Raw genomic sequence first — 56057 nt, 5'->3', positions numbered from 1 at the left:
GTCGTCCGTCTTCGGCGGTCCGGCGTGGACCCAGGTCGACGACGGCCAGTGGTACCTCCACCTCTTCGACTCCTCGCAGCCGGACTTCGACTGGCGCAACCCCGAGGTGCCCGAGATGTTCGAGGGCGTCCTGCGGTTCTGGCTGGACCGCGGCGTCGACGGCTTCCGCGTCGACGTGGCGCACGGTCTCTTCAAGGAGGCCTCGCTGCGCGACCAGGTCGTCGACTCCGACGTCGAGCCTGCGAGCGGCGCGCACGAGATGGTCGAGCGCCAGGTCACCGACGAGCCGATGTGGGACCAGCCCGAGGTGCACGGCGTCTACCGCTCCTGGCACGACATCCTCGACGAGTACGGCCCCGACCGGATGGCCGTCGCGGAGGCGTGGACCTCGACCGTCGAGTCGATGGCGAAGTTCATCCGTCCCGACGAGCTCGACCAGACCTTCAACTTCGCGTGGCTGCTCGCCGAGTGGTCGGCCGAGACGTTCGCCGAGGTCATCACCGACACGCTCGCCTCGGTCGCGTCGACCGACGCGTCCCCGACGTGGGTGCTCAGCAACCACGACGTGACCCGCCACGTCACCCGCTACGGCGGCGGCGCGCAGGGCCTGGCCCGCGCCCGCGCGGCCACGATGACGATGCTCGCGCTGCCCGGCTCGAGCTACCTCTACCAGGGCGAGGAGCTCGGCCTCGAGCAGGTCGACGTCGCGCCGGAGTTCCGCCAGGACCCGTCGTACCTCCGCACCGGCGAGGTCGGCCGCGACGGCTGTCGGGTGCCGATCCCGTGGAGCGGCACCGAGGCGCCGTACGCCTTCGGGCCCGGCGCCGAGCAGCCGTGGATCCCGCAGCCCGCCGACTGGGCGCCGCTCACCGTCGAGGCCCAGACCGGCGACCCGACGTCGACGCTGGAGTTCTACCGCGACGCACTGCGCGTGCGCCGTGACTTCGCGTGGACCGCGGGCGAGGCGGTCGAGGTCGTCGGCACGGACAACGACGTGCTGACCTTCCGGCGCGGCCCGATCACCGTCGTGCTCAACTGCGGCGACGCCCCGGTCGAGCTGCCCGACGGCGAGGTGCTGCTCGCGAGCGGGCCGGTCGAGGGCGGCAAGCTCGGGCCCGACACGGCCGCCTGGCTCCGCTGACTCACCTTTCCCCAGCCCTCCCGGGTAGTCCGCTGCGAAAAGCCGGTGCTGCGTCGTGCAACACCCGCCTTTTGCAGCGGACTATCCCGGCGGGGGTCTCGGGCTGTGGAGACGGGGCCGGGTTTTGGGTGGAGGTCAGTCGTCGGAGAGGGCGGTGTTGTACGCCGCCAGCTGGTCCGCGAACCCCGACAGCTCGGCGTCGCTCCAGCCGGCCAGCCGCTTGTCGAAGCGGTCGCTGCGGTGCTGGCTCATCACCTCGAGGCGCTTGCGGCCCTCGGTGGTGGCGTCGACCAGGATCGCGCGTCGGTCCTCCGGGTCGGGCTTGCGCTCGACGAGGCCGAGGTCGACGAGCGCCTGCACCTGACGGCTGACCCCGCCCTTGTCCATGCCGAAGGCGTCGGACAGGTCCGCCCCGCGCATCGGGCCGTTGGCGGCGAGGTGGGTGAGGATGAAGTACGTCATCGGGTGCAGGTCGGGGTGCACCTCGCGGGCGCGCTCCCCGATGACCCGCTTGACGCGGCGGATCAGGCTGCCGACCTCGGCCTCGATGCGACGCAGGTCGTCGTGACGGGTCACGGTGCTCACGCCTGCGGGGAGTTCTCGGCCATGAGCTCATCCTCGCGCTTCACCGAGGTGCGCAGTGGGACTTCCTTGATGAAGAGCACCGCGATCAGCGCGCCGACGGCGAAGGGCAGGGCCACCAGGAAGATGTGACCGGTCGCGTCGCCGTACGCACTCTCGAAGATGGCGCGGATCGGGGCGGGCATGGTGGAGACGTCGGGGACGCCGCCCTTCTGGTGCGCGACCTGGTCCGCGAGCTCCGGGTTGGCCGCGACGAGCTTGCCGAGACCGGCCTTCACCGCGTCGGCGACCTGGTGGGCCAGTACGGCGCCCAGGGCGGCGATGCCGACCGAGCCACCGAGCGAGCGGAAGAACGCGACGACGGACGAGCCGGCGCCCATGTCGGCGAGAGCGATGGTGTTCTGCACGGCGAGCACGAGGTTCTGCATCGTGGCGCCGAGGCCGAGGCCGAGGACCGCCATGAAGATGCCGGTGTGCCACAGCGGGGTGCCGGCGTCGATCGTGGACAGCAGTGCAATGCCGGCGATGACGGCGACCATGCCGCCGACGAGCCAGCGCTTCCACACACCGGTGGCGGAGATGATGCGACCGCTGAGGATGCTCGAGACGAGCAGGCCGCCGACCATGCAGATCGACATCAGGCCGGCCTCGGTCGGGCTCATGTCCTTGGCCTGCTGGAAGTAGAGGCTGAGGTAGACCGTCGAGCCGAACATCGCGACACCGATCAGCACCGAGGCGACCGTGGCGAGCGTCAGCGTGCGGTCCTTGAAGAGGCGCAGGGGGATGACGGGGTCCTTGGCCACGTTGGCCTCGACGTGGATCGCCGCGGCGATGACCGCGACGGCTGCGGCGACGAGCAGGCCGCTGGTCCACGAGGTCCACTCGAAGTTGATGCCGCCCAGCGAGACCCAGACGAGCAGGATCGAGACGCCGCCGACGAGCAGGAAGGCGCCGAGGTAGTCGATCGAGACGTCGTCGCGCTTCACGACGGGGAGGCGCAGCGTCTTCTGCAGCACGACGAAGGCGAGGGCCGCGACCGGGAGACCGGCGAAGAAGCACCAGCGCCAACCGACGGTGTCCACCAGGACGCCACCGACGAGCGGTCCGCTGACCGTGGCGAGGGCGAAGACCGCGCCGATGTAGCCGCTGTAGCGACCGCGCTCGCGCGGGGAGACCATCGTGGCGATGACGACCTGGACGAGCGCCGTCAGGCCGCCGACGCCGAGGCCCTGCACGACGCGGGCCCCGATCAGCACCTCCATCGACGGCGCGAAGCCGGCGATGAGCGAGCCGACCGAGAAGATCACCAGGGCCGTCTGGACGAGCAGCTTCTTGTCGAAGAGGTCGGCGAACTTGCCCCAGATCGGAGTGGTCGCGGTCATCGCGAGCATCGTCGCCACGACGATCCAGGTGTAGCCGGTCTGGCTGCCCTGGAGGTCGTCGACGATCGTCGGGAGCGCGTTGCTGACGATCGTGCTGGAGAGCATCGCGACGAACATCGCGAGGAGGAGCCCGCTGAGTGCCTCGAGCACCTGGCGGTGGGTCATCTCGCCCGCCTGCTCGGCGGTGAGGGTGGGAGCCTGGGTCACTGCGTGCCTTCGATCTTGGTTGCTGTTCGCAATAGTTGCTGAGAACAACCATACGTCGATGCTTCGTGGCCGACCACCCGGGGGCGACGAGACCTGTGCCACACCGGCGTACGGCCGGGGGCCGGGGGCCGGAGGCCGGGGGCCGGGGGCCGGGGGCCGGGGGCCGGGGGCCGGGATAGTCCAGTGAGGGATGGTCGGAGACGGCGCCGCCGGACAGCCAAAGGTCACTGGACTACCCAGGGCGGGCAGCCAGAAGTCACTGGACTACGACGGCACGGCAACACGACCCCGGACATGCAGCGACCCGCAGGCCTGCTGCCCCTCGGAGAGGGGCCCCGGCGGATGACACCGGGGGCCTGCGGGTCGGGTGGCTGCGATGGATTCGCCGGCAGCTGTCGGCGGACCGGGCTGCCTAGCGGGCAGCCACCTCACTCATCCGAAAAGAACTCATTCCTCGGATCACCTCCCTTCTGTGTACGACCAACGTACGTCGCAGCGCAGGGTCGCTCAATGGGATATCTCAGCCCACGGCCTCCTCGACCGGCGACTCGAACTGCGAGCGGTAGAGCCGTGCGTAGGCGCCGTCCACCGCGAGCAGCTCGTCGTGCGAGCCCTGCTCCACGATCGAGCCGTCCTCCATCACCAGGATGAGGTCGGCGTCGCGGATGGTGGAGAGCCGGTGCGCGATCACGAACGACGTACGGTCCGAGCGCAGCGCCGCCATCGCCTGCTGGAGCAGCAGCTCGGTGCGGGTGTCGACCGAGGAGGTCGCCTCGTCGAGGATCAGGAGCGCCGGGTCGGACAGGAACGCGCGCGCGATCGTGACGAGCTGGCGCTCACCCGCGGAGAGGTTCGAGCCGTCCTCGTCGATGACCGTGTCGTAGCCGTCCGGCAGCGAGTGCACGAACCGGTCGACGAAGGTCGCCCGTGCCGCCTCGAGGATCTGCTCCTCGGTGGCACCCGGCCGGCCGTAGGCGATGTTGTCGCGGATGGACCCGGCGAAGAGCCAGGTGTCCTGCAGCACCATCCCGATCCGGCTGCGCAACGCGCCGCGCGGGATCGAGGTGATGTCGACGCCGTCGATGAGGATCCGGCCCGACTGCGGGTCGTAGAACCGCATGACCAGGTTGACCATCGTGGTCTTGCCGGCGCCTGTCGGACCGACGATCGCGACGGTGCTGCCGGGCTGGGCCACCAGCGACAGGCCGGAGATGAGCGGCCGCTCGGGGTCGTAGGAGAACGACACGTCCTCGAACCGCACCTCGCCGTGCGCGTCCTCGATCGCAGCGGCGCGACCGTGCTCCTCCTCGACCTCCTCGGGGGCGTCGAGCAGCTCGAAGACCCGCTCGGCCGACGCGACACCCGACTGGAGCAGGTTGATCATCGAGGCGACCTGCGTGAGCGGCTGGGTGAACTGGCGGGAGTACTGGATGAAGGCCTGCACGTCCCCGAGCGACATGGTGCCGCTGGCGACGCGGAGACCGCCGAGCACGGCGATCACGACGTAGTTGAGGTTCCCGACGAACATCATGATCGGCATGATCAGGCCACTGACGAACTGGGCACCGTACGACGCCTCGTAGAGCTCGTCGTTCTGCTGGGCGAACACCCGCTCGGCCTCGGCCTGGCGACCGAAGACCTTGACGATCGAGTGCCCGGAGAAGGTCTCCTCGATGTGGGCGTTGAGGGTGCCGGTGCGGCGCCACTGCTGGATGAACATCCCCTGCGAGCGCTTCATCACCGCGCCGGTGACGAACATCGAGATCGGCACCGACACCAGCGCGACCATCGCGAGCAGCGGCGAGATGTAGAACATCATGACCAGCACCGCGACGACCGTCAGCAGCGAGTTGAGCAGCTGGCTCATCGTCTGCTGGAGCGTCTGGCTGACGTTGTCGATGTCGTTGGTGACGCGGCTCAGCAGCTCGCCGCGCGGCTGCTTGTCGAAGTAGCCGAGCGGCAGCCGGTGGACCTTGTCCTCGACCTCGGAGCGCATTCGCAGGACCGTGCCCTGCACGACGTCGTTGAGGAGGTAGCCGCCGAGCCACGCAAGCAGGGAGGCCGCGACGTAGATCGCGAGCACGATCAGCAGGACGTCGGCGACGGCCGAGAAGTTGACGCCGTCGGTGAGCTTCATCGACTCGAGCATGTCGGCCTGGCGGCTCTCGCCCCGGGCGCGCAGGGCCTCGATCGCCTGCTCCTGCGTCGCGCCGGAGCCGAGCACGTCGCGACCGATCAGGCCGGCGAAGATCAGGTCGGTCGCGAGCCCCAGGATCTTGGGACCGACGGCGGTGAGGACCACGCTGACCACGGTCAGCGCGAGGACGGCGTACGTCTTGGCGCGCTCGGGCCGGAGCCGGGCGAAGAGCCGCTTCAGCGAGGGCCAGAAGGTGTCGGCCTTCTGGCCGATCATCCCGCCGCCCATCGGGCCGCGGCCCGGTCCCGGGCCGGCGTCGATGCGCTCGGTCTCCTTGAGGGTCCCGGGCTCGCCCTTCGCGTCGGTGGTGGTGTCGGTGCTCATCAGGCAACCTCCTCCGCGGTGAGCTGGGACTGGACGATCTCCTGATAGGTCCCGCAGGTCGCGAGGAGCTCGTCGTGGGTGCCGGTGCCGACGACGGCGCCGTCCTCCATCACGACGATCCGGTCGGCGTGGCGGATGGTCGCGACGCGCTGCGCCACGATCACCACCGTCGCGTCGCGGGTCACGGGTCTGAGCGCGGCGCGGAGCCGGGCGTCGGTGGTGAGGTCGAGCGCGGAGAACGAGTCGTCGAAGAGGTAGACGTCGGGTTGCCGGATCACCGCACGCGCGATGGCCATCCGCTGGCGCTGGCCGCCACTGAGGTTCGAGCCGCCCTGGGCGATGTCGGACTCGAGACCGTCGGGCATCGCCTCGACGAAGTCCTTGGCCTGGGCGATCTCGAGGGCCTCCCACATCTCGTCCTCGGTGGCATCGGGCCTGCCGTAGCGCAGGTTGTCGGCCACGGTCCCGCGGAAGAGGAAGGCCTTCTGCGGCACCAGCCCGAGCCGGGACCAGAGGACCTCGGAGTCGATCTCGCGCACGTCCACGCCGCCGATCCGGACCGTGCCGGAGGTGGCGTCGAAGAGCCGGGGCACGAGGTTGACGAGCGTCGACTTGCCGGCGCCGGTGGACCCGACGATCGCGACGGTCTCCCCCGGCCGGGCCGTGAGCGACACCGACCGCAGCACCGGCTCGTCGGCGCCGGGATAGGCGAACGTGACCGCGTCCAGGTCGAGCTCCACGCGCGCGGGCAGCTCGGTCACCGGGTTCGCCGGGGGCACGACGGACGAGTCGGTGTCGAGGACCTCGGTGATCCGGTCGGCGCAGACCGACGCGCGCGGCACCATCATCAGCATGAACATCGCCATCATCACGGACATGACGATCTGCATCAGGTAGGAGATGTACGCCGTCAGGGCGCCGACCTCCATGTGGCCGTTCTCCACCCGGTGCCCGCCGAACCACAGCACTCCGACCGTCGCGACGTTGGCGACGATCATCACCGTCGGGAACATCGCGGCCTGCCACCGGCCGGCACGGACCGCGACGTCGGTCAGCTGGGCGTTGGCGTCGGCGAACCGGGCCGTCTCGTGGTCCTCGCGGACGAACGCCCGCACGACACGTACGCCGGTGATCTGCTCGCGCAGCAGGCGGTTGACCTCGTCGATGCGCTCCTGCATGAGCCGGAAGTTCGGCACCATCTTGCGCACGAGCAGGCCGATCGAGACACCGAGGACGGGCACGACGGCGAGCACCAGCCACGAGAGGCCGACGTCCTCACGGGCGGCCATGATGATGCCGCCGACCATCATGATCGGCGCGGCGACGAGCAGCGTGCCGGCCATCAGCACGAGCATCTGCACCTGCTGGACGTCGTTGGTCTCGCGGGTGATGAGCGAGGGCGCGCCGAACTGCTGCACCTCACGGGCGGAGAACGTGCCGACCCGGTGGAAGATCGCGGCTCGCAGGTCGCGGCCGAAGCCCATCGCGTTGCGCGCCGAGAACCAGACGGCGATGACCGAGCAGACGATCTGGACGAGCGAGACCGCGAGCATCAGCCCGCCGTGGCGGACGATGTAGCCGGTGTCGCCGGTGACGACGCCCCTGTCGATGATGTCGGCGTTGAGGCTCGGCAGGTAGAGCGCGGCCATGGTGCCGACGAACTGGAGCGCGACGACAGCCGCCAGCGGAGCGGCGTACGGCCGGAGGTAGGTGCGGACGAGGCGGAGCAGCATTCAGGAGTCCTTCTTCTTCTGCGGCTTCTTCAGTACGCCGTCGAGCAGCGTCCCGACGATCTGGTCGGGCGTGAGGATGTGCCCGTCGCTGATGTGGGGGTGGGTCCCGGAGAACGTGAGCATCCGGAGCATGTGCACGAGCTGGACCGGGGTGCAGGTGAGCTGGTCGGCGTCAGCCTCGACCACGGCCACCATGATCTTCTCGGCGCGACGACGGCCCTCCTCCATGTGCCGGTGGGCCTTGGGCGGGCCGACCATCCCCATCGCGCTCATCAGCAGGAAGATCCCGCGGAAGCGGTCCTGCAGGTGACGACAGAGGTCGGTCAGGCGTGCGCGCAGGTCCTGGTCGAGGTCGATCGACTCGAGGTCGGCGAAGAAGGGCTCCATGTCGAGCGCCTCCTCCACCGCGGCGGTGACCAGGTCGTCCTTGGAGTCGAAGACCCGGAAGATCGTGCCCTCCGCGACACCTGCCGCGTCGGCGATCTGCTTGGTCGTCACGCTGCGCCCGTGCTCGAGCAGCAGCGGGACGGTGGCCTCGACGAGGGCCGCGCGGCGGTCGTCGGGGGTCATCGGGCGGGCACGCGGAGTCACGCCGGCGAGTCTAAGTGAGTGAGCACTCACTCACAAGGAAGTATGTGCCGCGGTAAAGGTGGACGAGGGCGCCGGTCCTGTATGAGTCGACAAGGGACCACCGACCCCGAGGACGATCATCATGATCAAGCGCCACCGCTCGCCACGCCACCGCACCGTGGCCGTCGCCGTGCTGGGTGTGCTCACCCTCACCGCCGGCTGCGGGTCGTCCGACGGCGGCTCGCCGGAGGACGCGAACACACCGACCTCCAGCTCGACCGAGGCCCCGCCGGAACCCGAGACTGAGACCGAGGCGGCTGAAGCCACCCCGATCGACGGCACCTGGACCACCCCGACCCTGGCCGCGGCCGACTTCCGCCGGGTCCTGGCGGCGCACGGCCTCGGAACTCATGCCGACACGTTCCTGTCCGAGTACGGAGACGCGGTGGACCTGACCCTCGAGCTCGGTGGGGGCTTCTGGACCCTGTCGAGCAGCATCGACGGCGGGGCCACTGCGTTGGCGGATCGCGGGAGCTTCGAGCTCGACGGCACGAAGGTGGTCGTCCGGCCGAGCTCCGGCGGGAGGAACACCTTCCGCTGGAAGGTCGCCGGCGACGAGCTCACCCTCGACCTGGTCTCGACGACCGAACCGCCCTACGAGGGCGTGCCCGCCGAGACCTTCCTGCGCGGCCTCTACACCGCGAGTTCCTTCCGGAGCATGTCGTGACGCGGGTCGCAGCACTTGCGCTGACGCTGGTGATCGTCCTCGGCGGTTGCACGGCGGCCGACACGGAGACCCCTGAGCCGACCGCGTCCACCCTCGGCGGCACCGCGTCCGCCGCCGCCTTCGCCGAGACCGACTGCCCCGCGGACGTGGCGTCGGTCGTCGTCGGCGAGGTCACCTGCGGCTTCCTGACCGTGCCGGAGGACCGGGCCGCGGCCGGGAACGACGTACGCCTCTTCGTGGCGCGCATCGAGCCGCCCGAGGTGCTGCACGAGGACCCGATGTTCGTCGCCGGCACGGACCTCGCCAGCCTGCCCAACTACGGTGGCATCGCGCCGCTCGCGCAACGGGTCGGACGTGAGGTGATCCTGATGGACACCCGCGGCGTCGGCCACTCCGAGCCGAGCCTCGCGTGTCCCGAGGTGGACGAGATCCGCGCGACCACGCTGGCGACGGCCACCGACGACGTGCAGACGCGCACCACCTTCCTCGACGCGGTCGCCGCCTGCCACGAGCGCCTCACCGCGGACGGGGTCGACCTGTCCGCCTACCACCTCACCGCGATGGCGGCAGACGCCGAGGACCTGCGCACGGCCCTGGGGATCGAGGAGTGGAACGTCGTCTCCTACGGCACGGCGTCCCGCATCGCGCTCGAGATGATGCGCCAGGGCACCGACCACGTGCGGTCGGTGTTGCTCGACTCGCCCGAGGTCCCCGGTGCCGACCCGCGGCTCCTGGCCGTGGAGAGCACTCGCGAGAGCCTGGCCACTGTCCTGGCAGCGTGCGCCTCCGACAACACCTGTGCTGACGCCTTCCCGGACGCCGACATGCTGCTGGACAAGGCGCTCACCGCGCTCGGCGACGACCCGGTCACCGTGGCGATGACGGCCACAGGACAGGAGCCCGTCGACGTGCTCGTCGACGACGCGCTGCTGCTGCGGTTGCTGCGCGGGATGCTGTCCGACGGCGGGAGCAGCGGCTCGTTCATGCGAGCAGCATCGGTCCCTGCGATCCTGGACGGCGCCGCCTCCGGACGCCTCGACCAGCTGGCCGACACGCTCACCACGGTGGTCGCCGGCTCGCCGACGTACTGCCTGGGCTACCTGCCCAAGTGCCTGCCCCAGCACCGCGCCAGCATGGGCACCGCGTGGTCGGTGCTGTGCCACGACATCGCACCGAGGCACGACGCAGCCGAGACCACCAGCGCGGCCGGCACGGAGGGGACGGCCCTCGCCGCCGCGTACGGCAACAGCCCCTACGTCGACGTCTGCGACGCGTGGCCCGTCACCGTGGAGGACGCTGCCGATGTCGACGCCCCGGTGCAGTCCGACATCCCGGTGCTCACGATGGTGGGGGCGTTCACGCCCTACTCCCCGGAGGCCGTGGTGCGCGACGGCCTGGCCGGGCTGAGCGGGCTCACCCTCGTGGTGGACCCGACCGGCGGGCACAACGTGGTGGGGTCCGACTGCCTGGTGTCGATCCGCGGCGCCTGGCTCGACGACCTCGACCTCAGCGCCGAGGAGCAGGACTGCCTCGCCGGCCAGACCACGGACTGGACGACCGACCTGGCCGAGCTCGGGGCGGTTCCGTCACCCACGAAGGCACCCGATCCCGGGACGGGCACCGGGGCGAGCGACGCCGGGCTGGAGGGAGTGTGGGAGGCCGACCTCTCCCGCACCGAGATCCGTCGAGCACTGGCCGAGGGCGGCTTCGACGGCCTCGCCGAGAGGTTCTTCGCCTCGGAGGAGATCGGCGCCGAGGGCGTCCGGACGCGCACCACCTTCGAGGACGGCCAGTTCAGCCAGGCCTACCTCGGCTCGGACGGGGTGTGGCAGGTGGGCTGGGAAGCGGCGATGACGGTGACCGGAGACCGCGTCGAGATCGTCGACGACGCGGCCGGCAGCACCGACACCTTGCGATGGACGGTCGCGGACGGCCGCGTCCGGTTCAGGCCTGTCGCGACGACGTTGCCCGTGTACAACGGGCTGCCCCAGATGGCCTACTTGTGGGCGTACTTCGCCGCCGACGCGCACCAGCGTGCCGGGTGAGCGGGAAGGGGCGAGGGCGTGGATGCGGACGAGGAGTTCAGGTGGTTGTTCGTCAACGACTACCCGTCCGTCGTGCGCACCACCTACCTCGTGCTGCACGACCACGCGCGCGCCGAGGAGATCGCGCAGGACGCGTTCGTCCAGCTGCTGCGGCACTGGTCGAAGGTCCATCAGTACGAGTCCCCGTCGGCCTGGCTGCGCCGGGTCGCCATCCGGCTCGCGGTCAAGGAGGCCAGGCGTGACCAGAGGCGTCTCGTGCTGACCCGCCGCGACCACGAGACTCCTCGCCCCGCTGCCGCCGGCGGACCGGTCGAGGTGGACGAGGAGCTGGTCGCCGCGATCCGGACGCTCTCACCGCAGCAACGATCGGTGGTGGTGCTCTTCTACTACGAGGACCGGCCGATGGACCAGATCGCCGAGATCCTGGGCTGCACGCCGGCCACGGGCTGGGTGCACCTGCACAAGGCGCGCAAGCGCCTCGGCGCCCTCCTCCGGACGGAGGTGCACACCGATGTCGATTGACCAGCGGCTGCGCAACGGACTGCACCCGGCGGACCCCGACCACGGGCTCGACACCCTGGCCGCTCTCCGCCGGGTGGAGCAGCGGGTCACCAGGCGCACGCGTGCGACCCACGCGGCCCTGTCCGCGCTCGTCGCCGCCGCCCTGGTGGCCGTCATCGGCGTGGGCGCCGCGTTCCAGCAGGGACGTCCGGACACCCCGGACGTGGTGGCGGCAGAGCCGTCCGAGCGTGCCCTCATCGGGACCTACGTGGTGGACGTGCCGGACTCGCCGGTGGCGCGCATCGAAGGCCTGGTCGGTCGGTGGGTCATCTCCCTGGAGGCCGACGGTGCTCTCGAGCTGCGGCCGCCGCCGTCGTACACCGGTGCAACGACCGGCGCCGCCTGGCGGGTGGAGGACGAGCTCCTCCGCACCGACGCGCTCGTGGAGCCCGGGTGCCAGGCCGACAACGGGTACGTCGGCACCTACAGGTGGTCGCTCACCGACGACCTGCTGGCGTTCAGCCTGGTCGACGACGCGTGCGACGTGCGTCGTGCGCTGTTCACGAGCTCCGCCTGGGAGCGGGTGCCCTGACGCACCGGCCGCTCAGGCGCTGCGCGGCCATGCAGGCCACGGCACGGGCGCAGCCTCGTGCGTCGTCTGCCCGAACACCTCGTGGGTCATCCAGGCGCGGAGGGTCCGCAGCTCCGGCGGCGAGGCGAGGGTCAGCAGGCGCCCGTCCTCGCAGAGCACGTCGGCCCGCTTCACCGCCTCCTGCAACCGAGCGACCAGGACGCCGAGCTCGCGGGGCATCGCCATCTCGATGTCGACCGAGGCCATGCCCTCGGCGCGCGCCCGTTCGGCGGCCCGCCGGCCGGTGAGGCGGGCGTGCGTCGGGGACACCAGGAGGCCGTGGATCTCCTCGGCCAGCGCGGCGGAGTCGTCGTTGCCGGCGTCGAGCGACAGCAGCTGCAGCTCGCGCACCAGCTCGTCGAGGTGGCTGTCCTGCTGGAGGCTCAGCTCGACCGGGCAGTCCAGCAGTCGCACGAGCGCCCAGCCCGGTGGCAGGGTGCCCGGCGCGGCGTCCGTGTCGCGTACGCCCTCGGGCTCGACACGCTGGTGCACCTCGTCGTGGTCGACGAGGTCGGCCCACACCCGCTTGCCGCCGGCGGTGTCGTCGGCCCCCCACAGGTGGGCGACCATCGCCACGATGACCAGTCCGCGTCCGGTGGCGCCCAGGTCCGGCCAGTCGGCATCGTGGTCGCGGTGCGCCCGCGGGCGCACCGCGTCGACCGGGATCGGGCCGTCGTCCTCGACGGACACCCGGATCCCGCCGGCACGCGCACCGCGCTCGAGCGTGACGTGCATGAACTCGGCCGCGGCATGCAGCGCAGCGTTGCCCGACAGCTCGCTGACCACGAGCTCGGCGGCCTCGACCAGGTCGACCTCGCCCCACGCGGTGAGGCCGTCGACGACGAACCGGCGAGCGGCGGGGACGCTGGAGGCATCGGCGACGAGCCGCACCTGCAACCGCTCCGGCGCCTCCTGCATGGGAGGGAGGCTATCGACTCCGCGATCCCACCGCGCCCGGGAAACCGCGGACGTCCGTCGCAGCTACGGCGCGAGCCGCTCGACCGTCCAACCCGCGCCGGAGCGCCGGTAGACCAGCCGGTCGTGCATCCGGCTCGGCCGGCCCTGCCAGAACTCGACGACCTCGGGGCGCACCCGGTAGCCGCCCCACTCCGGCGGCACGGGCACCTCTCCGTCGGAGTCCTCCGTCCCGAAGCGCTCCTGCACAGCGGCGTACGTCTCCGCGAGCTCGGCGCGCGAGGCGACGGGACGCGACTGCCGCGAGGACCAGGCACCGAGCTGCGCGCCCCGTGGCCGCGAGCGGAAGTAGGTCGCGACCTCGTCGGCCTCGAGCACCGACGCGACTCCCTCGACGCGCACCTGCCGCTCGAGCGGGTGCCACGGGAACAGCAGCGCACAGTGGGGGTTCGCGCCGAGCTCGTCGCCCTTGCGCGAGGCCTGATTGGTGAAGAACACGAACCCGTCCGGGCCGACGCCCTTGAGCAGGACCACCCGGCTCGACGGCCGGCCGTCCGTCGTCGCGGTCGCGAGCACCATCGCGTTGGGCTCGTGGACGCCATCGTCGACGGCCTGCTGGAGCCACCGCTCGAACATCTCGATCGGGTCGGCGGCCAGGTCGGGGAGGTCGAGCCCGCCGCGGCCGTACTCCTCGCGCAGTCCACTCAGGTCCATGTCGCGAGACTAACGACGCGGTGCACAATGAGCCGTCCCTACGAAGGAGTCGCATGACCGAGATCCACCACGGCCTCGAAGGCGTCGTCGCGTTCGAGACCCAGATCGCCGAACCCGACAAGGAGGGCTCCGCGCTCCGCTACCGCGGGGTCGACATCGAGGACCTCGTCGGACGGGTGCCGTTCGAGAACGTCTGGGGCCTCCTGGTCGACGGCTCCTACACGCCCGGCCTGCCGCCGGCCGAGCCCTACAACATCTCGATCCACACCGGCGACGTCCGCGCCGACGTCCAGGCCGCCGTCGCGATGCTCGCGCCGATGCTCGGCATGGGCCAGACCTATGACATCTCCGACGAACAGGCGCGGCTCGACCTGTCCCGCGTCGCCGTCATGGTGCTGTCGTACGCCGCCCAGTCGGCGCGCGGCCTCGGCAAGCCCGTCGTGTCGCAGGCCGACGTCGACCAGGGCACGACGCTCGCGGAGCGGTTCCTGATCCGCTGGCGCGGCGAGGCGGACCCCCAGCACGCGCACGCGATCGACGCCTACTGGTCGTCGGCCGCCGAGCACGGCATGAACGCCTCCACCTTCACCGCCCGCGTCATCACGTCGACCGGTGCCGACGTGGCAGCCGCGTTCTCCGGCGCCATCGGGGCGATGTCCGGTCCCCTGCACGGCGGCGCTCCCTCGCGCGTCCTCGGCATGATCGAGGAGGTCGAGAAGCGCGACGGCGACGCGTCGTCGTACGTCAAGGAGCTGCTCGACAGCGGCGAGCGGCTGATGGGCTTCGGCCACCGCGTCTACCGCGCCGAGGATCCGCGCGCCCGGGTGCTGCGGCGGACTGCCAAGGAGCTCGACGCCCCGCGCTACGAGGTCGCCGAGGCGCTGGAGCAGGCGGCCCTCGCCGAGCTGCGCGAACGCCGGCCCGACCGGGTGCTGGAGACCAACGTGGAGTTCTGGGCGGCGATCGTCCTCGACTTCGCCGAGGTGCCGGCCCACATGTTCACGTCGATGTTCACCTGCGCCCGCACGGGCGGGTGGTCGGCGCACATCCTCGAGCAGAAGACGACCGGTCGCCTGATCCGGCCCTCGGCCGTCTACTCCGGTCCGTCCACCCGCCCGGCGAGCGAGGTCGAGGGCTGGGACGAGGCCTGGGGCGCCTGACCCTGGCTATCTAGGGTTGGTTCAGCCGTGGGAGGAAGGGCGCAGGCGGCGGTCCCGCCGGGCAGGCGGGACCGGTTCGCCGCGACCCAGTGGTAGGCGTGTCGGGCGACCGGGTCGACGGGCCCGGTCGTCATCAGCCGGCCGACGACGCGCCACGGCAGCGGGCCGGTGCGCAGGATCGCGGCGAAGGCGCGGTGTCCGTAGTCGACCCGGCCGTCGGGGTGCACGTAGGGCATCTCGACCAGGGCTCGCTCCGCGTCGACGCCGAGGGCGTCGAGGTCGACGGCCTGGATCGTCGAGGCGTCGATGTCGACCCCGAGCCTCGGGACGAGGGCGGCGGTGCGCATGCAGAATCCGCAATCACCGTCGTTGAGCATCAGGCCACGCTCAAGGGACTGGTCCACTGCTCCAGCCTACGTCGGGGGCGCGACCGCGAGCTGCTGCTGGGCGGCGTACCAGGACGTCAGGCCCTTGGCGCCCTGGCGCGTCAGCGAGATGTGCAGGTGGTCGCGGTGCCGAAGCGTCGGCGAGCAGGTGCGCCGGTTGCGGCAGCCCGAGCTGAGGTAGCGCTTGGCGACGAACTCGTCGTAGGAGGCGTACATGGTGTCGTCCCAGATGACGTACATGATCCCCATCCGGCGGGCGAGCGCGTTCGGCTGACCGGTGTCGTCGGGGGCGAGGAGCTCGTCGAGCAGGGTCGTGGCGAGCGCCTGGTCGGTCTCGCTGGTCGCGTCGAGGACCCAGTCGAAGGCCCGCGACTCCTTGTGCTCGCTCGTGCTCGACCCGGCGCACGCCCGGAAGATCGCGCCGTAGCCGCCGCCGCGGGCCACGAGCCAGTCGGCGAGCATCAGCACGCCGGGCTTCGGGTTGCGGCGGCACGCGGTCTGCGGCTGGTAGCCGGCATAGGGCTCGAGCGGCATGACGTACGGCGCCGAGCTGGTGACGGTGCCGCGAGGCGAGGCCCCGGTCTCGTCGGCGCTCGCCGTCGTGAGCGTGCCGAGCAGAAGGGTCGACAGCAGCACGAGGCTCACTCCGAGCCGCTCCGCCATCCTCGCTGCATGCACGGCGTGACCGTAGGTGGCACAGACGGCAGACGTCAGGAGATCGTCGGAAGATCAACGGTGTAGTTCGCCGGGCGTGGTCACGCATCGTTGAGATCACTTGCCGCAATGGAAAGTCGGCTTTACAGTTGCCAACATGGAAAGCGATGAGGCTCGCAGGCAGCTGCACGAGATCGAGCGCGGCGAGGCCGCGAGCTGGCTGCACTTCGCCGGTCACGAGTGGTGGCAGCCCCTCGGTTTCGGCATCTGGTCGGCGGCGTTCGTGCTGTCTCTCGGGATCCTCCAGGGGCCTCCGCGCAGCCTGGTCACACTGGCCCTCATCGCAGCACCGCTGGCCTACGTCAGGTGGGACCGACAGCGACGCGCGGTCTATCCCCAGGGCCCGATGCCGCGGGAGCTGTGGCGCTCCACGTGGGCGCTGGTGTCCCTCTCGATCGCGGTCGCACTCTTCTCGCCCTCCGTCTACTTCGCAGCCGGCGCGTGGGTCGCGGCGCTTGCCACGGGTCTCGCGACAGCGGCTGCGGTGGAGCTCTACGGACGCGTCTACGCCGCCGACGCGGAGCGGGTCCGTCGGCGGCTCGCATGACCCGGGCAGCCACGGGATCCGCCCTCGACGGGCTCGACCCGATCCTCAACTCACCGAAGCGGTTGGCCGTCATGGCCGTCCTCGAGGGCTCGCAGTTCGCGGAGTTCGGCTTCCTGCGCGAGCACCTTGCGGTCAGCGACTCGGACCTGTCCAAGCAGGCCGCCACCCTGGAGGCCGCCGGATACCTCACCATCCGCAAGTCCGGGCGAGGCCGAGGCGGGTTGACCTCCTTCCAGGCGACAGCAGCCGGCAAGGCGGCCTACCGCCGACACCGCGACGCGCTGCGAACGATGCTGGGCTGAGCCGGACGATCAATCCGACGACCGGATCCGCTGGCCGAAGGTCCGGCTCAGCTCCGAGCCGCAGTAGTAGCCGAAGCCCGGGACCGGCTCGTAGCCGGACGAGAGGTAGAGCGCGATGGCCTCGGGCTGCTGGAGCCCGGTCTCCAGCACGAGCGCCTCGAGCCCGGCCGCGGCCGCCGTCACCTCGAGGTGGGCGAGCATCCGCCGGGCGTGGCCCTGCCGCTGTGCCGCCGGGACGACGTACATCCGCTTGATCTCGGCCGTCACGCTCGTGCCGAGTGCCTCCACGGTGCTGCGGCGCCACGCACCCGTCGCGACGGGAACGCCGCCGAGGTAGCCGACGAAGAACTGCCCGCGCGGGTCCTCGAAGTCGGCCTCATCGATGGGCGACTCGTCGCGGCCGCCGTAGCGGGCGACGTACTCCTCCTGCACGGCCTCGACCAGCACCATCGCGTCGGGGTGCGTGATCGCGACCCGCTCGATGCGCAGGTCGGTGTCCATCGTGCGTCCCCTGTCGTGTGTCCCGTGGTGGCGGATGAAAGGATAGGGACCCATCTGACAGCGTCGTCAGGACCCCGCCCGCACATCGCACGTGAGGTTCCTCCATGACCGACGCCCTCAAGATCCCCGCCGAGCTCCTGCCCGCCGACGGCCGCTTCGGAGCGGGTCCGTCGAAGATCCAGACCAGCCACCTCGACGCCCTGGCCGCGACCGGCGACACGCTGATGGGCACGTCCCACCGGCAGGCGCCCGTGAAGCAGACGGTCGGCCGGGTCCGCGAGGGCCTCGCCGCGCTCTTCGACCTGCCCGACGGCTACGAGGTCGTGCTCGGCAACGGTGGCGCGACGGCCTTCTGGGACATCGCCTGCTTCGGTCTGGTGCGCGAGAAGAGCCAGCACCTGGCGTTCGGCGAGTTCTCCTCCAAGTTCGCCACGTCGGCGAAGAAGGCGCCCTGGCTCGCCGACCCGACCGTGATCTCGAGCGACGCGGGCTCACGGCCCGAGGCCGTCGCCGAGGACGACGTCGACACCTATGCGTGGGCGCACAACGAGACCTCGACCGCGGTCATGGCGCCCGTACGCCGCCCGGCGGGCATCGCCGACGACGCCATCGTGCTGGTCGACGCGACCTCCGGCGCCGGTGGCCTGCCGGTCGACCTCCACGAGGTCGACACCTACTACTTCGCCCCGCAGAAGTGCTTCGCCTCCGACGGCGGGCTGTGGATCGCCCTCATGTCCCCGCGCGCCCTCGCCCGGGCGGAGGAGATCGCGGCGACCGACCGCTACATCCCGCCCTTCTTCGACCTGCCGACGGCGATCGACAACTCCTCGAAGAACCAGACCTACAACACCCCCTCGGTCGCGACGCTCTTCCTGATGGCCGAGCAGCTCGACTGGATGAACGCCCAGGGCGGCCTCGCGGGCATGGTCGAGCGGACCACCGCGTCGTCCGACGCGTTGTACGGCTGGGCCGAGCGCACGGCGTACACGACCCCCTACGTCACCGAGGCCGCGGACCGCTCACTCGTCATCGGCACGATCGACTTCGACGACGACATCGACGCGGCGAGGATCGCGGCGGTCCTGCGGGCCAACGGCGTCGTGGACACCGAGCCCTACCGCAAGCTGGGGCGCAACCAGCTCCGCATCGCGATGTACCCGGCGATCGACCCCGCCGACGTCGAGAAGCTCACCGGCGCGATCGACTACGTCGTGGACAAGCTCTGAGACAGGACGAGGGTCCCGGCCGTCGCGGCCGGGACCCTCTCCCCTCGTAGGTTCTGCTGCAGGTCAGCTGCCGAACTTGTAGGTCTGGCCGTTGACCTCGGCCCAGCGCAGCAGGCCGGACAGGTTGATGCCCTGGCCGCAGCCCTGGGTGATGCTGATGTTGGTGATCGACTTGGCTCCGTGCGCGGCCATGAAGGACGACCACGGCTGCTCGCCGGCGGGGTTGCTGCCGGCGTCGTCGTTGTAGCGCACCGTGCCGCTGGTGACGACCCACTCGTGGAACTCGCCCTCGCCGATGTCGTAGTTGGTCGCCTTGTTGAACTGGGTGTTGGGCGAGAACGTCAGGCGCTCGGTGCCGTCACCGAAGAACACACGGAGGTAGGGCGCACCGATGCCGTTGGTGTTGGCGTCCGCGAGGTAGCGCGCGTAGTAGACGAGGTTGTCGATCGAGGAGACCTTCTGGCCGTTGAGGCCCGAGAAGTCGAGCCGGGCGTAGTCGAGGCCCGGGTCCTCGCACTCGCCGGCGTTGGCGAAGGTGCCGAAGGCGATGCCGTCGCCGGTCATCTTGAGGCCGGCCACGTCGGCGGCGCGCGCCTTCCAGAGGCCGTTGAGGTCGGCGACCTGGGTGATCGAGCTGTCGCCCTTGGGTCCCCGCGGGCCTTGGTCACCCTTCTCGCCCTTGGCACCCGCGGGCCCCGCGGCGCCCTTGACGCCCAGCTTGTCGGTGACCTCGGCGTTCAGGTCCTTGAGCTTGAGGGTGCGGTTCTTGACCTTGGTGGTCGTGACGGAGCCGCGGTCGAGGTCACGAGCCTCGATCGAGCGGTCCTTGATGTCCTTGCCGGTGATCATGGCGCCGGCGACGGCACCCGATCCCGCACTGACTGCGAGCATCGCCGCGGCGGCGAGGACGACGACACCGCGCGAGCGCGACGTAGTGAAGTTGGGCATGCTTGATCCCCTCGTTGTCGGGCGAGCACCGTGCCCGTCCCGTGGGTGCCGCACCGACCACCCCGACCCCCGATTGGCCACCCACAGGAGGATGCGACGCGAGCAACGTAACCCGGATCACACGTCGTGTCAGGACTCTTCTGACCAATTATTGACAGACCACCCCTGGGGGTGGAGGTCAGCCGGCCAGCAGCTTGAGCACGGCGCGCTCGAGGGCCGCCTGCCGCGCGTCGTCGGTGTCGTAGGTCCCGCGCACCTTGATGGTGCGTCCGCGCTCGTAGGCCTCGACGACCCGGGGATCGACGTACGCCGTCCGCGCCAGGGTCGGGGTGTTGCCGAGGAACTCCGAGACCTCCTTCATCGCGCCGGCGACTGCCCGCTTGCGCGAGGCCTTGGTCTCGCCGGGCTCGTCGGTCTCGGCCAGCGCGGCCGCCGCGATCACCGTGGCGTGCCACGTGCGGAAGTCCTTGGCGGTGGCCTCGATGCCGAAGCACGTGCGGATGTAGTCGTTGACGTCGCTCGCGTTGAGGTCGCGCCAGGTCTTCCCGTCCTTCCACGCGAGCAGCTCGTCGCCGCCGCCACGTCGCTTGCGCATCACCTGGAGCGCCTCGATCGCGGACCGGTCGTCGATGTCGATGGTGTGCTCGACGCCCGACTTCCCGACGAAGGAGAAGCGGAGCGAGTCCCCGTGCTTCGACACGTGGTCCTTGCGCATCGTGGTGAGCCCGAAGGAGCCGTTGGTGTCGGTGTAGACGTCGTTGCCGATGCGGAAGTAGCCGAGGTCGAGCAGGCGTACCGCGACCGCGCAGGCACGCTCGAGCGACATGGTCTCCGCGCCGATGTCGCTCAGCACCCGCTCGCGCGCCTTCGACAGCGCCTTGCCGAACCCGAGGATCCGGTCGAACTTCGCGGCGTCCCGGCTCGCCCGCCACTGCGGGTGGTAGAGGTACTGCTTGCGGCCGGCGTCGTCGGTGCCGACGGCCTGCAGGTGGCCGTTGGGGTGCGGCGTGATCCACACGTCCTGCCAGGCGGGCGGGATGACCAGGGCCTTGCACCGCTGGACCTGCTCGGCGTCCAGCTTGCGACCCGCCTCGTCGAGGTAGGTGAATCCCTTGCCCGAGCGGCGTCGGGTCCAGCCCGGCTGGTCGGGGAACGTTCGCCGCAGTCGGGGCATGTCGGTGAACCTACTGCCCGAGCGGGTGGCGGTTGGTCACCCGCAAGGAGGTCGGCCGTCGCGACGTGCGAACGGCCCGCCGTGCCGGAGCACGACGGGCCGTACGGAGGAGATGTCAGACCTTGATCAGGAGGTCTTCTCGATCACGCCGAAGGGCTCGAAGTCGTACGTCGTCGAGTTGATCTGCAGCGCGTCGATCGCGCCGGAGAAAGCGTAGTCGCGGCCCTTGCCGACCTGCACGGTGAACAGGGTGGCGTCGGGCATGGCTGCCTTGACCTGCGCCAGCGTGCAGTAGGTGACCTGGTTGCAGCCGCTGCCGGTGCCGGCTGCGCCGGTGAGGTACCAGCCGGCGTCGGCGGTCTCGACCTTGCTCCACGTGTTGATGGGCAGGTTGCGCACCACGTAGTTGAGCGTGCTGTAGCCCGAGTTGTACTTGTTCGGGTTGATCTCCATCGAGACGCTCGCCGCGTTGTCGACGAACTTGGCACGGTTCTCACCGGTCGTGAACTCCCAGAAGCTCACCGTCGAGATCGAGGCGAGCGTCTTGCCGGCGAAGTCGACCTGGTTGCCGAAGGACGCCTTGTCGTCCGGCGAACCCGTGCGGATCCCGAGGGAGCCGATGCCCATGGGCGGCTTGATGTCGGCGCCGACGGTCGGGCCCGAGCGCAGGTAGGAGTCGCCGTTGCCGATGACGTTGCGGTCGATGACGCTCCAGTTCGGACCGGCGTAGGCCGCGGTGCCGTCGGAACCCTTGGGACCCTGCGGGCCGGTGTCGCCCTTGTCGCCCTTGTCGCCCTTGTCGCCCTTGGCCGACTCGTCCTTGATGAGCTCCCGCAGCGACGGGGTGAGGTCGCGCACCTTGAGCGTGGCGTTGGCCACGTCGCGGCTCACGATGGTGCCGTTGTCGATGTCCTCGCTCTGGATGGTGCCGTTCTTGATGTCGGCCCCGGTGATGAGGGCGCCGGCGACGGCCCCCGATCCGGCACCGACGGCGAGGACCGCAGCGGCAGCAAGGACGACGACGCCGCGCGAGCGCGCGGTCGAGAAGTAAGACATGTGTTTCCCCTGTGTGCAGGCAGCGCGAGACGAGCGCGCTGCGCGAGTGATGGTGCCGACCGACCCTCGAACCCGGGTGGGTTCCCCACGGTCTGTGGCGGCGACACCGTAACCCGGTCTAGCCCGGTCCGCAGGCGAGGGTGGAACAATTTTGTCATGAATGTCCTGACTCACGCCTGAGCAGATCGGCGGACCTCACCCCTAGGGCAGGAGACGGCGGGCCAGCTCGGCCTGGCGGGCCGTCAACCGGTGCTCGGGAACGCGCACAGGCTGGTCGTCGTCGAGCGTGAACGTGTAGACGTACATGTCGGGCATCGGGCGCTCGTCCGCGACGGACGACGACAGCGCCGCCTCGGTGACGAGCCCACGCAGGTCGTCGTCGAGGTCGACCTCGACCGACTCGGTGCGGCCGACGAATCCGCCGCTGCGCTCGACTCGGAGCCGTCGCGCACCCGTCGGCACCGGTGTCCCGGCCGCACCACCGACCCCTGCCTCCACCCCCACCTGGGCCCACGCCTCGCGCACGGCGTCGGCATGCTGCCCGGCCGCGGCCACCGTCGCGGCGGCGAAGGTCGCGAAGTCGGCGTCCTCGGGCACGTCGCCGCCGACGAGGGCGTCGTACCAGACCCGGCCGGCACCCTCGATCGCCGTGCCGCCGATGGCGACCGCGGCGAGCTGGAAGGCCTTGTTGGGGATGCCGGAGTTGAGGTGGACCCCGCCGTTGTCGTCGGAGGTCTCGATGTAGTCGTCCATGTGGCCGACCTGCGGGTCGGCGCCGACCTCCGGGTCGTCGTACGCCGTGCCGGGTGCGGCCATGTCGCGCAGGGCCCGCGCGGTGATCGACGGCATGAAGATGCCCTCGCCGATCAACCAGTCGCCTGCTGCGGCGTCCTGGTCGAGCAGCCGCTGCTTGAGGCAGGAGGCGAAGACGTCGCACACGGACTCGTTGAGCGCGCCGGACTGGCCCTGGTAGACCAGACCGGCGGTGTACTCGACCACAGCGTGGGAGAACTCGTGGGCCAGCACGTCGACCGGCTTCGTGAAGCGCTCGAAGACCCTGCCGTCCCCGTCGCCGAAGACGAGCTGGGTGCCGTCCCAGAACGCGTTGTTGTAGCGCGAGCCGTAGTGGACGGTCAGGCTCACCGGCGCCCCGGCGTCGTCGTGGGAGTCCCGCAACAGCACCTCGGCGAACATCGCGAGGCTCGCCTCGATGCCGGTGGCCGCCTCGTCGACCGCGACGTCGCCGGTCTCCGGGTCGCCCGCGCTGCGTGCGGGCGTGCCGGGCAGCGAGGTCGTGGAGTCGGCGTCGTGGACGGTCCAGGCCGGACCGCCCGGCACGACGGCCCGTTGCGCGGACCGGGCCTCCACGCTGCGGCGGGTGCGCAGCCCGTCGTCGAGCGCGGCCCGCTCGGCGCCGTCCACCCGCTCGGCGAGCCAGGGCGGGATGAAGGTGCAGTGCATCGAGTCCCGAGAAGTCATGGCACAGGTCTACCCGGCGACTCGGACATCGGGAAGGGACCGTCGCGCGGCTAGCATGCCGACCGTGGCCCTGAGCATGCGCAAGCGGCGATTCATCCGACGCCTGGCCGGCTACGGCACGAACCCCGTGCAGCGTCGATGGCGCGAGGTGAGGGGCCAGGAGCAGCACCACGTCATCGCGGGCCACCCCGTCGTGCTGCCACCGGGGCACGACCTCCCCTACTACCAGCGCCGCGACCCGACGTACGACTCCTATGCCGGGGCCGTGATGGCGGAGATCGCCGCGGGCGCCGGTCGCGTGCTGGTCATCGACGTCGGCGCCAACGTGGGGGACACCGCCGTCGAGGCGCTCGGCGCTGCCCCGAACATCGACCTGGTCGCCATCGAGGGCGACCCTGCGTTCGCGTCGTACGCCCGTCGCAACCTGGCACAGTTCGGCGAGCGGGCCCGGGTCGTCGAGGGCTTCGTCGGCCCGGTGGGCTCGCGCGTGCACTTCCGCGCCAACGCCTCCACCGGCGGCTTCCAGGGAAGTGCGACCGACGGCACCGAGGTCACGGAGTGGGTGACCCCCGATGCCCTGCTCGCGGACGCCGACTCGTTCGACGAGGTGGTGTGGAAGAGCGACATCGACGGCTTCGACGTGCACGTGCTCGTCCGGCACTGGGACGTGATCACCTCGGCCTGCCAGACGCTGTGGTTCGAGTACGACCCGGTCGGCACGCTCGGCGATCCGCAGGACCTCGCCACGCTCATCGAGCTGCTCGCCGACTCGGGGCGGACCCTGCGCGTCTTCGACAACCTCGGCCGCGAGATGGTCCGACTCCTGCCCGGCGAAGGGGTGCGTCAGGGGCTCACCGTGCTGGCCACCTGGCTGGCGCAGCAGCGCGAGGGCCACGTGACGGTGCCCTACGTCGACATCTGGGCGCGCTGACCGGCCCGACACCCGCTGTGGTGGGCGTCACCGGCGCTCCACGGCGAATCAGCGATTCGGGCGCGCCGCACTAGACTTTCGACGCTGCGGCCGTGCTGGCCGCGCCGGCGTCCCGCCACCTCGTCTGCACCCGGAAGGCCCCTGCATGTCCACCCAGTCCCGCTCCGACCTGCGCAACGTCGCGATCGTCGCGCACGTCGACCACGGCAAGACCACGCTGGTCGACGCGATGCTCCGCCAGGCCGGCGCCTTCACCGCGCACCAGGCCGAGAGCGTCGCCGACCGCGTCATGGACTCGGGCGACCTCGAGCGCGAGAAGGGCATCACGATCCTCGCGAAGAACACCGCTGTCCACTACGCCGGTCCCGCCGGAGGCGGTCAGCCGATGGTCATCAACATCATCGACACCCCCGGCCACGCCGACTTCGGTGGCGAGGTCGAGCGCGGCCTGTCGATGGTGGACGGCATCGTGCTGCTCGTCGACGCCTCCGAGGGCCCGCTCCCCCAGACCCGCTTCGTGCTCCGCAAGGCGCTCAACGCCGACATGCCGGTGATCCTGGTCGTCAACAAGACCGACCGCAGCGACGCCCGCATCACCGAGGTCGTCGACGAGTCCTACGAGCTCTTCATGGACCTCCTCGACGAGACCCACAGCCAGGACGCGCTCGACTTCCCGGTCGTGTACGCCTCGGGCAAGGCCGGCATCGCCTCGCTGACGGCCCCCGAGAACGGCGAGATGCCCGAGGGCAGCGACCTCGAGCCGCTCTTCAAGACGATCCTCGAGACCATCCCGGCGCCTGTCTTCACCGAGGGCGCGCCGCTCCAGGCGCACGTGACCAACCTCGACGCGTCGCCGTTCCTCGGCCGCCTCGCGCTGGTCCGCGTCCACGAGGGCACCCTCAACAAGGGCCAGACCGTGGCGTGGATGAAGCGCGACGGCACCGTCAAGAACGTCCGCATCACCGAGCTCCTCGTCACCGAGGGCCTCGAGCGCCAGCCCGGCCAGAGCGCCGGCCCCGGCGACATCGTCGCCATCGCGGGCATCCCGGAGATCACCATCGGCGAGACGCTCGCCGACGCGGAGAACCCGGTCGCCCTGCCGCTCATCCACGTCGACGAGCCCGCGATCTCGATGACGATCGGCACGAACACCTCGCCGCTGGTCGGCAAGGTCAAGGGCGCCAAGGTCACCGCCCGCCTGGTCAAGGACCGCCTCGACGCCGAGCTCGTCGGCAACGTGTCGCTGCGCGTCCTGCCCACCGAGCGTCCGGACGCCTGGGAGGTCCAGGGCCGCGGCGAGCTCGCCCTGGCGATCCTCGTCGAGCAGATGCGTCGCGAGGGCTTCGAGCTCACCGTCGGCAAGCCGCAGGTCGTCACCCGCGAGGTCAACGGCAAGGTGCACGAGCCCTTCGAGCGGCTCACGATCGACGCGCCGGAGGAGTACCTCGGCACGATCACCGAGCTGCTCGCCGCCCGGAAGGGCCGCATGGAGGGCATGACCAACCACGGCACGGGCTGGGTCCGGATGGACTTCGTCGTCCCGGCGCGTGGCCTGATCGGCTTCCGCACCGACTTCCTCACCGAGACCCGCGGCACCGGCATCGCCCACCACATCTCCGAGGGCTACCACCCCTGGGCCGGCGAGATCCGCTCGCGCAACTCGGGTTCGCTGGTGGCGGACCGCGCCGGCGTCGCGACGGCGTACGCCATGACGTCGCTGCAGGAGCGCGGCATCCTCTTCGTCGAGCCGACCACCGAGGTCTACGAGGGCATGATCGTCGGCGAGAACTCGCGCGCCGACGACATGGACGTCAACATCACCAAGGAGAAGCAGCAGACCAACATCCGGTCCGCCACCTCCGACAACTTCGAGAAGCTGATCCCGCCGAAGCGACTCTCGCTCGAGCAGTGCCTGGAGTTCTGCCGCGAGGACGAGTGCGTCGAGGTCACCCGCGAGACCGTCCGGATCCGCAAGGTCGTGCTCGACGCCAACGCGCGCGCGAAGACGGCGAGCCAGGCGCGCAAGGCCAACAAGGGCTGATCCGCCCGGCACACGCAACAGCCCGGCTCCGCGATGCGGAGCCGGGCTGAGTGCGTGTCTGACGTGGATCAGGCCGGGTGGACGTGCTTGCTGCCGGATCCCCAGTTGAGCGGGCCGACGGTCTGCGGGACGAAGGTCGTCGAACCGACGTACTTGATCTGCGCCGTCGCCTGGACCGTGCCGGCCGCGTTGTCGCCACCGGCGAAGTCGGTGTGCAGGCGGTACGTGGAGTTGGCTGGGATGTCGTTGAGATGCGTTGCGGTCAGCGTGGACGTCGGCACCGTGATGGCCGGGTATGTCCACGTGGTGTCCCGCGCCCCGGTCGTCGCTGCGTAGCCGTAGATCTCGAACGACTCGAACGGTCCGCCACTCGTTGGCGTGTAGGTGAAGGTGATCCGGATCTCGTCGATGGCCACCGGGCCGTTGGTGAACTGGAGGTCCCACGAGACGTGCTTCTCGTTGCCGTTGCTCCACTTCTCGGCAGTGCCGACCACGCCGGTGAAACCGGTGGTCGCGGTCGAAGCAGCGAAGGCCGGCGCCGTGGCCGCGAGGGCCACGACGGGGACGCTCCAGGCGGCGCTGCGCACGAGGGTGCGCCGCGTAGGTCGAGCGGACATGGCAGTACTCATTGGCGATTCTCCCTTTGATCTCCCCCACAGGAGAATTGGTCAAGTCTTCGACGAGACTAGGGAGTAACAAGATTCGCAACGGCCAAGCGATATCCACAGGAGATCAACACCTTGACTGGTCTAGAACACCGGAAATCGTTGTCGACACCGCCCCGGTATCGTCGATTCCTGTGTCCTTGCCACGAAATCCTGCGGACGGTGCCGCGTCGGTGAGCGTCGGTGAGCAGCTCGCTGCGTGGCTCGAGAGCCTCGGCCTCTCCGACCAGCTCGCTGCCGCTGGCCTGCCGACATTCGAGCGTGATGATGACGGGCATGCGCGCTGGCTCGACCCCGCGACCGGCGAACCGCTGTCCGACGAGCGGCTCGCCGAGCTCGACGCGGTGCTCCGGTCCGTCGGTGACGACCCGACCCACGCCGTCCCGGTGGAGCTCGTCCGGCTCCGTCGCGAGAGCCGGGCGCGGTCGGCGCTCCTCGCCGACGGCTGGGTCGACTACGCCGCGGTCGGCCGACTGCGCGGGGTCTCGGAGAACGCCGCACGCTTCGCGCTCCACAAGGCCGCGGAGCGCCGGGCCGTCCTCCTCGTGCCGCACGACGGCGCCACCCTCGTCCCGACCTTCCAGCTCGATCCGCAGGGACAGGTCCGCGACGAGCTGCTGAGCGTCCTCGAGCCGCTGATGGCCGCCGGGGTCGATCCGTGGCGCGCCTGGATCTGGCTCACCTCGCCCGCCGCGCTCCTGGCCGGCGCCGTGCCGCACGAGGCCGCGCGCGACCCGGAGGAGCAACCGCTCGTCCAGCGGGCCGCGGTGGCACTGGCCGAGCGCGCGCGGGCGGCAGCGCGCTGACCTCGGGTCAGGGTCGTCCGCGGCGCAGGGTCGGCGCGAGCACGACGAGTCCCAGCAGCGGCAGCACCGCGAGCACCAGTAGTGCCACAGGCATGCCGAGGGGGCCGCTGATGCCGGCCACGACGGCCGAGCCGATGCTCCCGCCGACCAGGAAGAGCAGGGTCGACACCCCGAGCGCCACCCCGCGGACCTCGGGCCGGACGGCGTCGCCGACCACGGCGCTCAGGGCCGGCTGACCCAGACCGAAGGCGATCGTCACGAGGACGATGCCGACCACCAGGACCGGCGCATTAACGAGCCAGGCGCCGAGCGTGGCGACCAGCAGCGCGACGGAGGCAACCACGGCGGCGATCGCCAGTGCCCGCGCGGGGCCGACGCGGATCAGAAGGGGACCGGTGAATTGTGGGACGACCAGCGCGACCACGGCGCTCGGCACCATCGCCAGGCCGACCTGCCAGGCCTCCCAGCCGTCGGACAGCAGCACGGCGGGCAGGGCGATGAGCATGGCGAACCACGATGCCGGGACCGCCGAGGCGGCGACGGCGCTGCGCACCACCGTCGCGTTGCGGATCACCTCGGCGGGCAGGAAGCCGTCGGGGCGTCGGCGTACGGTCGCGCGGACGGCAGGGACGCCGAGGACGAGGAGCGCGGCTCCGACGGCCGCGACGACCAGACCGCCCGACGGCGACTGCACCAGCAGCACCATCCCGGCGGCCGTCAGCGCCACGAGGATCGCACCGACGATGTCCAGCCGCGCGCCACTGCCATCGGTGGACAGGGCGCGCCAGAGGAACGGGACGACGAGGGCGCCGAGGATGGGGAGCGCCATCACGGCACGCCAGCCGAACGATGCCTCGACCACGCCGCCGATCAGCGGACCGAGACAGCTCACCGCTGCCGCGACGCCCGCCAGTCGACCGAACGCCAGCCCTCGGATCTCGCCGCTGTAGCGCGCGGACAGGATGGCGACCCCCAGCGTCGGCACTGCGGCGGCTCCGGCGCCCTGCAGCACCCGCGCGCCGAGCAGCACCTCGAAGGTCGGTGCGACGGCCGCGACCAGCGCGCCCACCGACATCAGCACGAGGCCGGCCAGCAGAGGCGCACGGACGCCGACCAGGTCGGAGATCCGCCCGTAGAGGGCCGTGGTCACCGCGAGCATCAGGACGTAGAGGCTGATGATCCACGCGGCGAGACCAGCGCTCACGCCCAGGTCGGGACCGAGCAGCGGCAGCGTCACGGCCGCGCTCGACGAACCCATCCCGGCGAGGCCGAACAACAGGCCCAGGAGCATCGAGATGCGTCGGGAGTCGTCAGGCGCCTGGGTCTGGGCGGGTGGCTCGGCGGTCGAGGTCATCGAAGCCGAAACCGTGTGAGCGCGCTGAGCATTCCCGGTGGAGCTGACTGCCTACGTCGCGGACAGCAGAACCGCTGTCGTTCACCCGACTGTCAGCAGCCGCGCGCGTTGAAGGTGAAGTCGCTCAGCAGGATGCCCTGCGGCCCAGGCGTCGACGTGCTCCAGTAGAGGAGGTCGAACGACGTGAAGCTCGGCCCGCCGGCATAGTTCACGGTGACCACTCCCGCGCCGCTGGTGTCGTCGAGCCCCGTGGTATTGAGGCCGGTGTAGCGGAAGGCCCCTGAGTTCGCGGTGATGAGCAACGGGTCAGCCGTGTAGGCACCGATCCCTGACACGGTCCCAAGGGCTCGTGTGAAGCCGGTCGGCAATGGATTGAAGCTGACCCGGTCCCAGAAATTGGTGGCACGGTCCAGGTCGACCACCGAGAACGACACGTTGGACACGGGCCGCCCGAAGGTGACCCTGATGGTCTGCGTGTTGGCGAGGCCTCCGACGTTGGTGCTGCGGATGGCAACGCCCTGCTGCGACGGCGTGAGGCCGCCGATCCCGGTCGTGCCGAGGACGTTCAGGTTCTGGTCGAAGCGGGTGGTGGTTCCTTGGAGCGTGCTCTCCAGGGTCACCGAGATGCCCAGCGCGCCCGGAACGCCATTCGCGGTCGGCGTGACAGTCGCCGTGCCTCGATTGGGCTCGGCCGTGAGGTTGGCCGGCGGCGTGTACGGAGTGACTCCCCAGTCCAGCCGGAACGAGTACGTCGTGTCGCACGGGGACGCGGCGTAGGCGGGAGCGGTCGCTGCCATGGCCACCACCGGCAGCGTCCATGCGACACCGCGCACCACCGTGCGTCGCGTTGTGGGGAGCCGCGGCTCGCGGTGGTCGCTGCTGCCTTGCCGTGCCATACCCACTCCGAGATCGAGGAATTGCCGAGTTTTTCCTCAAGTCAGAGTAAAGGAAGTTGATGAAGGGGCGAAACAGACGTTCACCCACCTGGGTGTGCGATAGATGGTCACGCGCGTTACGCGTGATGGTCGCGCTGACACGCCTAGACGAAGAAGGGAGGTCAGGAGACTGAGACCCACCGCCGACGCAGCGGACCCGGCAGACCGAAGACCCACTGCCAGCCCAGTCGATCCGCGGCGACGGCCAAAGCCATCGGCACGAACACCCCGAGGGCCACTCCGACCACGAGGTGCACGGCGAGGGTATCGACGCCGATCTGGAGCAGTGCGATACGTGTGCCGGACGCCACGACGATGTGCGCGAGGAAGATCTCCAGCGATCGACGGCCTACGGCTCCAAAGGCGGCGGACGCGCGCGTCCTAGCGAGCAGACTCGCCCACGCCAGGCAGGCGGCGGTCGCGGCCACACAGGCGACTGTGCCAAGCACGACTCCGGCCACCGTGCGGTCCTCGCCACCCAGGGTGGGCGGGACGACGGTGAACCCGAAGTCCAGTCCCAGCCAGATCGCTGCGCCCATCAGAGCCACGCCCCAGGCGACGGCGAGCGAGCGGAACACTCGCGCGTGACCACTGGCAGTCATCGCGCACCCGGCGAGGAACGGAAGCAGCAGCGCCCATCCCCTCATGAAAATCAGCTCCGGATCCAGCCCCCAGGCGGCCAGCGCAAGCAGGAGCGCACCTCCCAGGGACAGCACGGCGCGAGTGCGACTCGCCCAGGGCTTCACCGCGACAGCGATCACCGTCACGCTCATCAGCCACGGGAGGAACCAGAGCTGGCCCTCGGGCACCCAGAGTCGGAGCACCTCGCTCCAGTGCATCGTCTCGTTGGTGAGGGATCCGGCGAGCGCCTTCGCGGTGCCTTGGACGACGCTCCACAGCAGGTAGAGCCACCCGAACAACAGCAGGCGCTGGGTGACGAAGCCCTTCGCCCCGGCCTTCATGACGCCCCGTTGGACGAAGAGTCCCGACAGGTAGGCGAGGGTCGAGAGCCGGAAGAGGTAGAGGCTGCGCGTGACGTCCTCGACCTGCTGCGAGTCGGCCAGGTGGGCGGCGCCCACTCCGAGCGCGACGTGTCCCAGGACGATCACGGTGATGGTGATCCCCCGCGCGACGTCGATCGACTGATCCCGCTTGTGGGTCGAGGGCGCGGGCGTCGCGCTCGTGAGCGCATCGGCGGGCGCGTCGAGGTGGGACATCGGCTGGCATCCTGACCACCGCCCGAGCCGGCGTGATCACGAAGGGACCGGTCCCCCCCTACGGTCGCGGCAGGTGTACCCGACTACTTAGTCTAACCGCCGACGCCCCTGAATCCTGAGGAGCAGACCCAGCCCAAGCGCTCCACCAGGCTTGCCGGAACGAACGATAGGAACGCTGCGGTCGCGCCTCCTTCGTCCCGCCGGTCTCCACGGGGCACCACCATGGCTGACGCGCCCGTACGATTCGGCCATGTCGTCGGCACCGGTCGCACCTCTTGTCGTCGTGCTCACTCTGTCCGCAGTGCTGCTGACGAGTGGCGTGGCAAAGCTGCGCGACGCGAGGGCGACCCAGGACGCGTTCGTCGCGCTGCGGGTGCCGAGCGTGGTTCCGGCCGGCCCGAGCGCCGCCGCCCTGCCGTGGGTCGAGATCGTGCTCGCGATCCTCCTGCTCGCGTCACCCGCTGCTGTCGCATGGTTGCCGGCGGCGGCCGTCCTGCTCCTGATGCTGGCCTACACCGCGCTGATCGCCCGTGCCCTCCGGTTCGACGAGCCGGTGTCGTGCTCGTGCTTCGGCAGCATCGGCCACCACGAGGTGGGGCCGCAGACCCTCGGCCGCAACGTGCTGCTGTCCGTGCTGGCCGCCCTCGTTCTCTGGTACGTCCTCGATGACGGCTCCGCGCCGGAGGCCTTCGGTGCGCTGGGCGCAGCAGGGTGGTGGGCGCTGCTCGCCACGGCAGCAGCCGTCGCGGTCGCCTTGCTGATCGCCGCTCCGGCATCGCGCGGTTCGGCCACCAGTCCCTCCGGTGCTGACGTCGAACTGCTCGACTACGAGCGCCAGCCGATCCCCTACGGCGTCCTCACCCGGCTCAATGGGAAGTCGTCCACCCTGGCGGAGATCGCCAGCACGCAGGCCCGCTTCCTCTTCTTCCTCAACACGCACTGCGCGTCGTGCCAGCGGATCGCCGCGCAGCTCGACGGATGGGCAGATCGCCTCGACCCGGCCGTAGGGATTCTCGCGGTCTACTTCGACGAGAACGTTGCCGAGCACGCCGGCCACCGCAAGGACCTGGCGACCTGGGAGCCCGAGCTCAACGTGCAACGCGTCCTCGGGATCACCAGCAATCCCTCGGCGGTCCTCCTCGGCGCCGACGGCCTGCTCGCTGGCGGACCAGTCAGGGGCGAGGACAACATCCTCGAGCTCGTTGAGACCGTCTTCGCCGAGCTGGAAGGTGCAGAGGCACCGATCGAGCAGTAGCCCTGCCTCCTAGGATCGAGGTGTGTCCGACCTCGCCGTCTCCGTCGTCGTGCCGACGCGTGGTGGTGCTACTCGACTTCCGGTGTTGCTGGACGCACTCACCACCCAGGTGCTGGACGAGGCATGGGAGGTCGTCTTCATCCTCGACGGCGACGTGGACGGCAGCCGGGCGTTGATCGAGGAGTACGCCGACCGCATCCCGCTCCGCGTGGTCGACACCGATGGTGCGACCGGGGTGGCAGCGGCGTTGGTGACCGGCTATCGCGAGGCCGCAGGGGAGATCGTCCTGCGGTGCGACGACGACCTGACTCCGCCGCCGGGCTTCCTCGCGGGTCACCTGCGGCACCACCGCTCCCGGCCCGCAGGGGCACAACCTCTCGGCGTCATCTCGCTCACGCGCGACGTGTTCCCGGAGACGCCGTACGCCGCGGCCTACGGGAGGCCGGCCAACGAACGCCTGCTCGCCGAGGCGTACGCACGCCCCGAGGACGAGCGCTGGCGGCACTGGGCCGCGTGCAACTCCGTGCCGAAGACCGCCTACGACGCGGTCGGTGGCTTCGACACCACGATGGGCTACCGCGAGGACTCCGAGCTCGGCCTGCGGCTGGCGAGCTCGGGCGTGGAGATCGTCATCGACCGCGCGCTCGAGGTGGAGCACCGCGGACCGGCGACGGACACGGCCAGCAGGGCCGCCCGCGCCTTCACCTCGGGCGCCTCGGCCCTCGACTTCGAGGCGCGCCACCCCGGCACACATCCGACGACCGCCACGGCACGGGACCCGTGGAACCGGGCCGTCGCTTCTACCGCCGCCCGGATCGACTCACGGACCGCTGCGGCCGCGCTCGGGGCGCGCGTCGACGCTGCGCTGCCCCGTCTGCCGCGTCGGGTGCGTGGCAAGGCGGTCGCCTGGGCCGTTGAGGCAGCGGCGGTGGCCGGTCGACGCGTGGGGGACGTCGAATGGGTCAGGGACGCGCCCAGCGACGTCGAATCGGTGAGCGTGGTGGTGCCGCACCACGGCGACCCCGCTCCCACTCTCGCCCTCCTCGACCAGCTCGCCGCCCAGACCCATCCGGTTCAGGTGATCGTCGCCGACGACGCGTCGCCCGACCCCTTCCCCGATCGTCCCGGGGTCGAGGTGGTCCGGAGGACGGCCAACGGCGGCTTCGGTGCCAACGTGAACTCGGGTGTCGGTGCGGCCACCGGCGCCGCGGTCCTGGTGCTCAACAGCGACCTCGTCGTCGAGCCCACCTTCGTGGCCGACATGGTCGCGGCCGCCCGCACACGTCCGAAATCCGTCCTGGCACCGCGGATGATCGACGAGCGCGGACGCGAGGCGTGGGTCGGCCGCGACTTCCCGCGGGTCCGCCACCAGGTCGCCGCGTGGCTGACCCCACTGGCTCGCTTCCGCGAGACGTCCGCCTGGCACCGCGCGGTCGGCCACGACGTGCGCGCGCACCGCGTCGAGGCCGAGGTGGACTGGGTCGTCGGCGCCGCGATGTGGATCCCGACCGCGGAGTTCCGTGCCGTGGGCGGCTTCGACGAGCGGTTCTTCATGAACTCCGAGGAGATCGACCTCCAGCGGCGGCTGCGCGAGCGCGGCGTGACAGCAGTGGCGCTCCGCTCGCCCACGGTCGTCCACGAGGGTGGTGGCTCGTCGCCGTCTGAGTCTCGGCGCCGTTGGCTCGTCGAGGGCCAACTGCTGTACGCCGACAAGTGGGCCAGCCAGCGCCGTCTCCGAGTCGCGCTCACGCTGGCAACCGGTGCGAACCTCGTCTTCAATGCGGTGCGCCAGCTCGCCGGCACCGACGTTCGGCCCCTGGCTACAGCCCGGCAGGAGATCGACCTGTTGCGTCGCAGCCGCACCTAGACTGCAGCGCGTGTCCGGAACCCTGTGCGTGATCTCGCCCGGACGACTGGCCACCACCCGGGACGGACGCGTCCAGGTCGACCCCAAGACCGCTGCGGGCATGGAGCGCTACGCAACCAGCTGGCCGGGGGACGTGCACTTCGTCGCTCGGGCAGGCGAGGTCGACGAGCGAAGCCAGCCGTTCGACTGGCCACGGCCGCAGGACCTCGCCTTCGACGTTTCCTTCACCGATGACACCGCCACGACCGTCCGTGGCATCGCGCCGCGCACGGTCCTCGCACCTCTCGAGCTGGAGAACGCGGAGCTGCTCGGCCTCGGCTTGCCGTGCGCACTCGTGAGCGACTACCCGCTGCGCGTCAGGTGGGACAACGTGCGGCTGGACCCGCGTCTGTCCTCCGTCGACCGTGCCCGCACGGCCGTCGGCCTCAGCCGTCGGGGCGTCCTCCTCCGCCGCATGATCCGACGTGCGGACGGCCTCCAGTGCAACGGCCTGGACACCTACGCCACCTACGCCGGACTGTCGCGCAGCCCGCTCCTCTACTTCGACACCCGCGTCACCGACGCCCAGGTCGCGTCTGCGGGCGCCGCGGCACCGCCGCCGGCCGACACGCTGCGTCTCGCCTTCTCCGGACGCTGGATCGAGCAGAAGGGCGTGCTCGACGCGGTCCGGGTCACCAAGCAGCTCCACGACGACGGCATCCCTGTCCGACTCTCGCTGCTCGGTGGCGGCCCGCTGGAGGACCAGCTGTGCGCGGACCCGCACCCGGCCGTGCGGGTGCTCGGGCGCCTCGACTTCGCGAGCCAGTGGGTGCCGTTCGTCCGGGACGAGGTCGACCTGATGGTGCTGCCCCACCCGCAGGGCGACTCGGCGTCGACGTTCCTCGAGTCCATGAGTTGTGGAACCCCGGTCGCGGGGTACGACAACCGCTACTGGCGCTCGCTGCAGGCAGAGAGCGGAGGCGGGTGGTTGTCAGCCGCGGCCAGCGCGGACCTGGCCGAGCTGGTTGGGTCGCTCGCCGCTGATCTGACCGAGGTGGCGCGAACGCGCCAGGCCGGGCTCGAATTCGCAGCCGGGCACACGTTCGAGCGGGAGTTCGACCGGCGCGTGCAGCACCTTCTCTCGATCGGAGCCTCCTGACCGTGATGAACGACGACGTCCGTCGCCCTCGCGCCCTCGTGCTGAGCGGACACGACCTCGGCGCGTGGCGGGCGGAGTATGCCCGCGGCGCGGCTCCCGCCGCCCTGCCCTACGAGGTGGACGCCCTTGGTCGGGCCGGGCTGGACATCACGGTCCGCTCCAACATCGACAGCGCGATCGTCGACAGGCTCAGGCGCAAGATCGAGCACCGGACGGAGTACAGCGTGGCGCTGCCACTGCGCGGCATGGTCGCAGCGGGGTCCGCCGACGTCGTCGTCGCGCTCCTCGAGCGCGAGGGTGCCCTGCCCGCCATCCTGAAGCAGCGGCGCGTTCCTCCGTACGCGCGTCGACCACTCGTGATCTGGTCGTGCTGGCTCGCCGACGACCTCCAGTGCGCGACCCCGCAGCGCCGGGAGGAGCTCAGCAGGATCTACCGCGGCGCCGACCTCATCACGCACCTGAGCCGACACGAGGCATCGGTATTCGCCGACGCGGGTTTCCGTGAGGACCAGCTCTTCCCCATCACCTACGGGGTCTCGCACCGCTACTACGTGCCCGGCGACGACTCGGAGCGCGACATTGACCTCCTCGCCGTAGGCCAGGACCGCGGGCGCGACTACGCCACTCTGTTCGACGCCATCGCGGGAACCACCCTGCGCCTGCAGCTCGTGTGCCGACCCGAGAATCTCGCGGGACTGCGGGTCCCCGACAACGTCACCGTCGTCGGCACGGTTCCCCGCGAGGAGTACCGGGCGCTGCTCCGCCGCTCCAAGGTGGTCGCGATCCCCACCCGCGTCCTCACGTACCCCACAGGCTCCAGCGTGGCGCTGGAGGCGTCGTCCAGCGGATGCTGCGTCGTGGCGACTGACACGCCAGCGATGGCGGACTACGTCCAGCACGAGCGCACCGGTCTACTTGTCGCGCCGGGCGACTCGGCTGGCTGGGGTGAGGCGCTCGTCCGACTGCGGGACGACGAGGCGCTGCGCGCTCGACTCGGCTCCGCGGCTCGCACATCGGTCGAGATGACCTTCAATGCCGAGCACATGTGGAGCGAGCTGGCCGACGAGATGCGTCGGCGCGAACTGGTCTGAACCTCACAGCGCCCATGCGGCGGAGACGGACTCCACAAAACGCTCGGCGGAGAACTCCCGCTCCGCCCAGCGCTGTGCGGCCTCGGCGACCGGGATCACTGCGGCCGGGTCCGTGAGCACGCGGACGAGCGCATCGGACAGCGCGACCGGGTCATCGGCGACCTGGACGAACAACTCGTCCGGACCCACGCCCTCAGCCCCCACGTGCGTGCTCACCACCGGCACACCGTGCAGCACCGCCTCGATGGTCTTGAACTTCACCCCGGCGCCCTGCATCACGGGAACCAACGCCACGGCGGCGGCGGCGTACTCCGGCCCGAGATCGTCGACGAAGCCGGCCAGCTCGACCCGGTCCGCCGGGCCCACGGCGTCCTTCAACTGGTCACCTGCTCCGCCTCCCACCAGGCGCAGCCGCGCTCGCGGCACGCGGGCCGACACCGTCGGCCACACGTCGGTGACGGTCCAGATGGCCGCCTTGTCGTTCTCCTGGCGAGCCAGATAGGACACCACCAGCACCGTCCCAGCAGCGGGCGCAGGCGGCACGTGTTCCCGATGGTCGCCGTCGTGCAGTGGTGGACGGACGACCCGGGCGGACTCCGGCGAGCCGAGCAGCACCGCGTCCTTGTCGCTGAAGACCAGTACCTCGTCGAGGGCTCGCACCATCCTCGCCTCGTGGCGACGGGACCGGCCGACCACGCCATGCCAGTAGCGTCGCGCGTCCTCCGTGTCCTGCGGCTCACGGGCGAAGGACTGGGACATCACGTCGTGGAACGTCCCGACGATCCGTGCCCGCGGGTTCATCCGGCGAAGCAGGTGAACGAGGCGGATGGAGTCCGACCACTGGAGGTCGATGACGTCCGCCTCGCGCACCAGTCGGCGTGCCTCAGCGGACCCTGCGAGCCCGACGAGCAGCGGGAGATAGGGAAGCCCGGGGTCACGGCGGCGCAACCGGGCGTCGAGGATCAGCGATGCGCGGTTGGCAGCACGCTCGAGCAGGTTCCGCCCGGCTTCCAGCCCCAACGGGATGGTTCGCTCCGGTGCACCCGGCTTCTCGGCCGCCTCCCGGTTCCCCCGGCTGCCGGGCACCATCACCGTCAGGTCGACGAGTGGGGACATGAGGTCGGAGAGGGCCTTCATGTAGGTGCCACCCGCGTGCGGTACACCGTCGTACCCGATCGTCGTGGCGATCACGACCACTCGAGGCTTGCCCACGGCGGCATTGTGTCAGGGCCCCTCGCCGACGCAGCTGCCTCACTAGACTCCGGGACAATGACCACCGGAGGAGCGCGATGAAGCGGCTGATCCTGGCCCCCCACATGGACGACGAGGCCATGGGCTGCGGCGGCCTGATGGCCAAGCACCCCGACGAGTGCGTGGTCGTCGTGATGACCGATAGCGGCGAGACGCGAGCACGCGAGCACGACGAGGCAATGAAGATCCTCGGCGTCAACGAGTCGCGACGGCTCGGTTTCCCTGACGGCCAGACGCCGCAGCACATGACCGAGATGGTCGGCGCCATCGACGCGATCATGGCCGAGCTCAAGCCCGAGGAGCTCTACCTCCCGTACCCCTCGCTCCACCAGGACCACATCGCGGTCTACGAGGCCGGCATGCGCTCGTGCCGGGTGTCGATGTCGCTCGACCACTGGTTCCCGCCGAGCGTCTACGTCTACGACATCGCGGTCTACGACGTGAACCTCTACCCCACCGACCTGCGGTGGAACGTCTTCGAGGCGCTGACCGAGGAGCAGATCACCGCCAAGGAGGCCGCCTGCCAGGCCTACCAGTCGGAGATCCCCACGGAAGTCCACCCGATCAACAGCGTCCGTCAGATCGCCGGCGCACTCGGGCAGGTGCGCCTCGTGCCGTACGCCGAGCAGTACGCGCTCGTCCGGACGGTTCGCAGGTGAAGGTCGCGATCCACCAGCCCGACCTCCTGCCGTGGCCGGGGTTCTGGTTCAAGATGGTCAACTGCGACCTCTTCGTCCTGGCCGTGCACGACCAGCTCCAGAAGCACTGGGTGCAGCGCCGGGTGATGATGCGCGAGTCGTGGGTCACCCTGCCGCTCGAGACCAAGCCGCACCTGATCCCGATCAACGAGACCTTGGTGAAGCCGGGCTGGCAGGACCACCTCGAGTCCTCGATCACCGGCCGCTACCGCAGCGCCCGGCACTGGAAGGACCGCAGCGCCGACGTCCTGGGGATGATCCACGCAGTCGACTCGCACAACCTCGCCGAGATCAACCACCGGATGATCCTGTCGATGCGCGACTACCTCGGGATCACCACCGAGGTCGTGGTCACCGATCCCCCGCACGCGAAGGCCGCCGACCGCGTGCTCGAGCAGCTCCAGATGGTCGGGGCGACGTCGTACCTGTCCGGGACCGGGGCTAAGGACTACCTGGGCGAGGAGGCGCAGGCGAAGTTCCGGGACGTCGGGATCGGCCTCGAGTTCTCCGACCATCACAAGACGACGGGCGACTCGATCGTCACCGTGCTCATGGACCACGACGACCCGATGGAGATCGTGTCGAAGGCGGCGAAGCCAGGACCTGCGGCGTGACCCGCCGTTCACTGGTGCAGGTCGCCAAGGACGCCAAGCACGCCCAGCTCGTGGCACGGCGTCGTCTTCCCGAGGTGCCGGGGATCCTCCGTGACCGGTCGTACCGCGTGTCCGACCGGATCCGACCCTACGCCTACGGCAACTCAGACTTTCCCGACAGCTTCGTGTCGCACACCCCGAAGGCATCGGACGGGCCGGCACCGGCTGTGCCCCTGCGGATCTTCGTGACCTGGACGGGCGACAACGAGCTCACGCCCAACCGCGCCGCGGCGCTCGACGAGATCCGGGCGATCGCGGCAGGCACCGAGGTCGCGCTCGTGACTCCCGAGTCCCTCCCGACGTGGACGTTGCCCGCGCACCCCTTGCACCCGGCCTACGTCAACCTCTCCCTCGTGCACCGGTCCGACTACCTCCGTGCCTACCTCCTGCACCACCACGGGGGCGCGTACCTGGACATCAAGCGGGGATACGGCGACGTCCGCGCCGGTATGGACGCATTACAGGCAGCGCCCGGCAAGTGGGTCGCGGGATACCGAGAGCTGGGCGCCGACTCCGTCAGCACGGCACCCGGCACGATCCACCGGGCTCTACGCCGACACCATGGTTTGCTGCTCGGGAACGGTGCATTCGCCGCGCGCCCCACAACGGTCTTCACGACCGAGTGGTTGAGCGAGGTCGACCGTCGCATGGACAGATGGGCACCGGGACTGGAGCGCGTGCCCGGGAACGTGCTCGGGAACAACGACGGCTATCCGGTGCCGTGGACTGCTTTGCTGGGCGACGTGTTTCACCCGCTGTGCCTGAAATACGCCGACCGCCTGCTGCACGACGTGCGTTTCCGCCCGTCGTTCGAGGACTACCGATGAGGGCGCCTTGACCGAGACTTCCCCACTGGTGAGCATCGTGATCGCCTGCTACAACACGCCTCCCGCGATGCTGCGGGAAGCGGTCTCCTCCGCTGTCTCCCAGACCTACTCCCCCGTCGAGGTCATCGTCGTCGACGATGGATCGACCGACCCCACCACCCGCGAGGCACTTGATCTGCTGGCCGGCGTCCACCTGATCCGGCAGGACAACCGCGGCGTTGCGTCCGCACGCAATCACGGGATGTCCCAGGCAGCCGGCGATCTCCTGTTGCCGCTCGATGCCGACGACGTGCTCGAGCCCGGCTACCTGGCTGCGACGGTGCCGGTGCTGCGGGGCGACCCCGGACTCGCGATCGTGAGCACCCGGGCGACGTACTTCGGCGAGCGAACCGGCCCTGTGGATCTCCCGGACCCCTCGCTCCCCTGGATGGTCGCGGAGAACAGCATCCACAACACGTCCCTCTTCCGTCGTGCCGACTTCGACCGACTCGGTGGGTACGACGAGGACCTGCGCGGGTTCGAGGACCACGAGTGGTGGCTGCGCCTGTTGCTCGACGGCGGCCGGGCCCGCGTCCTGGACGACGAGCTGTTCCGTTACCGCATCCAGACGTCGTCGCGGAACGCGTCCGTGTCGTCTAGCGCCGACGCGCTCCGGGAGTTGCGCGAGGCGATCGTCCGCAACAACCCCCTACACGCGGCGGCGCTCATGTCGATGGCGTTTGAGTCCCTCGACGTGGCCCTGTGGCGAATGCACGAGGCGGAGGCCCGCGTCGCACACCTCGAGCACCACCTCGGTCCGGTGGTCAAGGCATTCGACCGCAGCCCTCGCCTGCGTGCCGGCATCGACCGCGTGCGGCGGTGGAAGAACCGACGTCACTGACTCGCGGCTGCGCCTCTGAAAGACTCGCTCCGTGGCCGTCCCCGACTCGCACGACGTGACCGTCGTCCTGACCAGCTACAACCATGAACGGTTCCTGGAGGACGCCTTCGCATCCCTGGTCGCCCAGGACCACCCACACATCCGGGTGATCGTCACCGACGACGCCTCGACCGACAGCAGCGTCGATGTGATCGAGCGTCTTCTGCAGCATCACGGGGTCGACGCCCGCAGGATCTTCCACGCGACGAACGAGGGCCTGTGCCAGACCCTGAACGAGGCGCTGGAGCTGGTCGAGACGCCCTACGTCGTCCACCTGTCGGGCGACGACTGGATGGCACCTGACCGTGTCTCAAAGCAGGTGTCGGCCCTGGCAGCCGACCCCGACGCGGCGCTGGTCTACGGCGATGCCTGGATCGCGTCGACTCCCTCGGCCGGCCCGACCGGGCTGTTCAGTGACTTCTTCACCGATGACTGGCGTTCGCACCACGATGGCGAGCTCTTCAAGTCCTTGCTGCGGACGGACTGGATCCCCGCGCCGAGCGTGATGGCGCGGACCGATGCCCTCCGGTCCGTAGGCGGTTACGACGAGTCCCTTCCCGTCGAGGACTACGACATGTGGCTCCGGCTCGCCGCTGCCGGACACCACTTCCTTCTTCTGGAGGAGCCCTTGGTGACGTGGCGACGTTGGGGGAACAGCCAGACCGACGTGCTTCAGCGCACGTCCAAGGTCGAGCAGGACATCCTCGACCTTCGCGTCTGGGGCAAGCACCTCGGCCACTCCCGCGAGATCGACGCATGGCTCGCTCCACGCCTCGCCCACATCGCCATCCAGAGCCTCAAGAGCGGCAGCCGCTCTCCCGTTCTGACTCGAGTCCTCCGGGCCGTCCTCAAGGCCCAGCCATCGTTCACCGCGCTCGGCTACTACGCCGCCGCGCGGTTTCGTCAGGTCAGCTGAGTCGGCGCCGTGCCGACGCCCTGACGCGAGCTAGATGCGGTCGGGCGTCCAGTCGTTGACCGACGGACCGACCACTGCGCCCTCGAGCACCCAGTCGGGCTGGAAGCCGCCAGGGAGCGCGTCGATGAAGTTCCACTCCTGGTCGTACTCGTAGCAACGGCCCGGCCCATAGCGCCGTTGGAAGAAGGCGGGAGCCCATACGCTGGTGTCGCCGCCCAGCGCCGTCGCAGCCGTGGCCGCGCCCCAGATCGAGAAGGTCGAGTTGGAGATGACCAGGCGGCGGGACGAGCTCACGTCCCGGAAGTTGTCGATGGGGCCCTCACCCGGCTTCGGAAACGTGATCTTGCCCGCCGCGTCCGGGAGCCACGTGAGCGTGTCACGGCACCAGTCGACGTCGTCGGAGACCACGTGGATGCGTCGGACCGGGCCGTCCTTCGCCAGCGCCGCCTCGACCGCGAGGCGCAGGTAGGTGGCGACATCGAACGCGAACTCGGTGCGGTACTGCGGATCGCTGTAGTAGTCGCCCCGCCGGACATTGACCGTCAGCACGTCATCAGCGGCGAGGTCGGCGGACGGGTTGACGGTCGCGAGGGCTGGCGACGTGAGCAACCAGTCCCGGATGAAGTCGGCGCGACTCTCGTTGGTGAAGCCACGTGGGTCGCTCGTATGACTGAGGGGGTCCGCCCAGATGTGCTCCCGCTGATCCAGCAGGCGCACGTCGCTGCGCTCGATGAGCCAGGGTGCCGCGGCCGGGAAGTAGGGGATCCAGTAGTGCATACGCGGCATGATGAGCACCCGCGGCGACAGCTCCTCGTGACGCTGGGCGTGCGCCCAGGCCCAGAGGTAGAGGTGATTGCCGAAGCGCATGAACTCGGGTGTCCAGTTGATCATTCGCTGCCCGAATCGCCTGCGCGCGACGCCGAGTCCCGGCGCTGCGATCCGGCGCGCCACCTCCCGGGCGGTGATCATGCGCGCAGCCCTTCGACGCGGTCGAGGGCGCGCCGTCCGGCCCGTCGGACGGAGATCCTCGCTCGACTCCAGCGATCGCCTGCAGCACCGTGAGCCTGGTAGTGGGACAGCGTCGCCGGCGCGGGCAGGAGGGACGCCGAGCCAGGCGCTGTGATCTCCTCGAACGCGGTCCGCAACCGCTCGCGCACCAAGTCGCCGCTGTGCCGTGAGCGCACCCAGTCGTGGCCGCGCCGGGCTCGATCGTCGAACGTCGCGCGATCGTGCTCGAACCAGTGCATGGCCTCGAGCGTACGGTCGCACATGTCCACCACGTCGGAGTCGGCGATGACGGAGGCGTGCTCCGGGAGCATGTACTCCTTGGCTCCGTCGCCGGTGAACCCCACGACGTAGCACCCGGCCGCCATCGCCTCGGCGCCCGGAAGACCCACTCCCTCGCGCTCGGCACCGAAGAGGAAGATTGCTGCCCGCCCAAGCTCGTCGGCCACCTGTTGCTGGGTCATCCCGTCGATCAGCACGATCTCCCAGTCGCCGAGCCGACCCGATCGGCGGACGAGCTGCACCGCACCCAGCAGGTCCTCGCGTCGGCGCCGAGGCATCAGGGCGATCCGCTTCTCCTTGGGTGCCGGCCGGAACCACTCCTCGATCTGGACGGGCACGTCGTGGAGGGGGAATCCGGGGCCGCAGGCGCGTTCGAGGAAGGTGTGGATCGCGTCGGAGACCGCCAACGCCGCAGTGGCCTGGGGCCAGCCCGGGTAGGCCCCGGGCTCGTCAGTCAGGAAGTCCGAGTTCGCGAAGACGAAATCCATGCCCTGGCACAGCATCACGACCGGTTGGCCCTGCGACAGGAAGCTCCACTTGGAGCCCCCAGTCTCCGGCATCACGAGCACGTCGCCGGCGTCGAAGTCGAGCCGCACTCCCGTGTCCACGGGGGCCGTCGATCCCCAGGAGTCGTAGCGGAAACCGGGCGTCCCGTGCCAGACCCGTGCGTCATACCCCAACGCGCACAGGTGCTCGACGTAGCGGTAGATGACCTTGATGCCGCCACTCGGTGTCGGGAGGTCGGGGGCCATGAACCGGATCACGTTCGGAGGGTAGCCAATCCAACCGGCCGCACCCGGTTCTATGGAACGCCCGGGCCCACCTCGGTCCCGCGTGTACCTTTGTCACGGCGCCAGCGAGGTGTCGCCATAGAGGGACGACGACGAAGGACGGTGTGACGTGCCACTGCCTTTGAACCTCGGGCAGAAGGCGTGGAAGTCAGCCGGCCAGCTCCTCAGGGTCCCGCCAGGCACCGGTGTGCTGTTCGGGCCGAAGGCCAGGCGGCGCCTCCTGCTTGCGGTGCTGGGCTCGCTCGTGATGGCCGGCATCGAGGTGGCATCGGTCACCGCGGTCGTCCCCCTCATGCAGCTGGTCACCGGTACTCCACCTGACGAGGGTGCTCCCGGGCGGGTTGCTGACTTACTGGGGATCACCAACGCGACCACCCTCGCCATCGTTCTCGCGGGCACCGTCCTAGGCGGCTTCCTGCTGAAGGGCCTCGTGGGTCTCGCCTTCAGGTGGTGGCTGCTCGGCGTCATGATGCGCCAGCAGGTGGACACGTCACGCGAGATGCTCGAGTACTACCTCACCGGCCCCTACTCCCTGCACAAGGCGCGTCACACGGGCGAGCTCCTGCGCAACTGCACGGATGCCGTCGGCCGTGCCTATGGCTCGGTTGCCATGGGTGGCATCAACGTCGTGACCGAGACCGTGACCGTGACCGCTGTGATCGGGCTGCTCGTGGTCGTAGCTCCCCTGCCCACCATCGGCCTGGTTCTCTACTTCGGGATCGCCGCATACGCGTACGCGCGCATCACCCAACCGAGGCTGGTGGAGTATGGGCGGATCTCGCACGAGGCGCAGGTAGACGTCTTCGGTGCCGCGATCAACGCCCTCGGTGGCGTCAAGGAGATCAAGCTCCGCAGCACCTACGATTTCTTCCTCCACCGGTTCACCAAGGCGCGACTCGATATCGCTCGCGCGGACCGCACCACCATGTTCCTCAACGACCTGCCCAAGCACGTCATGGAAATCATGTTCATCATCGGTCTCGGCGGCCTGGTGGCGACCGTCTTCGCGACGAACGCGACGGACGCCGCGCTCGGCGTGGTGGCGATGTTCGCAGCAGCCGGATACCGCACTCTTCCGAGCGTTGTCAGGTTGATCTCCACCTTCGGCAGCATGCGGAACTCCGACCCGGTGGTCGTTGATGTGGTCCGTGACGTGCTGGCAGCCCGCGAGTCGGCCGCAACGACCGAGAAGCCGGCTCACGCCCTCCCCCTCCAGCAGAAGCTGACGATCGAGAACGTCAGCTTCACCTATCCCGACGGGGACAACTCTGTGCTCAACGACGTCAGCATGACGCTTGAGAACGGGAGGTCCCTCGCCCTTGTGGGCGGAAGCGGTGCGGGCAAGAGCACGCTGGTCGACCTGATCCTCGGCATGCACGAGCCCACACAAGGCACGATCCGGGTCGATGGCGTCGACATCACCGACGACCTTCCCGCCTGGCGTGCCGGCATCGGGCTGGTGCCGCAGGAGGTGTGGTTCACTGACGGCACTCTGCGGGAGAACATCACCTTCGGCGTCGAGGCCAACGACGTCGACCAAGAGTCGCTGCGCGCAGCCGTCACCCAGGCCGACCTCGACGAGTTCGTCGCCAGCCTCCCCGACGGGCTCGAGACCAGTATGGGAGAGCGAGGCGCCCGGCTGTCGGGGGGACAACGGCAACGGATCGGGATCGCCCGTGCTCTCTATGCGAAGCCCCAGCTGCTCGTGCTCGACGAGGCGACCTCGGCTCTCGACAACATCACCGAGCGCCGCGTGACCGACACCATTCAGCGGCTCTCCGGATCGCTCTCGATGATCATCGTCGCGCACCGGCTCTCGACCGTCCGGATGTGCGACCAGCTCGTGTTCCTCAGGCACGGCCGGGTCGCAGCTGTCGGCACGTTCGACGAGGTCGCACGCGCCGATGCCGAGTTCGCCCGCATGGTCGAGCTGGGCTCTCTCGCTCCTTTGGAGAGCGCCTCCTCGTGAGCCGTGGCGCCGCAGACGCGTCGCCCCTTGTGAGCGTCGTCATCCCGCACTACGGCGATCCTCGTCACGCCTTGGCTCTCGTTGACGACCTTCGCCATCAGAGCCCGTCCGTCACTCGGCAAATCATCGTCGTCGACGACCACTCACCGACGCCCTTCCCTGAGACCGTGGGGGTGGAGGTCATCCACCGTGAGCACAACGGCGGCTTTGGGGCCGCGGTCAACACCGGTGCCGCCAAGGCCTCCGGGGACTGGTTGTTGATCGCGAACAGCGACGTTCGGATCGGACCGACGCTGCTGGCGCAGCTCATCGAGCAGGCCCAACCACTTATGCCTGCAGTCGTCGGACCCGCATCGGCCGACGAGCAGGGGCGTCCCGAGCACACCGGCCGTCGCTTCCCGACGGCGCGGCACCTCGCCGTGACGACCGCACTACCCCTCCAACGCTTCAACCGGTCGCAATGGATGCTCAGGCTGGCCGGCTACGTGCTACCCCGCGGAGAGCGGCCCCAACGCGTCGACTGGCTCCAGGGTTCGCTCCTCGTTCTTCCGCGCGAGGTCTTCGCCGCCGCCGGGGGGTTCGACGAGGGCTACTACATGTATTCGGAGGAGGTCGACCTCCAACGGCGGCTCGGCGACCGCGGCGTGCCAGCCTGGCTACTTCCCGACCTGACCGTTACGCACACCGGTGGCGCCTCGACCATCGGCATCGTCGACGTCGGCGAACGGATGATCCGGTCGCGCCTTCTTTACGCGAGAAAGTTCGGGGGCGAGCGGGCGGCGAGGGGCACGCTCATGGCGGTCGCCGTGCTGAACCTCGTGTGCCGCTTGATGCTGCGAGCAACGGGGCGCGCGTCGGCCCCGCGACTCGCCTGGCACCGCGAGTGGCGGCGTGCCCGTCTGGCACCGTCGACGGCCATGGCGGCAAACCGAGGCGGCTAATCAGCGCGGTTGGCGCAGCAGCCTCCGCTTGAACGGGCCTAGCTGTGACCGGATCACCCGCTTGGTGGCCGGCTCCCGCAACACGGAGGGCCCACCCACGCGCTCCAGCCGCCCGAGGTGCTGCTCGCGCATAGCGTCGTCGATGGCGGCCGCGTTGATGCGCCGCCAGATTGCGTTGGGCGGCCGTCGCTCGTCGAACCACTCCGGGCGCCGGGCGTACAGCCATCGATGGAGGTCGCTCCACTCCGGCGAGGCCAGCACCGTCAGCAACCCGCCGCCGGGAAGTCGCGAGCGCCCGAAGTGATCGAGCACAAGGGCGTCCGAGACCGTCAGGAGGTGATCGGCCGCATCTTTGGCAAAGACGAACTCGGAGTGGCTGAAGGCCGCGAGCTTCGACGCCAGCCGGTCGGCAGTGAATCCCAGGTAGCTGAAGTGACCCCCTCGTTCACCTGCCAAGTCCGGGAACGACGCCTCGCCCTCCGGCCAGCGGAAGCTCGTGAAGTTGGCCGGGAGGGTGCTCACCGGCGTCGCGCGCGCCACGCTGATCGGACTCTCGCACTCAAGGCGCCAGTTCGCGCGACGGTAGAAGGTGTCGAGCGGGACGGAGTGCGGCGTGTCGATTACCTTCATGGCACGGATCTGCGTCTCACTCGGAAGCTCGTCCAGGTCGGAGAAATACACGATGGTCCTCGGGTCTAGCTCGGCGACCGCCTGCCGGAGGGAGTCGCGCGCGATCTCCTCACGCTTCCACTCGACGCGGTCGGCCGACCCTCCGTAGGTGATGACGGTGAGCTGCCCCGCGAACTCCTCGAACATGTCGAGGTTCTCCGACAGGTGCATCGGCTTCAGGTGCCCGGTGTAGGTCTCCGCCGACTCGGCCACGTAGAAGTGGTCGACATGAGGTGCCAGCCACCGCATGCGGAGCAGCAGTAGGTCCAGTTCGTCGTTGATCAGCGTGGCGTCGACGAAAGGGCGGCGGGTCGTCACAACTCCGACCCTAGACGGGACCACCGGTCTTGGCACGCAAGCCTGCGTCCATTCACCTCACTGCGGTGGCGAGGGGGCAGCCGGCTGATCGATGACATGAAATCGCTGAGCGACCGTGCCGATAGCCCTGCGCGGTGCGCGTTGGCACGCGTCAAGTCCAACCGCGGGTCATCCCGTCGCCGTCACTCGCGAGAGGCACCGCGGCGATGACGTATCCGGCCAGCTATCCGGCGTGCTCGTATGCGAATGGCGTGATAAGCCGCAGGATGCCGCAGGGTGCTGCGCGTCCCCAATCGGCCCAGCAGGGTGGCGTCCTGAGTTTGCATGGCGGCATCGATGACAGCAGCGTTCATCTCCCGCCACATCTGAGTGGCGCGCGGACGCGGGGCGAACCACTCGGGCCGGCGCGCTCGCAGCCAACGGTGGAGCTCGCGCTCATGACGTTCGCGCCCCACCTGCAGGACTCCCCAGCCGGGGAGGTCACATCGCCCAAAATGATCGAGCGCGAGGCTGTCAGACACCTCCAGCACGCGAGCGGCGGCCGAAGCGGCGAATTGATACTCGGTGTGGCTGAAGGCCATGAGCTTGTCGGCGAGCTCTTCTGGGCCGAATCCCATGAAGGACAGGTGAGCTCCAGGTTCACCGCCGATTGACCCGGCATCGACGCCAGCCCTGACCTCATGCAAGTCAGGCGGGATCTGTCCGACAGGCACGGCAGCCATCCTCACCCACGGCGTGTTGCTCTCGATGAGCCAGTTGGCCCGCCGATAGAACGTTTCCAGCGGGACGATCACCAGCGACTCGACGTCCCGAAGATTGGCGAGCTGCGACCTGCTGGGAAACTCGTCCACGTCGCCCAAGAGCGCGATGGCATCCGTCGGCATTGCTGCTAGCTCCGAACGGATCGCAGCGCGCGACAGCTTCTCGCGATCCCATGCTGTCGCAGCGTCGCCCGCGTCGTAGGTCGCGATTGTCAGCCGGTCCGCGACGTCTGCGAAGGACTCCATGTTCTCCGTCAGGTGGAGCGGTTTCGCCTGCCCGGTGAAAGTTCGCGGCGATTCGACGACAATGAAGTGATCGACGTGGTCGGCCAGGTAGTCGATCCGAAGCCGCAGCAGGTCCAACTCGTTGTTGAACGGAAATGCGTCTACGACCATTGGGCGCTGAGTCACCCGCGCAGCCTAGGGCGACGCCCGCAGCAGCGCCCACGACCATCGTCGAAGTCGACCTCCACCGCGCGGTCCTCACCTACTGTGACGGCGTGGACACCGGGGCCGACCTCCGCCGACTGACGAGCCTGCGTGCCTTCGCCGCTCTGGCGGTATTCCTGCACCACTGCGGCAACGAGAACAACTGGCTCATCTGGGACCGATACGTCCGCTACGGCAGCGCCGGCGTCGCGTTCTTCTTCGTCCTTTCCGGCTTCGTGCTCACCTGGGCGTGGCGACCCGGGGACGAAACCCGCCTGTTCTACGTGCGCCGGTTCGCGCGTATCTGGCCGGCCCACGTCGTCGCGCTCGCGACCGGCGTCGTCGCCTTCGCCCCGACCGATCCGCGCATCACGTGGGAGAGCGTCGTCGCCAACCTGTTGCTGCTCCAGGCGTGGGCACCACCGCCACTTAACACGTTGAACGGGGTCTCGTGGTCGTTGAGCGTCGAGGCCTTCTTCTATGCAGTCGCCCCCCTGATCATCGTCGCGAGCCACCGCGTCGAGCGCCATCGGTTCATGTGGGGCGCAGGCGCTCTCATCGGACTCACCCTCGCGGTCCGGCTCGTCTGGTCACTCGTGGAGAGAAACCCCGAGGGCGGGATCAACTACTACCTCTACGAGCAGCCCGCACTGCGGCTGAGCGAATTCGTCGCCGGGGTCGTCATCGCCGTCCTGGTGCGCGACGGTTGGCGTCCGCGGTTCCCGGTGCCGGCAGCCATCGCCGCAGCTGGCGTCGTCGTGCTGGCGATCAGCGTTCCCGATGGCAGCCTTCCGGGTGCCATCCCGGAGGTGATCCTGCTGCCCGCATTCGCCCTCCTGATCGCCGCCGCGGCGGGAGCCGACCTCCGCGGGACGCCGGGACTGCTGCAGCACCGGGCGCTGGTCTACGCGGGCGAACTGTCCTTCGCTTTCTACCTCCTCCACGGCCAAGTCCTTTTCACCGTCGAGCAGTACGTCACCCTCTTCCCGAGCAAGCCGGTGGGAGCGCTCTACACGCTCGGCACGTTCCTCCTCGCCGGTCTGGCGGCGGCAGCCCTCCACCACCTCGTCGAGAAGCCCGCCCAGCGCCGCATCGTCCGCGCAGCGCGCACGCGACTCCCCGTGCCTTCCCTGCGCTGAGCCCCGGCCCGCATCACTAGGCTGTCGTCGTGGCGCACTCACTCTCCGTCGTCCTCGCGGCGGCCTGATCGCGTGCGGGTCCACCTCGTCAGTCCGGCGTTCCACGGCTACTGGGCGTCCATCGCGGCCGCGCTCGAGGCCGGTGGGCACACCGTGACGACCGTGGTCTACGACCACAACGCGGGTCTGCGAGACCGCCTGTGGCACCACCTCCGGCACGAGCTCCCCCGTCGTACGCGCCTCGGGGACCTCCGCGGCCTCGCCCGGGCCCAGACCGAGCTCGCCACCGAGTCCGTCCGGGCCGCGCGCCCGGACGTGGTCGTGGTGGTGAAGGGCGACACCCTCCAGGACCCCTTCTGGGAGCTCCTCGACGAGCTGCGCCTGCCTCGGGTGACGTGGTTGTACGACGAGGTGCGACGCACCCGCTGGGACCTCGAGCGACTGGCGGCGACGGGCCCGGTGGCGACGTACTCACCACTGGACGACGTGGCCTTCCGCGCGGCGGGGATCGACAGTCGGTGGTTGCCGCTCGCCTTCGACCACAGGCTCGTCGAGCCGGACGCGCGCACGCGCAACGACGAGGTGGTGTTCGTCGGGGCTCGCTACGCGAACCGCGAGCGGGTCCTCGCGATGCTCGCGGAGAGGGACGTCCCGGTCCGCGCGTTCGGACGGGACTGGTCCACTCACCCGGTCGACCGGCTCCGCACGTGGGCGTGGCGACGTCCCGACCTCCCCTCGGCCCGCGACCTCTCCCGTGCCGACGCCTACCGCGAGATGGCAGCCGCCGTCGCGACCCTCAACATCCACGGCGACCAGGACGGCCTGACCATGCGGACGTTCGAGGCGTCCGGGGTCGGCGGTCTGCAGCTGCTCGACCGGTCGGACCTGGGCGGACTCTACGAGCCCGGCGTGGACCTCCTCACCTGGTCGGACGACGCGGAGCTCGTCGACCTGTGCACCCGAGCAGCCCGCGACAGCGAGTGGTCCGACGGCATCCGGGAGGCCGGCCGGCGCCGCACCCTGGCGGAGCACACCTTCGACCACCGCGTCGCCGTGCTCGCCGAGACCTGGGACCTCCCCAGCTCCTGAGCGCCTAGACTCGCGGCCGTCCGCCGACGACTGCAGGAGTGACGATGAACCTGGCCCAGCGGCTCACCGAAGCCAGGCCCTCCGTCCGCTGGCACGTGGCCAACGCCCTCTCGAAGACCCTCTACCGACGGGCCTTCGGGGCGTTCGGCGCGGGATCGGTCCTGATGAACCCGCGGATCCTGCGCGGCACCGACCGCATCTTCGTGGGCTCGGGCGTGGAGATCCGCAGCCAGGTGTGGCTGGCCTGCGAGGAGGGCGGTGGCCCGATCGTGATCGGGGACCGCTCGATCCTCGGCGACCTCGTGCACGTCCACGCGCTCGACCGGGTCGAGATCGGCTCGGGCACCCTGATCGGGGAGAGCACGCTCATCACGACCGCCAACCACGCGTCCGAGGGCGACCGCAACGCCATCGAGCCGATGGGCGCGATCCGGATCGGCGACGGCGTCTTCATCGGCCAGGGCTGCGTGGTCTTCGGCGGGGTGACCATCGGCGACGGGGCCACCATCGGCGCGGGATCGGTCGTCCTGCGCGACGTGCCTCCCGGTGCATCCGCGATGGGAGTCCCCGCCCGGGTCGTGCGCGCGCCCAGCGCGGATCAGACCACGACGCCCTGATCGGGTCCCGCGAGCTCGACCAGCTCGATCAGCCCCACCCGACGGTGGTGGAGGAACGCCACCGCGGCGTACCCGATCGCGGGTGCCGGGCTCGGCGCGGTGATCCGCACGTAGCCCGCGGAGCGCAGCTCGCGGACGGCCACCGCGATGTCGTCCACGACGTAGCAGAGGTGGTAGGGCGACGGACCGACCTTCTTGAGCAGGCCGTCGACCGGTGAGTCCGCCGCGGCCGGGGCGACGAGCTCGATGACGTAGTCGCCGTTGCGCACGAAGGCGATCTCGACGCGTCGCTCGTCGTCGACGACCCGCGTACCGACCGTGTAGCCGAGCGCCACGTAGTCGTCGAGGACTTCGTCGATCGCCGCGACGGCGACACCGACGTGGTGGATCCTCACGACGTCGCCCAGGTCACGGTGTGCAGGTCGCGCCGGTCGGGCGCGGGCGCGCCGACCTCGCGCCGGTAGGTGACCCGCTCGTCCGTCTCGGTCAGTCGCTCGTAGCCCTGGCGGTCGAAGAGGTCCTGCACGGGGGTGTTGCGGTCCGAGCGCTCGTACGCCGCCTCTACGGTGTGCACGCCTTCCTCGGCGAGGTGCCACTCGACGGCCGCGAGCACGCTGTCCTCGATCGCTCGCCCCATCACCCGGCAGCTCATCAGCAGGTTCTCGATGTGGGCCGTGCCGCCGTCGACCCGGACCATCACGACCGCCACCTGGCCGGCGTCGCCGAACCGGTCGGTGACCGCGACCGTGAAGGTGTGGTGGTCGGGACGGGTTGCGAGCCGTCCGAGCTCCTCCGCGGTGTGGCGTCGGGTCAGGACGTTGAACTGGTTGGTCTTCTGGGTGAGCTGGGCCGTGCGCGACCGCTGCGCCTCGGACATCTCCGCGATCGTGATGCGTACGTCGAGCTGGCGGAGGTAGTCGTCCATGCCGCCGGCGGCGTCGCGAAACTCGGCGCGCGCCGCCTCCTGTCGGTACTGGTCGCCCTTCGCCTCGTCCTCGGCGGTGAGGCGGTCGACCCAGAAGTGCTCGGCCGCGGCGTCCGCGACGACCTGCGGCAGAGCCGCGATGTCGCGGGGGAAGTCGAGCACGGTGACGTCCGGCAAGGCCTGGCGGACGGCCTCGCGCTCGACCGGGTTGTCGTCGAGGTAGACGAACGAGGCGAGGCCGAGGTTGAGCCGCTCGCCCAGGGAGGCGATCGCCTCGGGCTTGGGACCCCAGCCGGCGAGGATCGCCACGAAGTCGTCGGGCGCCAGCACCATCTGCGCGTTGTCCTCGAGCCCGGCGACCGCGTCGGCCTGCTCGTTCTTCGACACCGCGGCCAGCAGCACGCCCGTCGCGGCGAGCTCCTTCAGCCGGCGCTGGACGTCGCGGTAGGCGGCGCCGACCCCGCTCGGGCCGATGACCAGCCCGGCCGGGCCGTCCTCGCCGACGACACCTCCCCAGATGGTGTTGTCGAGGTCGACGACCATGACCTTCTTGCGCGTCCGGGCCGGGAGCGCGAGGGCCTCGTCCACGGCCGCGGCGACGAGCTTCGTGGCGGACATCGCGTAGGGCTGGCCGCCGAGGTACCACATCTTCGGCGAGTAGAAGCCCGTCCGGCCGACGTCCGACACGAGGCGCGCGAGGTCGAGGACGTGGACGTTGTCTGCCCGCTGTGCGAGACCCTCGAGACCCTGGCGCCACGTGGACGACCACCGTTCCTCGGGTCGGCCGGCGCTGGCCGGCCTGATCGCCCGCGCCGGGAAGTCCAGGGTGCTGACCACGATGCGGCTGTGCGGGAAAGCGGCCGCCAGTCGGGCGACGTGCGCGAGGTGGGCGCCCAGCTCGTCCTCGACGGCCGCGTCGGCGACCCCGTCCACGAGGGCCGTGCCGTCGAGCACGACGACGACCTGGTCGGGACCGAAGTCGCGCAGGGCCGTGGCCCCCTGCTCGTAGGTCAGGACGACCCACTCGCCGTAGCCCGGGGGGATCCACGTCTCCGACGGGACCTTGAGGGCCTTGCCGACCAGGTCCAGGTTGACGTTGCTCAGCAGGGCAACGCGCATGTCGTCAGGCCTGGGTCAGGGCGTAGAAGTCGCGAAGGGTCTGGATGTCCGACGCGTCGTCGAGCGGCAGCTCGACCTCGTAGCGCTCCTCGATCTCACCGATCAGCCGGAGGTGCATGAGCGAGTCCCACTCCGGGATCTCCCCGTAGCGCGTGTCGGGCGAGATCGCGGACACGTCGACCTCGAAGATCTCCGCGACGAACTGCAGGAACTCGTCCATGGGTGAGGTGCCTTTCCGGGCTGGGCTCTTCTGGTCACGACCGAGCGCCGAGTCTAGGCGAGCGCCGGGGACGGCTCCGGCCGTGGTTAGGCTCGGGCGCATGCGCGCATCGAGGTCCGACCGGTGAGTCTCGTCTTCCCGCGCGACCTCGACGCGTGGCAGTCCTGGCAGGTCGCCCAGCACCGCGTGCGCCACCTCAAGGGCCGGGTCGTCGGCAACCTCCGCCCGCCGCCGTCGGAGTGGTCGCTCGCGTCGAACCACGCCAGTCCGCAGGTCGTGGTCTCCATGGACACCGCCAATCCGTCGGCGCTCGGATCACTCATCGCGCCGCTGCACCACGTGGGCGACCTCCCGGTCGCGGTCGTCGCCCCGTTCCCGCTCGACGACGTCGTCGCCGGTCTCGGCCTCGACGTCACCCCCGTGAGCCCAGGCCGGGTGGACGGCCTGGTCGAGGGTGCGCGGTGCCTCGTCACTGCCGGCCAGTACCTCCCCGTCGGAGTGGCGACCGAGCGCGCCGCCCAGCGCTACGGACGACTGGTGCTGATGGTGCAGCACGGTGCGCTCACGCCGTACGCACCACCACTTCCTCCCGACTCCACGGTGCTCGCGTGGAGCGAGGCCGACGGCGAGTTCTGGCGCAGCGGCCGCAACGACGTGCGCGTCGAGACGGTCGGCAGCCAGCTGCTGTGGGACGCCGGCGACGGAGCCGTGGCCGCACCCGACCCGACGGCGGGTGACCTGACCTACCTGGGCCAGGGGCACGCGGCCGAGCTGCCGCGGCGCCGCCTGGTGCAGGCCGCCCTGGACCTCTGCCGCACCTCGGGCGCGACCTACCGTCCGCACCCGTCGGAACGCGACAAGGTCTCGCGCCTCACGCACGCGGCCTACCGCAGGGCCGGCATCGTCGTGGACGGGTCCCTGCCGCTCAACCAGCTCACGGGCCCGGTGGTCAGCGTCTTCTCCACCGGCGTCCTCGAGGCGGCCGCGCAGGGCCGTGCGGCCTGGGTCGACTTCCCCGATGCACCGGCGTGGCTGTCCGAGTTCTGGGAGCGTTACGGCATGAGTCGCTTCGGGGGCGAGCCGACGCCGGCGCCCACGCGCCCAGCACTCGCACCCGCGCGGCGCATCGCCGGGATGCTCCACGAGGTGGCGGGCCGATGACACTCTGCGTGATCCCGGCCCGTGGTGGCTCCAAGGGGGTGCCGCGCAAGAACCTGCTCGAGGTCGCCGGCAAGCCACTGATCGTGTGGACGATCGAGCAGGCGCTGGCGGTCGCCGACCTCGACGTGCTGGTCTCCACCGACGACGTCGAGATCGCCGAGGTCGCGCGCGCGGCGGGCGCCCGGGTGCCGTGGCTGCGACCTGACGAGCTCGCCCAGGACACCACGCCCACCGAGCCCGTGGTCCGCCACGCCATCGAGCAGGTGAGCGCCGAGCGCGGTCGTCCCGAGGCCGTCATGCTCCTCCAGGCAACCTCGCCGGTGCGCCACGACGACACCCTCGCCCGGGCACTCTCGGAGTTCGCCGGGACCGGCGTGGACTCGATGGTCGGCGTGGTCGAGCAGTCACCGTTCGTCTGGCAGGCGGGCGACCCGCCCGTGGCGGCGTACGACGTCGCGGCGCGGCCCCGCCGGCAGGACCTCACCGACGAGACGCGGCGCTACCGCGAGACGGGCTCGCTCTACGTCACCCGCACCGAGGTCTACGAGCAGCACGACAACCGGCTCGGTGGCCGGATCGGCCTCTTCGTGATGGCAGAGGACGAGGGCATCGACATCGACACCGAGCTGGACGTGGCCCTCGCCGCGGCCCGTCTGCGAGGGTGATCCGGATGATGAACCTGCTCAGGCGCATCGCCACGCTGCCGGGCATCCGCCACGTCCTGCTCCGACCCACCACCCGACGGAGGATCGCCGCCGTGCTGGCGCTGCGGTTCCTCCGGGCCGCGCTGCTGACGACCAGCCCGGCCCGATTCGTCCTGGCCGACCTCGTGACGTCGCGCGGCCAGGTGCGCACGTGGCGGCTCAGGGCCGGCGGCACCGTCACGCTGATGCACC

General features: G+C 70.1%; 55 protein-coding genes (2 of these 55 running past the window's edge). 29 read left to right on the top strand and 26 right to left on the bottom strand.

The annotated features are described in order from the left end of the window. Positions 1–1141: the 3' portion of a glycoside hydrolase family 13 protein gene (locus EUA06_RS05475; RefSeq protein WP_129474011.1), read on the top strand. It extends 440 nt beyond the left edge of the window; the window shows 1141 of its 1581 coding nt (coding positions 441–1581); the start codon falls outside the window, past its left edge; its stop codon occupies positions 1139–1141. Between the two features lie 135 nt (positions 1142–1276). Here the strand turns inward: EUA06_RS05475 and EUA06_RS05470 are convergent, their stop codons facing one another. From EUA06_RS05470 to EUA06_RS05450, 5 genes are all read right to left on the bottom strand, one after another. Then, complete coding sequence (locus EUA06_RS05470) at positions 1277–1726, bottom strand: MarR family winged helix-turn-helix transcriptional regulator (protein WP_129474010.1); 450 nt, start codon at positions 1724–1726, stop codon at positions 1277–1279. Continuing rightward, positions 1723–3312, bottom strand: a complete 1590-nt coding sequence (locus EUA06_RS05465; protein ID WP_340640778.1) for an MDR family MFS transporter — start codon at positions 3310–3312, stop codon at positions 1723–1725. The genes EUA06_RS05470 and EUA06_RS05465 overlap by 4 nt, the downstream gene beginning before the upstream one ends. A 520-nt stretch (positions 3313–3832) precedes the next feature. Continuing rightward, on the bottom strand, positions 3833–5833 hold the full coding sequence (locus tag EUA06_RS05460; RefSeq protein WP_129474009.1) for an ABC transporter ATP-binding protein: 2001 nt from the start codon (positions 5831–5833) through the stop codon (positions 3833–3835). Next, positions 5833–7566, bottom strand: coding sequence for an ABC transporter ATP-binding protein (locus EUA06_RS05455; RefSeq protein WP_129474008.1), 1734 nt, complete (start codon positions 7564–7566; stop codon positions 5833–5835). The genes EUA06_RS05460 and EUA06_RS05455 overlap by 1 nt, the downstream gene beginning before the upstream one ends. Further along, on the bottom strand, positions 7567–8157 hold the full coding sequence (locus EUA06_RS05450) for a TetR/AcrR family transcriptional regulator (protein WP_129474007.1): 591 nt from the start codon (positions 8155–8157) through the stop codon (positions 7567–7569). Between the two features lie 121 nt (positions 8158–8278). Here EUA06_RS05450 and EUA06_RS05445 point away from each other — a divergent pair, with 121 nt between their 5' ends. Genes EUA06_RS05445 through EUA06_RS05430 form a run of 4 tightly spaced genes read left to right on the top strand, consistent with a single transcriptional unit; the run spans position 8279 to position 12001 of the window. Then, positions 8279–8863, top strand: coding sequence for a hypothetical protein (locus tag EUA06_RS05445; RefSeq protein WP_129474006.1), 585 nt, complete (start codon positions 8279–8281; stop codon positions 8861–8863). Beyond that, a complete protein-coding gene (locus EUA06_RS05440; RefSeq protein WP_129474005.1) occupies positions 8860–10908 on the top strand; it encodes an alpha/beta fold hydrolase in 2049 nt (682 codons plus the stop codon). Before EUA06_RS05445 ends, EUA06_RS05440 begins: the two co-directional genes overlap by 4 nt. A gap of 18 nt (positions 10909–10926) precedes the next feature. After that, complete coding sequence (locus tag EUA06_RS05435) at positions 10927–11430, top strand: RNA polymerase sigma factor (RefSeq protein WP_129474004.1); 504 nt, start codon at positions 10927–10929, stop codon at positions 11428–11430. After that, complete coding sequence (locus EUA06_RS05430; RefSeq protein ID WP_129474003.1) at positions 11420–12001, top strand: hypothetical protein; 582 nt, start codon at positions 11420–11422, stop codon at positions 11999–12001. The genes EUA06_RS05435 and EUA06_RS05430 overlap by 11 nt, the downstream gene beginning before the upstream one ends. Positions 12002–12013: 12 nt before the next feature. On the opposite strand, the gene EUA06_RS05425 is transcribed toward EUA06_RS05430, so the two are convergent. Together EUA06_RS05425 and pdxH are read right to left on the bottom strand one after the other, a co-directional pair. After that, positions 12014–12958: an ATP-binding protein gene (locus EUA06_RS05425; RefSeq protein ID WP_129474002.1), complete on the bottom strand. Its 945-nt coding sequence runs from the start codon at positions 12956–12958 to the stop codon at positions 12014–12016. 63 nt (positions 12959–13021) lie between these two features. Beyond that, entirely contained in the window at positions 13022–13669 is a 648-nt protein-coding gene (pdxH, locus tag EUA06_RS05420; RefSeq protein WP_129474001.1) for a pyridoxamine 5'-phosphate oxidase, read from the bottom strand. 53 nt (positions 13670–13722) lie between these two features. Here pdxH and EUA06_RS05415 point away from each other — a divergent pair, with 53 nt between their 5' ends. Then, the gene (locus EUA06_RS05415) at positions 13723–14829 is read left to right on the top strand and encodes a citrate synthase 2 (protein ID WP_129474000.1); all 1107 of its coding nucleotides are present in this window, start codon (positions 13723–13725) and stop codon (positions 14827–14829) included. Here the strand turns inward: EUA06_RS05415 and EUA06_RS05410 are convergent. Together EUA06_RS05410 and EUA06_RS05405 are read right to left on the bottom strand one after the other, a co-directional pair. After that, complete coding sequence (locus EUA06_RS05410) at positions 14763–15233, bottom strand: thiol-disulfide oxidoreductase DCC family protein (RefSeq protein WP_129473999.1); 471 nt, start codon at positions 15231–15233, stop codon at positions 14763–14765. The genes EUA06_RS05415 and EUA06_RS05410 overlap by 67 nt on opposite strands. Positions 15234–15242: 9 nt before the next feature. Continuing rightward, entirely contained in the window at positions 15243–15893 is a 651-nt protein-coding gene (locus tag EUA06_RS05405; protein ID WP_129473998.1) for a VldE C-terminal domain-containing protein, read from the bottom strand. 133 nt (positions 15894–16026) lie between these two features. Here EUA06_RS05405 and EUA06_RS05400 point away from each other — a divergent pair, with 133 nt between their 5' ends. Next, on the top strand, positions 16027–16476 hold the full coding sequence (locus EUA06_RS05400) for a hypothetical protein (protein ID WP_129473997.1): 450 nt from the start codon (positions 16027–16029) through the stop codon (positions 16474–16476). Further along, positions 16473–16778 carry a transcriptional regulator gene (locus EUA06_RS05395; RefSeq protein ID WP_207208220.1) on the top strand — a complete coding sequence of 102 codons (306 nt, stop codon included), beginning with the start codon at positions 16473–16475 and terminating at the stop codon, positions 16776–16778. Before EUA06_RS05400 ends, EUA06_RS05395 begins: the two co-directional genes overlap by 4 nt. Positions 16779–16787: 9 nt before the next feature. Here the strand turns inward: EUA06_RS05395 and EUA06_RS05390 are convergent, their stop codons facing one another. Further along, positions 16788–17279 (bottom strand): GNAT family N-acetyltransferase, encoded by a 492-nt coding sequence (locus EUA06_RS05390; RefSeq protein ID WP_129473996.1) that lies wholly within the window; start codon positions 17277–17279, stop codon positions 16788–16790. Between the two features lie 104 nt (positions 17280–17383). On the opposite strand from EUA06_RS05390, the gene serC reads away from it, so the two are divergent. Further along, on the top strand, positions 17384–18505 hold the full coding sequence (gene serC, locus EUA06_RS05385) for a phosphoserine transaminase (RefSeq protein WP_129473995.1): 1122 nt from the start codon (positions 17384–17386) through the stop codon (positions 18503–18505). Positions 18506–18568: 63 nt separating this feature from the next. Here the strand turns inward: serC and EUA06_RS05380 are convergent, their stop codons facing one another. The 4 genes from EUA06_RS05380 to EUA06_RS05365 form a co-directional block, all read right to left on the bottom strand. Continuing rightward, positions 18569–19453: a hypothetical protein gene (locus tag EUA06_RS05380; protein ID WP_129473994.1), complete on the bottom strand. Its 885-nt coding sequence runs from the start codon at positions 19451–19453 to the stop codon at positions 18569–18571. Positions 19454–19631: 178 nt separating this feature from the next. Then, positions 19632–20627, bottom strand: a complete 996-nt coding sequence (locus tag EUA06_RS05375) for a DNA topoisomerase IB (protein WP_129473993.1) — start codon at positions 20625–20627, stop codon at positions 19632–19634. A 126-nt stretch (positions 20628–20753) separates the two neighbouring features. Further along, positions 20754–21683: a hypothetical protein gene (locus tag EUA06_RS05370; RefSeq protein WP_129473992.1), complete on the bottom strand. Its 930-nt coding sequence runs from the start codon at positions 21681–21683 to the stop codon at positions 20754–20756. A gap of 201 nt (positions 21684–21884) precedes the next feature. Beyond that, the gene (locus EUA06_RS05365; RefSeq protein WP_207208219.1) at positions 21885–23162 is read right to left on the bottom strand and encodes a M4 family metallopeptidase; all 1278 of its coding nucleotides are present in this window, start codon (positions 23160–23162) and stop codon (positions 21885–21887) included. A gap of 64 nt (positions 23163–23226) precedes the next feature. Between EUA06_RS05365 and EUA06_RS05360 the strand changes: the two genes are divergently transcribed. Continuing rightward, positions 23227–24093: a class I SAM-dependent methyltransferase gene (locus tag EUA06_RS05360; RefSeq protein ID WP_129473991.1), complete on the top strand. Its 867-nt coding sequence runs from the start codon at positions 23227–23229 to the stop codon at positions 24091–24093. Positions 24094–24238: 145 nt separating this feature from the next. Beyond that, on the top strand, positions 24239–26134 hold the full coding sequence (gene typA, locus EUA06_RS05355; RefSeq protein WP_129473990.1) for a translational GTPase TypA: 1896 nt from the start codon (positions 24239–24241) through the stop codon (positions 26132–26134). Positions 26135–26202: 68 nt separating this feature from the next. Here typA and EUA06_RS05350 read toward each other — a convergent pair whose 3' ends face one another. Continuing rightward, positions 26203–26751 carry an SGNH/GDSL hydrolase family protein gene (locus tag EUA06_RS05350; protein WP_129473989.1) on the bottom strand — a complete coding sequence of 183 codons (549 nt, stop codon included), beginning with the start codon at positions 26749–26751 and terminating at the stop codon, positions 26203–26205. A gap of 221 nt (positions 26752–26972) precedes the next feature. Here EUA06_RS05350 and EUA06_RS05345 point away from each other — a divergent pair, with 221 nt between their 5' ends. Beyond that, a complete protein-coding gene (locus EUA06_RS05345) occupies positions 26973–27605 on the top strand; it encodes a hypothetical protein (RefSeq protein WP_129473988.1) in 633 nt (210 codons plus the stop codon). Between the two features lie 7 nt (positions 27606–27612). On the opposite strand, the gene EUA06_RS05340 is transcribed toward EUA06_RS05345, so the two are convergent. The 3 genes from EUA06_RS05340 to EUA06_RS05330 form a co-directional block, all read right to left on the bottom strand. Beyond that, the gene (locus tag EUA06_RS05340; protein ID WP_129473987.1) at positions 27613–28959 is read right to left on the bottom strand and encodes an MFS transporter; all 1347 of its coding nucleotides are present in this window, start codon (positions 28957–28959) and stop codon (positions 27613–27615) included. A gap of 92 nt (positions 28960–29051) precedes the next feature. Continuing rightward, positions 29052–29855, bottom strand: a complete 804-nt coding sequence (locus EUA06_RS05335; RefSeq protein ID WP_129473986.1) for a hypothetical protein — start codon at positions 29853–29855, stop codon at positions 29052–29054. 161 nt (positions 29856–30016) lie between these two features. After that, a complete protein-coding gene (locus EUA06_RS05330; RefSeq protein WP_129473985.1) occupies positions 30017–31111 on the bottom strand; it encodes an acyltransferase family protein in 1095 nt (364 codons plus the stop codon). A gap of 250 nt (positions 31112–31361) precedes the next feature. Between EUA06_RS05330 and EUA06_RS05325 the strand changes: the two genes are divergently transcribed. The 4 genes from EUA06_RS05325 to EUA06_RS05310 are packed head-to-tail and all read left to right on the top strand — an operon-like array spanning position 31362 to position 36462. After that, a complete protein-coding gene (locus EUA06_RS05325; RefSeq protein ID WP_129473984.1) occupies positions 31362–32366 on the top strand; it encodes a TlpA family protein disulfide reductase in 1005 nt (334 codons plus the stop codon). A 22-nt stretch (positions 32367–32388) separates the two neighbouring features. After that, a complete protein-coding gene (locus tag EUA06_RS05320; RefSeq protein WP_129473983.1) occupies positions 32389–34233 on the top strand; it encodes a glycosyltransferase family 2 protein in 1845 nt (614 codons plus the stop codon). Positions 34234–34243: 10 nt separating this feature from the next. Further along, positions 34244–35371 carry a glycosyltransferase gene (locus EUA06_RS05315; protein WP_165354272.1) on the top strand — a complete coding sequence of 376 codons (1128 nt, stop codon included), beginning with the start codon at positions 34244–34246 and terminating at the stop codon, positions 35369–35371. Positions 35372–35376: 5 nt separating this feature from the next. After that, positions 35377–36462 (top strand): glycosyltransferase family 4 protein, encoded by a 1086-nt coding sequence (locus EUA06_RS05310; RefSeq protein ID WP_242498018.1) that lies wholly within the window; start codon positions 35377–35379, stop codon positions 36460–36462. A gap of 3 nt (positions 36463–36465) precedes the next feature. Here the strand turns inward: EUA06_RS05310 and EUA06_RS05305 are convergent, their stop codons facing one another. Further along, on the bottom strand, positions 36466–37674 hold the full coding sequence (locus EUA06_RS05305; RefSeq protein ID WP_129473980.1) for a glycosyltransferase: 1209 nt from the start codon (positions 37672–37674) through the stop codon (positions 36466–36468). A 77-nt stretch (positions 37675–37751) separates the two neighbouring features. On the opposite strand from EUA06_RS05305, the gene EUA06_RS05300 reads away from it, so the two are divergent. From EUA06_RS05300 to EUA06_RS05280, 5 genes are read left to right on the top strand one after another with little or no spacing between them, the layout of a single operon-like run. Then, positions 37752–38372, top strand: coding sequence for a PIG-L deacetylase family protein (locus EUA06_RS05300; protein ID WP_129473979.1), 621 nt, complete (start codon positions 37752–37754; stop codon positions 38370–38372). Further along, positions 38369–39025: a WbqC family protein gene (locus EUA06_RS05295; RefSeq protein ID WP_129473978.1), complete on the top strand. Its 657-nt coding sequence runs from the start codon at positions 38369–38371 to the stop codon at positions 39023–39025. The genes EUA06_RS05300 and EUA06_RS05295 overlap by 4 nt, the downstream gene beginning before the upstream one ends. After that, positions 39022–39891, top strand: coding sequence for a glycosyltransferase family 32 protein (locus EUA06_RS05290; RefSeq protein ID WP_129473977.1), 870 nt, complete (start codon positions 39022–39024; stop codon positions 39889–39891). The genes EUA06_RS05295 and EUA06_RS05290 overlap by 4 nt, the downstream gene beginning before the upstream one ends. A gap of 28 nt (positions 39892–39919) precedes the next feature. Further along, entirely contained in the window at positions 39920–40771 is an 852-nt protein-coding gene (locus tag EUA06_RS05285; protein ID WP_129473976.1) for a glycosyltransferase, read from the top strand. A gap of 31 nt (positions 40772–40802) precedes the next feature. After that, entirely contained in the window at positions 40803–41726 is a 924-nt protein-coding gene (locus tag EUA06_RS05280) for a glycosyltransferase (RefSeq protein WP_129473975.1), read from the top strand. A gap of 30 nt (positions 41727–41756) precedes the next feature. Here the strand turns inward: EUA06_RS05280 and EUA06_RS05275 are convergent, their stop codons facing one another. Next, entirely contained in the window at positions 41757–42695 is a 939-nt protein-coding gene (locus EUA06_RS05275; RefSeq protein ID WP_129473974.1) for an alpha-1,2-fucosyltransferase, read from the bottom strand. Continuing rightward, on the bottom strand, positions 42692–43777 hold the full coding sequence (locus tag EUA06_RS05270; protein WP_129473973.1) for a glycosyltransferase: 1086 nt from the start codon (positions 43775–43777) through the stop codon (positions 42692–42694). The genes EUA06_RS05275 and EUA06_RS05270 overlap by 4 nt, the downstream gene beginning before the upstream one ends. Positions 43778–43913: 136 nt before the next feature. Between EUA06_RS05270 and EUA06_RS05265 the strand changes: the two genes are divergently transcribed. Further along, positions 43914–45773, top strand: coding sequence for an ABC transporter ATP-binding protein (locus tag EUA06_RS05265; RefSeq protein WP_129473972.1), 1860 nt, complete (start codon positions 43914–43916; stop codon positions 45771–45773). 29 nt (positions 45774–45802) lie between these two features. Further along, complete coding sequence (locus EUA06_RS05260; protein ID WP_165354271.1) at positions 45803–46714, top strand: glycosyltransferase family 2 protein; 912 nt, start codon at positions 45803–45805, stop codon at positions 46712–46714. On the opposite strand, the gene EUA06_RS05255 is transcribed toward EUA06_RS05260, so the two are convergent. Both EUA06_RS05255 and EUA06_RS05250 read right to left on the bottom strand, forming a co-directional pair. Continuing rightward, complete coding sequence (locus EUA06_RS05255) at positions 46715–47701, bottom strand: glycosyltransferase family 17 protein (protein WP_165354270.1); 987 nt, start codon at positions 47699–47701, stop codon at positions 46715–46717. A gap of 182 nt (positions 47702–47883) precedes the next feature. Then, positions 47884–48873 (bottom strand): glycosyltransferase family 17 protein, encoded by a 990-nt coding sequence (locus EUA06_RS05250; protein WP_129473969.1) that lies wholly within the window; start codon positions 48871–48873, stop codon positions 47884–47886. 89 nt (positions 48874–48962) lie between these two features. Here EUA06_RS05250 and EUA06_RS05245 point away from each other — a divergent pair, with 89 nt between their 5' ends. The 3 genes from EUA06_RS05245 (at position 48963) to EUA06_RS05235 (ending at position 51736) form a co-directional block, all read left to right on the top strand. Next, the gene (locus EUA06_RS05245; protein WP_165354269.1) at positions 48963–50030 is read left to right on the top strand and encodes an acyltransferase family protein; all 1068 of its coding nucleotides are present in this window, start codon (positions 48963–48965) and stop codon (positions 50028–50030) included. Positions 50031–50102: 72 nt separating this feature from the next. Then, on the top strand, positions 50103–51119 hold the full coding sequence (locus EUA06_RS05240) for a CgeB family protein (RefSeq protein WP_129473967.1): 1017 nt from the start codon (positions 50103–50105) through the stop codon (positions 51117–51119). A gap of 44 nt (positions 51120–51163) precedes the next feature. Beyond that, positions 51164–51736: an acyltransferase gene (locus tag EUA06_RS05235; protein WP_129473966.1), complete on the top strand. Its 573-nt coding sequence runs from the start codon at positions 51164–51166 to the stop codon at positions 51734–51736. On the opposite strand, the gene EUA06_RS05230 is transcribed toward EUA06_RS05235, so the two are convergent. Genes EUA06_RS05230 through EUA06_RS05220 form a run of 3 tightly spaced genes read right to left on the bottom strand, consistent with a single transcriptional unit; the run spans position 51718 to position 54000 of the window. After that, a complete protein-coding gene (locus tag EUA06_RS05230; RefSeq protein WP_165354268.1) occupies positions 51718–52131 on the bottom strand; it encodes a VOC family protein in 414 nt (137 codons plus the stop codon). The two genes, EUA06_RS05235 and EUA06_RS05230, sit on opposite strands and share 19 nt — an antisense overlap. Next, the gene (locus tag EUA06_RS05225; protein WP_129473964.1) at positions 52128–53780 is read right to left on the bottom strand and encodes an HAD-IIIC family phosphatase; all 1653 of its coding nucleotides are present in this window, start codon (positions 53778–53780) and stop codon (positions 52128–52130) included. The genes EUA06_RS05230 and EUA06_RS05225 overlap by 4 nt, the downstream gene beginning before the upstream one ends. Before the next feature lie 4 nt (positions 53781–53784). Then, the gene (locus tag EUA06_RS05220) at positions 53785–54000 is read right to left on the bottom strand and encodes an acyl carrier protein (protein ID WP_165354267.1); all 216 of its coding nucleotides are present in this window, start codon (positions 53998–54000) and stop codon (positions 53785–53787) included. Positions 54001–54123: 123 nt separating this feature from the next. Between EUA06_RS05220 and EUA06_RS05215 the strand changes: the two genes are divergently transcribed. The 3 genes in view from EUA06_RS05215 to EUA06_RS05205 are tightly spaced (at most 5 nt apart) and all read left to right on the top strand, a layout consistent with a single transcriptional unit that may run on beyond the window. Beyond that, positions 54124–55161 (top strand): hypothetical protein, encoded by a 1038-nt coding sequence (locus EUA06_RS05215; RefSeq protein WP_129473962.1) that lies wholly within the window; start codon positions 54124–54126, stop codon positions 55159–55161. Next, on the top strand, positions 55158–55826 hold the full coding sequence (locus EUA06_RS05210; protein ID WP_129473961.1) for an acylneuraminate cytidylyltransferase family protein: 669 nt from the start codon (positions 55158–55160) through the stop codon (positions 55824–55826). The genes EUA06_RS05215 and EUA06_RS05210 overlap by 4 nt, the downstream gene beginning before the upstream one ends. A gap of 5 nt (positions 55827–55831) precedes the next feature. Further along, positions 55832–56057, top strand: the start of a protein-coding gene (locus EUA06_RS05205; protein ID WP_129473960.1) for an FkbM family methyltransferase. Its footprint extends 608 nt past the window's final position; 226 of the gene's 834 nt are visible here — the first part of the coding sequence; the start codon lies at positions 55832–55834; its stop codon lies beyond the right edge, outside the window.

This window comes from Nocardioides glacieisoli (assembly GCF_004137245.1).
GTDB classification, from domain to species: Bacteria; Actinomycetota; Actinomycetes; order Propionibacteriales; family Nocardioidaceae; genus Nocardioides; species Nocardioides glacieisoli.
This window is presented reverse-complemented; position numbering and strand designations above follow the sequence as displayed.

Excerpts from the sequence above, each read along its gene's own strand:
- EUA06_RS05460 (WP_129474009.1), bottom strand. The coding sequence starts at position 5,833 with ATGAGCACCGACACCACCACCGACGCGAAGGGCGAGCCCGGGACCCTC.
- EUA06_RS05325 (WP_129473984.1), top strand. The coding sequence starts at position 31,362 with ATGTCGTCGGCACCGGTCGCACCTCTTGTCGTCGTGCTCACTCTGTCC.
- EUA06_RS05365 (WP_207208219.1), bottom strand. The coding sequence starts at position 23,162 with ATGACTTCTCGGGACTCGATGCACTGCACCTTCATCCCGCCCTGGCTC.
- EUA06_RS05310 (WP_242498018.1), top strand. The coding sequence starts at position 35,377 with ATGAACGACGACGTCCGTCGCCCTCGCGCCCTCGTGCTGAGCGGACAC.
- EUA06_RS05415 (WP_129474000.1), top strand. The coding sequence starts at position 13,723 with ATGACCGAGATCCACCACGGCCTCGAAGGCGTCGTCGCGTTCGAGACC.
- EUA06_RS05380 (WP_129473994.1), bottom strand. The coding sequence starts at position 19,453 with ATGCCCAACTTCACTACGTCGCGCTCGCGCGGTGTCGTCGTCCTCGCC.
- EUA06_RS05335 (WP_129473986.1), bottom strand. The coding sequence starts at position 29,855 with ATGGCACGGCAAGGCAGCAGCGACCACCGCGAGCCGCGGCTCCCCACA.
- EUA06_RS05235 (WP_129473966.1), top strand. The coding sequence starts at position 51,164 with ATGAACCTGGCCCAGCGGCTCACCGAAGCCAGGCCCTCCGTCCGCTGG.
- EUA06_RS05455 (WP_129474008.1), bottom strand. The coding sequence starts at position 7,566 with ATGCTGCTCCGCCTCGTCCGCACCTACCTCCGGCCGTACGCCGCTCCG.
- pdxH (WP_129474001.1), bottom strand. The coding sequence starts at position 13,669 with ATGGACCTGAGTGGACTGCGCGAGGAGTACGGCCGCGGCGGGCTCGAC.
- serC (WP_129473995.1), top strand. The coding sequence starts at position 17,384 with ATGACCGACGCCCTCAAGATCCCCGCCGAGCTCCTGCCCGCCGACGGC.
- EUA06_RS05400 (WP_129473997.1), top strand. The coding sequence starts at position 16,027 with ATGGAAAGCGATGAGGCTCGCAGGCAGCTGCACGAGATCGAGCGCGGC.
- typA (WP_129473990.1), top strand. The coding sequence starts at position 24,239 with ATGTCCACCCAGTCCCGCTCCGACCTGCGCAACGTCGCGATCGTCGCG.
- EUA06_RS05300 (WP_129473979.1), top strand. The coding sequence starts at position 37,752 with ATGAAGCGGCTGATCCTGGCCCCCCACATGGACGACGAGGCCATGGGC.
- EUA06_RS05390 (WP_129473996.1), bottom strand. The coding sequence starts at position 17,279 with ATGGACACCGACCTGCGCATCGAGCGGGTCGCGATCACGCACCCCGAC.
- EUA06_RS05445 (WP_129474006.1), top strand. The coding sequence starts at position 8,279 with ATGATCAAGCGCCACCGCTCGCCACGCCACCGCACCGTGGCCGTCGCC.
- EUA06_RS05340 (WP_129473987.1), bottom strand. The coding sequence starts at position 28,959 with ATGACCTCGACCGCCGAGCCACCCGCCCAGACCCAGGCGCCTGACGAC.
- EUA06_RS05275 (WP_129473974.1), bottom strand. The coding sequence starts at position 42,695 with ATGATCACCGCCCGGGAGGTGGCGCGCCGGATCGCAGCGCCGGGACTC.
- EUA06_RS05370 (WP_129473992.1), bottom strand. The coding sequence starts at position 21,683 with ATGTCTTACTTCTCGACCGCGCGCTCGCGCGGCGTCGTCGTCCTTGCT.
- EUA06_RS05210 (WP_129473961.1), top strand. The coding sequence starts at position 55,158 with ATGACACTCTGCGTGATCCCGGCCCGTGGTGGCTCCAAGGGGGTGCCG.
- EUA06_RS05330 (WP_129473985.1), bottom strand. The coding sequence starts at position 31,111 with ATGTCCCACCTCGACGCGCCCGCCGATGCGCTCACGAGCGCGACGCCC.
- EUA06_RS05375 (WP_129473993.1), bottom strand. The coding sequence starts at position 20,627 with ATGCCCCGACTGCGGCGAACGTTCCCCGACCAGCCGGGCTGGACCCGA.
- EUA06_RS05220 (WP_165354267.1), bottom strand. The coding sequence starts at position 54,000 with ATGGACGAGTTCCTGCAGTTCGTCGCGGAGATCTTCGAGGTCGACGTG.
- EUA06_RS05395 (WP_207208220.1), top strand. The coding sequence starts at position 16,473 with ATGACCCGGGCAGCCACGGGATCCGCCCTCGACGGGCTCGACCCGATC.
- EUA06_RS05350 (WP_129473989.1), bottom strand. The coding sequence starts at position 26,751 with ATGTCCGCTCGACCTACGCGGCGCACCCTCGTGCGCAGCGCCGCCTGG.
- EUA06_RS05225 (WP_129473964.1), bottom strand. The coding sequence starts at position 53,780 with ATGCGCGTTGCCCTGCTGAGCAACGTCAACCTGGACCTGGTCGGCAAG.
- EUA06_RS05430 (WP_129474003.1), top strand. The coding sequence starts at position 11,420 with ATGTCGATTGACCAGCGGCTGCGCAACGGACTGCACCCGGCGGACCCC.
- EUA06_RS05425 (WP_129474002.1), bottom strand. The coding sequence starts at position 12,958 with ATGCAGGAGGCGCCGGAGCGGTTGCAGGTGCGGCTCGTCGCCGATGCC.